Source organism: Rahnella woolbedingensis (assembly GCF_003602095.1).
Taxonomy (GTDB): Bacteria; Pseudomonadota; Gammaproteobacteria; order Enterobacterales; family Enterobacteriaceae; genus Rahnella; species Rahnella woolbedingensis.
Genome location: NZ_RAHH01000033.1, coordinates 1 through 52,104 on the forward strand (window position 1 = coordinate 1; position 52,104 = coordinate 52,104).

Consider the following 52,104-nt stretch of genomic DNA (forward strand, 5'->3'; position numbering starts at 1 on the left):
ATGCAAGGGAAGTGAGAGAAAAAAGGTCGAAATATCCTTTAAAAAACAATGCTGGTCACCTTAAGTGACCAGCATTAACCTGCGGGTCGCTTTTTTTATGCCTGAAATCTGATGCCGGGGTTTAGGGTTTCTTCCAGAGGTTCCCTACCAGTGAAAACCCGCATGCCTGCATAAACGCCGCAGTCACCGCGTCGTCATCAGCTTTCATCGTCCAGCTTTTCACCTGCGGCAATTGCGCCTGCAAATCCTCCATCAGATACAACCCGACACCGCGACGGCGCGTCACTTCGCGCACCAGCAGATCACTCATTTCAGCCTGATTGCCGCTGAGCGTAATTTTCACTGCGCCGAGAATGCGTTCGTTAAACACCGCGGCAAACAGCGCACAGTCATTTTGCAGGCTGGCTTGCCAATCACTTTCGGTTTGCTCCGGCCAGATTTTTGCCAGGTCGATGAGATCCTGCGCGCTGAGTGACGTCAGTTTTTGGATAGTTAATTTCATGATGCGGAAGGTCAGAAAAAGGAAGCGTTTAGTGTAGCGGAATCCACTAAAAATCGGGCGTAACTTTTTTTGTACAGTAACAGGTCGAAAAGTTTTTTGGCGATCTCTGCATAAGCGATAAATGTTGGCTTTAATCAATAAAGCCAGTGTTAACGACTGATTGTTTAATTCGGGGCCGCCTTTTCACCCAAATAAAATTCTGTTTACACCTCATATTTCTGATTGCGCTATTTGATTTGCAGAAGAAAATTCCTGTTTAATGATATGAATTATAAAGTCTTATTCGAAAATAAGACGAAATAAGCCAGTAACTCATTATTACTTATACCAAATTTTATAAGTGACGATGTTTTGAACAGGCAAAAAAAGAGCAAACCACAACACACATCAAACGGGGTAATCGGATGAAAGTAACTAAGGGTAAGATCTGGCTGGCAGGTTGTATTGCATTAGCAATGAGTCAGGCGGCATTCGCAAAAGACATCAAAGTCGCCATTGTTGGTGCTATGTCAGGTCCGGTCGCCCAGTACGGTGACATGGAATTTACGGGTGCAAAACAAGCCATCGCTGACATCAACGCCAAAGGCGGCGTGAAAGGTGACAAACTGGTTGGTGTGGAATATGACGATGCCTGTGACCCGAAACAAGCGGTCGCGGTAGCGAACAAAGTGATTAACGACGGTATCCGTTACGTCATCGGCCACCTGTGTTCTTCTTCTACTCAGCCTGCTTCCGATATCTATGAAGACGAAGGCGTGCTGATGATTACGCCAGCGGCGACCAATGCAGACCTGACCACCCGTGGTTATAAAATGGTGATGCGCACCACCGGTCTGGATTCCGACCAGGGCCCGACCGCTGCAAAATACATCCTCGACACTATCAAACCAAAACGCATCGCCGTTGTGCATGACAAACAACAGTACGGCGAAGGTCTGGCCCGTTCAGTTCAGGACGCACTGAAAAAAGGCGGCGGCAACGTTGTTCTGTTTGAAGGCGTCACCGCAGGCGATAAAGACTTCTCTACGCTGGTTGCGCGTCTGAAGAAAGACAACGTCGATTTCGTTTACTTCGGTGGTTACTACCCGGAAATGGGCCAGATCCTGCGTCAGTCAAAACAAGCCGGTCTGAACGCGAAGTTCATGGGGCCGGAAGGCGTGGGCAACTCCTCACTGTCTAACATTGCCGGTGATGCTTCAGAAGGCATGTTTGTGACGTTGCCAAAACGTTATGACCAGGTTCCGGCCAACCAGCCCATCGTTGATGCACTGAAAGCCAAAAAACTCGATCCAACCGGTCCGTTCGTCTGGACAACTTATGCGGCATTGCAGGCGCTGACTACCGGTATGGAACGCAGCGGCAGCATGGAGCCGGCTGACATTGCTAAAAATCTGAAATCAGCTTCCGTGGATACCGTAATGGGCCCGCTGAGCTGGGATGAGAAAGGTGACCTGAAAGGATTCGAATTCGGTATTTTCGAGTGGCATAAAGACGGCACGTCTACCCCTATCAAATAAAACCGCACCAAAGTGGTTCTCCGCTCCCTCCCCTGCGAAGGGGAGGGCTGGGGTGGGGTATTAATGGCAACTGAGTTGTTTGCAAAACCCCCTCCCAACCTCCCCCTTCGCAGGGGGAGGAGTAGCACAAGTTATCAAACCCTTGATTAATAAGGATAGGGTATGTCAGAGCAGTTCCTCTATTTCATTCAGCAGATGTTCAACGGCGTGACGTTGGGCAGTACTTATGCGCTGATCGCCATTGGTTACACCATGGTTTACGGCATTATCGGCATGATCAACTTCGCCCACGGCGAGGTGTATATGATCGGCAGTTATGTCTCTTTTATCGTAATCGCCGCTTTGATGATGATGGGTATCGACGCCAGCTGGTTGCTGATCGGTGCCGGTTTTATCGCCGCGATTGTGATTTCCAGTGCTTATGGCTGGAGTATTGAACGCGTGGCGTATAAGCCGGTGCGTAACTCCAAGCGTCTGATTGCACTGATTTCTGCCATCGGGATGTCAATTTTTCTCCAAAACTACGTCAGCCTGACTCAGGGCTCACGTGACCTTGCTTTACCCAGTCTGGTGACTGGCCAGTGGAAACTGGGGGAGGCGAATGGTTTCGCCGCGACGATCAGCACCATGCAACTGATTATCTGGATAGTCACGTTTGTCGCCATGCTGGCGCTGACGCTGTTTATCCGTTATTCGCGTATGGGACGTGCCTGCCGTGCCTGCGCAGAAGATCTCAAAATGGCCAGCCTGCTGGGGATCAGCACTGACCGCGTGATCTCGCTGACCTTCGTGATTGGCGCATTAATGGCTGCCGTCGCGGGCGTTCTGCTCGGTCAGTTCTATGGCGTCATCAACCCGTACATCGGCTTTATGGCCGGGATGAAAGCCTTCACCGCTGCGGTTCTCGGCGGTATCGGCAGCATTCCGGGCGCGATGATCGGCGGCCTGATTTTAGGCGTGGCCGAAGCGCTGACCTCGGCGTATCTGAGCACTGAATACAAAGACGTGGTCTCCTTCGCACTGCTGATTGTGGTGTTGCTGGTGCTGCCGACCGGTATTCTCGGACGTCCGGAGGTTGAGAAAGTATGAAGCGCCTGAATCTGTTAAATGCGCTGGTCTCCGCTTTCGTTCTGCTGGTGCTGGCCTCGTTCATCATGGGGCTGCAGCTGGGCCTCGATGGCACCAAACTGGTGGTTCACGGCGCCGGTGAAGTACGCTGGATGTGGATCGCCATTGGTTGCGCCATCGTCTTCGTGTTCCAGTTGTTTCGCCCGATGGTCAGCAGCGGCCTGAAAAAAGTCTCCGGCCCGGGCTGGGTTTTGCCGAGCTTTGATGGTTCGACGCCGAAACAAAAACTGCTGGCGCTGGTGCTGATTATCGCGGCTATCGCCTGGCCGTTTATCGTCTCGCGCGGCACGGTGGATATCGCCACGCTGACACTCATCTACATCATGCTCGGTCTCGGCCTGAACGTGGTGGTCGGGCTTTCCGGTCTGCTTGTACTGGGTTATGGCGGTTTTTATGCCATCGGTGCCTACACTTACGCGTTGCTGAACCACTATTACGGCATCGGTTTCTGGGAAGCGTTACCGCTGGCGGGTCTGGTCTCTGCGGCGTTTGGTTTCCTGCTCGGATTCCCGGTTCTGCGGCTACGGGGTGACTATCTGGCGATCGTCACACTCGGTTTCGGTGAAATCGTTCGTATCCTGCTGCTCAACAATACCGAACTGACCGGCGGGCCAAACGGCATCAGCCAGATCCCAAAACCGACGCTGTTCGGGCTGGAGTTCAGCCGCACGCCACGCGACGGTGGCTGGGATACGTTCAGTAATTTTTTCCATGTTGCGTATGATCCGAGCGACCGCATCATCTTTCTGTATATGGTGGCGCTTCTGCTGGTGATCGCGACACTGTTCATCATCAACCGTCTGCTGCGTATGCCGTTAGGGCGTGCGTGGGAAGCGCTGCGTGAAGATGAAATTGCCTGCCGGTCGCTCGGGCTGAATCCGACCCGCATCAAACTGACCGCGTTTACCATCAGTGCCGCGTTTGCCGGTTTCGCCGGTACGCTGTTCGCCGCGCGTCAGGGCTTCGTCAGCCCGGAATCCTTCACCTTTGCGGAATCCGCTTTCGTGCTGGCTATCGTGGTGCTTGGCGGAATGGGCTCGCAGTTTGCAGTGATTCTGGCGGCAATTTTGCTGGTGGTTTCCCGCGAGCTGATGCGTGACCTGAATGAATACAGCATGTTACTGCTTGGCGCATTAATGGTGCTGATGATGATCTGGCGTCCGCAGGGCTTGCTGCCGATGAAACGTGTCCATCTCAAACTGAAGCTTTCGAAGAAACAAATCGCAGATCAGGGGGAACAGGCATGAGTACGCAACCTCTGTTAGCGGTTGAAGGGCTGATGATGCGTTTTGGCGGCCTGCTGGCGGTCAACAACGTCGCGCTGAATCTCAACCAGGGCGAAATTGTCTCGCTGATCGGCCCGAACGGCGCCGGTAAAACCACGGTGTTTAACTGCCTGACCGGTTTCTACAAACCGAGCGGCGGCACCATTAAACTGCGCGACCAGCATCTTGAAGGCTTGCCGGGGCAGAAAATTGCCCGCATGGGCGTGGTGCGTACTTTCCAGCACGTGCGACTGTTCCGCGAAATGACCGTGATCGAAAACCTGCTGGTCGCCCAGCATCAGCACCTGAAAAGCGGTGTGCTGGCAGGTCTGTTCAAAACGCCGGGATTTCGTCGCGCCGAAGACGATGCGCTCGACCGCGCCGCCGACTGGCTGGAACGTGTCGGGTTGCTCGAGCTGGCAAACCGTCAGGCAGGTAATCTGGCCTACGGTCAGCAACGTCGTCTGGAAATTGTCCGCTGCATGGTGACGCGTCCGGAAATCCTGATGCTCGATGAACCGGCAGCCGGTCTGAACCCGCGCGAAACCGAAGAGCTGAACCAGCTGATTGCCGAACTGCGTAACCAGCACAACGTGTCGGTGCTGCTGATTGAGCATGATATGAAACTGGTGATGGGCATTTCTGACCGTATCTACGTGGTGAATCAGGGCACGCCGCTGGCGCAGGGCACACCGGCTGAAATTCGCAATAATCCTGACGTGATCCGTGCCTATCTGGGCGAAAGTTAATGGGTGAAGGGACAGAACAAGATGTTGTCATTTAATCAGGTATCCGCCCATTACGGCAAAATTCAGGCGCTGCATGAAGTCAGTCTGAGCATCAATAAAGGGGAAATCGTCACGCTGATCGGCGCGAACGGCGCGGGTAAAACCACGCTGCTCGGCAGTTTATGTGGCGAACCCCGTGCAACCAACGGTTCGATCATTTTCGAAGGGCAGGACATCACGCAGTGGCAGACCGCCAAAATCATGCGCGGCGATATTGCGATTGTGCCGGAAGGCCGCCGCGTGTTTTCGCGTATGACCGTTGAAGAGAATCTGGCGATGGGCGGTTTCTTTGCCACGCGCGATCAGTTCCATGCCCGTCTGGAGCGCGTGTTTACGCTGTTCCCGCGCCTGAAAGAGCGCCGTATTCAGCGTTCGGGCACCATGTCCGGCGGCGAGCAACAGATGCTGGCAATCGGCCGTGCGCTGATGAGCCAGCCGCGTTTGCTGCTCCTTGATGAGCCGTCGCTGGGACTGGCGCCGATCATCATCCAGCAGATTTTCGACACCATCCAGCAGCTGCGCGAAGAGGGAATGACCATCTTCCTGGTGGAGCAAAACGCCAATCAGGCGCTGAAACTCGCCGACCGCGGATATGTGCTGGAGAACGGTCATGTGGTGCTGGAAGACACCGGCGCGGCATTGCTGGCCAACGAAGCGGTACGTGCGGCCTATCTCGGCGCATAAATTGAATTCGATTTTTGAAAATCTGTGATAAATCTATAAAACCGCACGGCAAGCGCTTTGCGGTTTTTATTTTGTCTATAAATTAACATCTCTCACATTCGTATAACTTTGCACATCATCAGGAACATGTCATGAACACAGAAGGTTTACTCGCCGCCCGTATGGTCAGGCTAAAAAGTTCGGCCATCCGGGAATTGCTGAAACACAGCAAAATGGAAGGCGTTATCTCACTGGCGGGTGGTATTCCTTCTTCAGCGCTTTTTGATTTCGAGGGCCTGCGTGAAGCCACACAGCTGGCGATCACCGAACAGGCGGAAAATGCCTTTCAGTATGGCCTGACCGAAGGCAGTTATACGCTGCGTGAGCGTATTGCTGAACTTTGTCATGAACGTGGCGTAGTGGCGAGCCCGGACGATATTGTGGTTACCGCCGGGTCCCAGCAGGCGCTGGATCTGGTGATGCGCGCCGTGGTGAATCCGGATGACGTATTTGTGGTCGAGCGCCCGACCTATCTGGCGGCATTACAGACGCTGGAACTGGCCGAGGCCAAACTGCTGTCTGTCGGTTCTGACGGCGACGGCATGATTGTTGATGAGCTGGCTGAACTGCTGAAAACGCAGAAAATCAAAGGCGTGTATTTGGTGCCAACATTCGGTAACCCGAGCGGCGTAACCCTGAGCCGTGCCCGTCGTGAGCAGCTGGTGAAACTGGCGTCACAGCATGAGTTCCTGATTGTAGAAGATGACCCGTATGGCGAACTGCGTTTCACCGACGAACGCCAGCCGACACTGTTCGAATTGTCCAAATCGCTGTTCGGTCATGCCGACAACATTATCTACACCTCGACGTTCTCCAAAATTCTGGCACCGGGCCTGCGTCTGGGCTGGGTGATTATGCCTGACTGGTTGTTGCATAAAGTCGCCATCATCAAACAGGCCGCTGATCTGCACGCCAGCGCGCTGTCGCAGACTATCGCGGAATATTATCTCGGTCTGGGCCGTCTGCCGAAGCAGATCGAAACCATCCGTGCCGCGTATAAAAAGAAATGCCAGATCATGGCCGAATTGCTGGAACGTGAACTGGGTGATGTGCTGACGTTTGAATATCCGAAAGGCGGCATGTTCCTGTGGGCGCGTTTCCGTGAGCCGCGTAACTGCGCTGAGTGGATGAAAAAGACCATGGAGCAGGGCGTAGTGTTTGTGCCTGGCGAATTCTTCTATGCTGATAATCCGGATCACTCCACTTTCCGTCTGTCATTTGCGACCGCCACCGAAGAGCAAATGCACGAGGCGGTTGCCCGCCTGAAACGCGCACTGTAATTCCCGTTATTCTTTTCTCTGAGGCGCATTGTTCACCCGATGCGCCTTATTTTTTGCCATCTGTTTGTCATCTTCGCTTAACTTCTCCGTAACTTAATTGTCATTTTCCCGTGTCATGTTACCTCCCGAATAAAAACGTTTCTCAACATCGATTATTTCGCTGCCCTTGCAGCACACCAGCAGAATTCAGGAGACAGGCATGTTCATCAACCTCAAAAAAACGGTCATCGGCACCGCGCTGACGCTGGCTTTCAGCGCCAATGCTTTCGCTGTGACAGAAATTCCTTTCTGGCACTCTATGGACGGCGAATTAGGCAAAGAAGTGAATTCGCTGGCCGACCGTTTTAACCAGACACACCCTGATGTCAAAATCGTGCCTGTCTACAAAGGCAAATACGACGAGAGCCTGGCTGCGGGTATCGCGGCATACCGTACCGGTAATGCTCCGGCTATTTTGCAGGTTTACGAAGTGGGCACCGCGACCATGATGGCCAGCAAAGCCATCAAGCCGGTCTATGAAGTGTTCAGCGATGCAGGCATTAAAGAAGACGTTTCTCAGTTCGTGCCGACCGTTTCCGGTTATTACTCCGATTCCAAAGGCCGTCTGCTGTCCCAGCCTTTCAACAGCTCCACGCCGGTGCTGTATTACAACAAAGACGCATTTAAGAAAGCCGGCCTGAACCCGGATCAGCCACCAAAAACCTGGCAGGACATGGCCGCGTACACCGAAAAATTGCGTGAAGCGGGCATGAAATGTGGTTACGCCAGCGGCTGGCAGGGCTGGATCCAGATTGAGAACTTCAGCGCCTGGCACGGCCTGCCGATCGCCACCAAAAATAACGGTTTCGATGGCACGGATGCGGTTCTGGAATTCAACAAACCAGAACAAATCAAACATATCCAGATGCTGGAAGACATGAGCAAGAAGGGTGATTTCACCTATTTTGGTCGTAAGGATGAATCCACCGCCAAGTTCTACAATGGCGATTGTGCGATGACTACCGCCTCTTCTGGTTCACTGGCTGATATCCGTCAGTATTCCAAATTCAACTACGGCGTAGGCATGATGCCTTATGACGCAGACATCAAAGGCGCGCCACAAAACGCCATTATCGGCGGTGCAAGCCTGTGGGTGATGAACGGTAAAGACAAAGACACCTACAAAGGCGTTGCCGAATTCCTGCAATTCCTGACCACGCCGGAAATCGCCGCCGAATGGCATCAGAAAACCGGTTATCTGCCGGTGACGACTGCGGCGTATGAGCTGACCAAAAAAGAAGGCTTCTACGACAAGAATCCGGGTTCTGACGTCGCCACCCGCCAGATGCTGAACAAGCCACCATTACCGTTCACCAAAGGCCTGCGTCTGGGCAACATGCCGCAGATCCGTACCATCGTCGATGAAGAACTGGAAAGCGTGTGGAGCGGCAAGAAAACCGCCAAAGAAGCACTGGATACCGCAGTACAGCGCGGGAATCTCCTGCTTCGCCGCTTCGAAGCTTCTACTAAGTAATTCAGTTTTGCTTCCTTTCCTGCGAAGGAGAGGGCTGGGGTGGGGTATTAATGGCAACTCCGTAGTCGTCTTTAAAACTCCCTCCCAACCTCCCCCTTCGCAGGGGGAGGAGTCAAACCCGTCATCGCATCAATGAGTAAACCATCATGAGTTCACACCGCCCCGGTTTTGGTTGCAGCTGGTTGCCCTATGCGCTGGTGCTGCCGCAGTTGCTGATCACCGCGATATTCTTCCTGTGGCCTGCGGGTCAGGCGCTGTGGTATTCGGTGCAGACGCTCGATCCGTTCGGGCTATCCAGTACCTTCGCCGGTATGACTAACTTCACGCAGCTGTTTCAGGACTCGTACTATCTCGACTCTTTCTACACCACGCTGAAATTCAGCTTTATGGTGGCGTTTATCGGACTGGCGGTTTCGCTGTTTTTCGCGGCGCTGGTCGATCACGTGGTACGCGGCAGCCGGATTTATCAGACGCTGATGATCTTGCCTTACGCCGTTGCCCCTGCGGTTGCCGCCGTCTTGTGGATGTTTCTGTTCAGTCCCGGTCTCGGCCTGATCACCCATTTTCTGGGCTCGATAGGCTACAACTGGAACCACGCGCAAAACAGCGGTCAGGCGATGTTCCTGGTGGTGCTGGCATCGGTCTGGAAGCAGGTCAGCTACAACTTTCTGTTCTTCCTGGCGGCGTTGCAGTCGATCCCTAAATCTCTGGTGGAAGCGGCGGCTATCGACGGCGCAGGCCCGGTGCGGCGCTTCTTCAATCTGGTATTGCCCCTTATTTCGCCGGTGAGCTTCTTCCTGCTGGTAGTCAATCTGGTGTACGCCTTCTTCGATACCTTCCCGGTGATTGATGCCGCGACAGCGGGTGGCCCGGTACAGGCGACCACCACGCTGATTTATAAAGTGTATCGCGAAGGTTTCTCCGGTCTGGACTTGTCCAGCTCTGCCGCGCAGTCCGTCATTCTGATGGTGTTGGTTTGCGGCCTGACGTTCATTCAGTTCCGCTTTGTCGAGCGTAAGGTGCGTTACCAATGATTGAGAACCGCAGAGGGCTGGATATCTTCAGCCACATCATGCTGCTGCTCGGCGTGCTGGTGATTTTATTCCCGCTGTACGTCGCGTTTGTGGCGGCGTCGCTGGATAACAAACAGATTTTCGATGTGCCGATGACGCTGATCCCGGGCACGCATTTGTGGGAAAACATCACCACTATCTGGACGCAGGGTGCAGGTAACAGCAGTCCGGCATTCGGACGGATGCTGATCAACAGCTTCATTATGGCGATGGTCATCACCGTCGGTAAGATTTCCGTCTCGATGCTTTCGGCGTTCGCGATTGTCTATTTTCGTTTTCCGCTGCGTAACCTGTTCTTCTGGCTGATTTTCATGACGCTGATGCTGCCGGTGGAAGTGCGTATTTTCCCGACCGTTCAGGTCATTGCCAATCTGCATATGCTCGACAGCTACACCGGCCTGACGCTGCCGCTGATGGCCTCGGCGACCGCCACTTTCCTGTTCCGTCAGTTCTTTATGACCTTGCCGGATGAACTGCTGGAAGCCGCGCGTATCGACGGCGCGGGCGCGATGCGCTTTTTCTGGGACATCGTTCTGCCGCTGTCGAAAACCAATCTCGCGGCGCTGTTCGTCATCACCTTTATCTATGGCTGGAACCAGTACCTGTGGCCGATTTTGATCACCAGCGATGCCTCAATGGGCACGGCGGTGGCGGGGATTAAAAGCATGATCTCCTCCGGTGACGGCTCGACCCAATGGAATCAGGTGATGGCGGCCATGATCCTGACCTTATTGCCACCGCTGGCGGTGGTGCTCCTGATGCAGCGCTGGTTTGTGCGCGGCCTGGTAGACAGTGAGAAGTAACTGAAATGGCAAATTTGAAATTACAGGCAGTGACCAAATCCTACGACGGCAAAAACCAGATTATTCAGAGCATTGATCTGGACGTCGCCGATGGCGAATTTATTGTGATGGTCGGGCCTTCCGGCTGCGGCAAATCGACCCTGCTGCGCATGGTCGCCGGTCTGGAGCGCACCACTTCCGGCGATATCTACATTAACGACCAGCGTGTGACCGAGCTGGAACCCAAAGATCGCGGCATCGCGATGGTGTTCCAGAACTACGCGCTGTACCCGCACATGAGCGTGTACGACAACATGGCGTATGGCCTGAAAATCCGCGGCTTCGGCAAAGCGCAGATCAATGACCGCGTCGAAGAAGCGGCGCGTATTCTCGAACTCGGCCCGTTACTCAAACGTAAGCCGCGTGAGCTTTCCGGCGGTCAGCGTCAGCGCGTGGCGATGGGGCGCGCTATCGTTCGTGAACCGGCGGTGTTCCTGTTCGATGAACCGCTTTCCAACCTCGACGCCAAACTGCGCGTGCAGATGCGTCTTGAGCTGCAACAGCTGCACCGCCGTCTGCGTACGACCAGCCTGTACGTTACGCACGATCAGGTGGAAGCCATGACACTGGCGGAACGCGTGATCGTGATGAACAAAGGTATCGCCGAGCAGATAGGCACGCCGTCGGAAGTCTACCGCCGTCCGGCCAGCCTGTTTGTCGCCAGCTTTATCGGGTCTCCGGCCATGAACCTGTTACCCGGACAACTGACCACAGACGGCACATCGCTGGTGATGGAAGGCGGGTTTGAACTGCCGCTGCCGGTTGCGCGTCCGGAATGGGGTGGTCGCGAACTGACGGTCGGTATCCGCCCTGAACATATTCATCTGACCGATGACACTCAAAACGGTATTCCGATGGTGCTGAATACGCTGGAACTGCTGGGCGCGGATAATCTGGCGCATGGCAAACTGGCGGGCAGCGGCGTCGTGGTGCGTTTATCGCATGAAGTGTTCCCGACAGCCGGTTCGCTGTTGCGCTTGGTTTTCCCGGCGAAAGCGTTACACTTTTTCGATACTCACACCGGATTACGGATGGAATGAACATGAAAGCCTGGCCTTACCCTCGCATTGTGGCGCACCGTGGTGGCGGCGCACTGGCTCCGGAAAACACGCTGGCGGCCATCGATATGGGCGCGAAATACGGTCATATCATGATCGAATTTGATGCCAAACTGGCGCAGGGCGGGGAAATTTTCCTGTTGCATGACGACACACTGAACCGCACCAGCAACGGCTGGGGCGTGGCAGGTGAACTGCCGTGGGATAAGCTCGAACAGCTCGACGCCGGTAACTGGTACAGCGCCGCGTTTAAAGGCGAAAAATTGCCGTTGCTGGCGCAGGTCGCCGAACGCTGCTCGCGTCATCACATGATGGTGAATATCGAGATCAAACCGACCACCGGTCTGAATGAAAAAACCGGTACCGATGTGGCGCTGGCGGCGCGTGAATTGTGGAAAGATCAGGCTGTTCCGCCGCTGCTTTCCTCGTTCGAATTCGACGCGCTGGTTGCCGCGAAAAAAGCTGCACCGGAACTGCCGCGTGGCTTACTGATCGACGAATGGCATGAGGACTGGAAAGCGCTGACTGATGAGCTGGAATGCGTTTCCCTGCACCTCAATCATAAATTGCTCAACGAAGAACGTGTGCGGGCGATTAAAGACGCCGGTCTGCATATTCTGGTGTACACGGTGAATAACCCGGCGCGTGCCCGCGAATTGCTGGACTGGGGCGTGGACTGTATCTGTACCGATAAGATTGATGTGATCGGGCCGGATTTTACCTAGAACGTGGTGCTAAAAGTACAGATCAGGCGCAGTGACTACCGCGCCTGAATGATTAACTAAGGCGTCTGATTCAGCTTCTGTCCCAGCGTCTGATTATTCTGCTGGATCTGCAAACGTTGCTGATTGCTCTGAATCTGCGATTTCAGTTTCAGCTGCTGTTGCTGCTGACTGTTACGCATATCCTGCTCCTGCTGACGTTTCTGCATCTGCTGGTTAGTTTGCTGTTGCTGCTGCATCCGCTGTTGCGAAGGATTGGTCAGCAGCGGGTCGTTCGGATTCGGTACCTTTTCGACGGCACTGGCGGTCTGAACGGCAAACAGCAACGGCAGCGCGGCGAGCATCCCATATAAATATTTCATCAGTTCATCCTCCGTTTCCAGTCATACGTTAAGTGTATGCCATCGCAGCCGTGAACGTGTCCTTTGAGCGCACGTTTCCCTCAAAGCGTGGCACGGCTCTCGTTTGCTCTATAATTAAACAGATGTAAACCACCTTCATGCTTCGCGGTTTCCTTCATTCCGTTACAATTATCCATCTTTAACATTTTAGGGCTCAACTGCCGTGCCTTTACTCATAATCACCACCATTTTGTGGGCCTTTTCTTTCAGCCTGATTGGCGTCTATCTGGCCGGACAGGTCGACAGCGTGTTTTCCGTTCTGGTCCGTCTCGGGCTGGCGGCGCTGATTTTCCTGCCGTTCCTGCGTTGGAAAGGCCATCAGCTCACCACCATTTTGCTGTATATGGCGGTGGGCGCGATGCAGCTTGGCATCATGTATCTCATCAGCTTCGAAGCGTATTTGTACCTTTCGGTGCCGGAATTCCTGCTGTTTACGGTGATGACGCCGCTGTACGTCACGCTGATTTATGATCTGATCAGTGGCCGCAAGATCCGCATCGGGTATGCGCTGAGCGCGCTGCTGGCAGTGGCGGGCGCGGCGATTATCCGTTACGACCACATCAGCGAACATTTCATCATTGGCTTATTACTGGTGCAGGCGGCGAATATCTGTTTTGCCATCGGACAGGTGGGCTATAAACGTCTGATGGAAACCCGTCCGATGCCGCAGCATACGGCCTTTTCCTGGTTCTATCTGGGGGCGTTACTGTGTGCGGTGGTGGCGTGGTTCCTGTGGGGCAATCCGCAAAAACTGCCAACCACTGACCTGCAATGGGGCATTCTGGTATGGCTGGGGATCGGCGCTTCAGGTCTGGGATATTTTATGTGGAACTACGGCGCGACGCAGGTCGATGCGGGTACGCTTGGGATTATGAACAACTTTCACGTCCCGGCCGGGCTGCTGGTTAACCTGGCGATCTGGCAACAGCAGCCGTACTGGCCGAGCTTTATCGTCGGCGCCGCCGTGATTATGTCCTCACTGTGGGTGCACCGACGTTGGGTCGTGCCGCGTCGCGAACAAACGGCAGATGATCGCACGCGTGCTGCCGCGCCGAACGAATAAATGCTTCGGTGACCGGCTGACGCTGTTCGCCGTCACGAACGGCGGCGTACAGGCGGCTCCATAAGCCATCGCCCAGGGTTTTGGTGACGACCAGACCCTGGCGCTCAAAACTCTCCACCACCCAGTGTGGTAACGCCGCAATACCCATTCTCGCTGACACCATCTGAATCAATAACAACGTGTTATCGACGCTTTTCAGCGCCGGGCTGACGCCTGCCGGTTGCAGGAAATGCCGCCAGATATCCAGACGCTGACGCTGCACAGGATAAATCATCAGGGTTTCCGTGCTGAGGTCTTCCGGCGTAATCACCGTTTTGTCGGCCAGCGGATGATCCGGTGCGAGTACCAGACGTACCTCAAAATCAAACATCGGGGAATAATGCAGGCCGCTGCGCGGCAGAATGTCGGAGGTTAACACGATATCCAGCTCGCCCTGTTGCAGCGCAGGCTGCGGGTCAAAAGTCACGCCGGATTTGAAATCCATCAATACCTGTGGCCAGTTCTGATGGAAGCTATCCAGTGCAGGCGTCAGCCACTGAATACAGCTGTGACATTCAATCGCGATACGCAGCGAAGCCTGATGCGGCTCATTACAGGCCTGCAACGCCTGCTGGATTTGCGGCAGCACCTGTTCGGCCAGATTCAGCATGATTTCGCCCTGCGGCGTGAACCGTAAAGGCTGGCTTTTTCGCACGAACAACCTGAAACCGAGCCGTTGCTCCAGGTCGCTGAACTGGTGCGACAGAGCTGATTGGGTTTGATGAAGCTGCGAGGCGGCTGCGGCCAGTGACCCGGTGTTACGCAGTGCTTGCAACGTTCGCAGGTGTTTCAGTTCGATCATGAGAGTCCTTCACTGTGTCATGAATAATTTGCGCTTGTGGAATATACACTACCTGCGGATTATGGATGTGTAAACATCTGGATGGCTAAACAGGAATTAAAAAGATGACGATACTGAATCACACTCTGGGTTTTCCACGCGTTGGTCTGCGTCGTGAACTTAAAAAAGCACAAGAAAGCTACTGGGCAGGCAATTCCACTCAGGAAGAACTGCTGGCAACCGGACGCGAACTCCGCGCCCGTCACTGGAAGCAACAATCTGAAGCCGGCGTGGATCTGGTGCCGGTGGGCGATTTCGCCTGGTACGATCACGTACTGACCACCAGCCTGTTGCTGGGTAACGTGCCTGCACGTCATCAGAATGCTGACGGCTCTGTGGATCTCGATACTTTATTCCGCCTTGGCCGTGGCCGTGCACCGACAGGTAAACCGGCAGCGGCGGCTGAAATGACCAAATGGTTCAACACCAACTATCACTACATGGTGCCGGAGTTTGTGAAAGGGCAGAAATTCAAACTGACCTGGACGCAGCTGCTGGAAGAAGTGGACGAAGCGCTGGCGCTCGGCCACAAAGTGAAACCTGTTCTGCTGGGCCCGCTGACCTATCTGTGGCTCGGCAAAGTAAAAGGCGAGCAGTTTGACCGCCTTTCCCTGCTCAACGATATTCTGCCGGTGTATCAGCAAATTCTGGCTGAACTGGCAAAACGCGATATCGAATGGGTGCAGATTGATGAACCGGCTCTGGTGCTGGAGTTGCCGCAGGATTGGCTGAATGCCTATAAACCGGCGTACACCGCGTTGCAACAGAACAAAACCAAACTGCTGCTGACCACCTATTTCGACAGCGTCGGGCATAACCTCGACACCATCCGCCAGTTACCGGTACAGGGGCTGCACATTGACGCCGTCGCCGGTCGTGACGACCTGCAAACCGTCATCAACGCCCTGCCAAAAGACTGGTTGATTTCTCTGGGCGTGATCAACGGTCGTAACGTCTGGCGTGCGGACCTGAGCACCTGGTTTGACCGTCTGAAGCCACTGGTGGCGGGACGCAATGTCTGGATTGGCAGCTCCTGTTCACTGCTGCATAGCCCGATCGATTTAAGCGTTGAAAGCCGCCTCGATGAAGAAGTCAAATGCTGGTTCGCCTTTGCGCTGCAAAAATGTGCCGAGCTGTCATTACTGACTTGTGCCCTGAATAACCCGACAGAAGAAGCTCAGCAGAAACTGGCACAATACAGCGCACCCATCCGCGCCCGCCGTGAGTCTACCCGCGTGAATAATGCCGCTGTAGGTAAGCGTGTTGCCGCGATTACCGGCGCGGATATCGAGCGTCCGCACGTTTACACCGAACGTGCCAAAGCGCAGCGCGCCCGTTTCAATCTGCCAGCCTGGCCGACGACTACCATTGGTTCCTTCCCGCAAACCACTGAAATCCGTGGCCTGCGTCTGGACTTCAAACAAGGCCGTCTGGACAACACTAAATACCGCACAGGTATCAGCGAGCATATTAAACAGGCCATCAAAGAGCAGGAACGTCTGGATATCGACGTGCTGGTGCATGGCGAAGCTGAACGTAACGACATGGTCGAATATTTCGGTGAGCATCTGGACGGTTTTGTTTTCACGCAAAATGGCTGGGTGCAGAGTTACGGTTCACGTTGCGTGAAACCTCCGGTGATTATCGGCGACGTCAGCCGTCCGCAAGCTATTACCGTTGAGTGGGCGAAGTACGCGCAGTCTCTGACCGAGAAACCGGTGAAAGGCATGCTGACCGGGCCGATTACCATTCTCTGCTGGTCATTCCCGCGTGAAGATGTCAGCCGTGAAATCATCGCCAAACAAATCGCCCTGGCGCTGCGTGATGAAGTGGAAGATCTGGAAAAAGCCGGTATCGGCATCATCCAGATTGACGAACCGGCACTGCGCGAAGGCCTGCCACTGCGTCAGTCCGAGTGGAATGCGTATCTGCGCTGGGCGGTGGATGCGTTCAAACTGAATGCCGCGATTGCCCGCGATGACACGCAGATCCACACCCACATGTGTTACTGCGAATTCAACGACATCATGGATTCGATTGCCGCGCTGGATGCCGACGTCATCACTATCGAAACTTCACGCTCTGATATGGACTTGCTGGAATCGTTCAAAGACTTCGAGTATCCGAATGAAATCGGGCCGGGCGTTTACGACATTCACTCACCGAATGTGCCAAGTGTGGAATGGATTGAAGATTTGCTGCGTAAAGCCGCGGATCGTATCCCGGCAGAACGCCTGTGGGTGAACCCGGACTGCGGCCTGAAAACCCGCGGCTGGCCGGAAACCCGCGAGTCGCTGGAAAACATGGTGAAAGCCGCCAAGCGCCTGCGAGCTGAGAAAGCCTGAAACAAAGCATCGTTGTGTTGTTGCTGAACCATTTGGGGCACTCTGGTGCCCCTTTTTTATAGCACTCATTCGCACTTTGTTACGTCTCTTTCAGCCCGCGCCATACGCTGGCTGTGGCGCTGTCTGCGTGCCGAACCTGGCCGGATTTCCACGCACAGCATAGTTCTCCGCTAGGCTTAATACAGGCTTCACTATCTTTTAACCCATCAGACAGGGAGAGAATATGAATCGGTTTACAGACAAAGTGGTGGTAGTGACTGGCGCAGGTTCCGGCATGGGTGCGGCGTCCGCACGGCGTTTTTCTTCAGAAGGGGCGATTGTGGTACTGGTTGGCCGGACGAAGGAAAAGCTGGAGAAAGTCGCGAAAACGCTGAGCAGTACGCAGTATTACATCCATCTGGCGGATGTTTCTTGTGCCGCGGATGTGGAGCGTATGGCGCAAGTGATTGAAGATAAATTCGGTCGTGTCGACGTGCTGGTGAACGGCGCGGGTGTGGTAGTTCAGGGCAACGTGACAGAGGCCAGCCTCGACGACTGGCAGAAAATCATTGGTATCGATCTCAGTGGCGTTTTCTACTGCACGCGGTTCTTTATGCCCGCGCTGATTAAAAGCAAAGGCAATATCGTCAATATTTCGTCGGTGTCCGGTATCGGCGGCGACTGGGGAATGAGTTTTTATAATGCCGCGAAAGGCGGTGTGACCAACTTCACCCGCTCGATTGCGATGGATCACGGCAAAGACGGCGTGCGCGTCAACGCCGTATGTCCGTCGCTGACCTTCACGGATATGGCGGCTGGCATTAAAGACAACAAGCCGTTACTGGCGAAATTTGCCGAACGTATTCCGCTGGGGCGGGGCGCAGAGCCGGAAGAAATTGCCGATGTCATTGCGTTTCTCGCCAGTGATGATGCCCGTTTCGTGACGGGGGTGAATCTGCCGGTCGATGGTGGTCTTTCTGCCTCTAACGGGCAGCCTTCACTGGTGTAGTTGCAGATGAATCCGCGATAAAATTCGCACTTCCGGCCCGCCACTTCACTGGCGGGCCATTTTTTCGCGGTCTGCCGCAAATTTGCGCCATGTTGTCCTTTCCCCTCGACAGATTCGCTATCATGGCGGTGATTCTGCGCAAAGGTAGTCTGACCATGACCCATCTTCTTTTTCCTCTATTATCTCCGTTACTTGAACATCCGGCGGGCATCCGTCAGGTGTATTTTGCCGGTGCTCAGCATCCGGTACCGGAGCTGGCCTATCAGGTGGATTTCCCCCGTCTTGAGCTGGTTCTGGACGGTGAACAGCTGATGAAATGGGAAGATGAGCACGGCAATGTTCAGACGACCCGGATGCAGGCTGGCGATGCGCTGTTCGTTCCGGCAAAAGGCTGGAACAGCCCGCAGTGGCAGCAACCCGTGCGGACGCTGAGTTTTTTGTTTGGCAAACAACAGCTGGGTTTCAGCCTGCTTAACTGGGATGGAGAACAGTTTTCTTCCAGCGAAAAAGGCAATGTCGGGCGGCGCGGGCCGCGTACCGGTGCATTCATGTTACAGGCGCTCAACGAACTGGCGTGGCATCGCCAGGATCAGCCCACGGCTAAGTTTCTGGTTAAAGGACTGCTCAGCCACGCGCTGGATCTCTTCAGTTCTTCGGTGCAAATCGTTTCGCGCAGCCAGGCGCTGTTCGCCGCTATCCGTCAGTATATTGAAGAGCATTACCGCGAACCGCTGACCCGCGATTCTGTCGCTAAAGCGTTCTATATTTCGCCGAATTATTTATCGCATCTGTTTCAGAAAAGTGGCGGCGTCGGGCTGAATGAGTACCTGAATTATGTGCGGCTGGAGCAGGCGAAGAATTTGCTGAAAGGGTATGACATGAAAGTCCGGGAAGTGGCTCACGCCTGCGGGTTTATCGACAGCAACTATTTTTGCCGCCAGTTCAGAAAGAGCACCGAAAGGTCTCCTTCAGAATACCGCCGTCAATACCGCAGCCAGTTTGAAAATGCCTGACTGCTGACCTGTTTCGAGGGATTTACGGTAAAACGATTTTTGTGCCCTGTGGCGAGGTAGAGATTTTTTTTACCGCAGCCATCACTTTTTCAGGGGTACGTAAAAACGTATGAATACCCGTCTGAACGCAGCGGCTGTGAGCGAAACGTTCGCTTTGTTCCAGCTGAATTTCAGTGATCAGCAAGGTAATATCCGCCTGAGCAATGTCCGCTTCAGACAGTAAGTTCTCGACGCCCAGCGCGCCCTGCGTTTCGACTTTTACCTGCCACTTTTCCTGCGCGCAGAGTTTTTCCAGACGCTCCGCCGCCATATAAGTATGTGCCACACCGCTGATACAAGCGGTGACTGCGACCAGTTTGAGCGACATCGTATTTCCCCTGATTTAAAAATTTACCCACCCAGCGTGACTTTATAACCGTATTTTTCAGCCATCGCATAAAACGGCGCAATAGTTGCGGCATCCGGCACCTTTGTCTTATGCATCGAGTAAGTTTTGTCCAGCAACGGGTACTTTGCTTCGCCGTATTTATGGAAGGGTAGCAGATGGATTTCGGCTAAGTTGAAAGGCCGGAGGAAATCCAGAACCTGCTGCATATTTTCCTCTGTTAGCGTGAAACCGGGGATCAGCGGCAGGCGGGGAAGCAGATTTACGCCGTGCTCAGCCAGCGCACGAAAATTATCCATCACTCTCGGCTGGTTCATATTGAGCACTGATCTCGCCCGCTGAGGATCCATAATTTTAAAATCGTACAGAACCTGATCGCAGTTTTCAGTCAGTGCAAGCAGATGAGACAACGGCGCATCGCCTGCGGTTTCTATTGCCGTAGAAATGCCCAGCGCCCGCAACGCTTTGAGCAACTCACCGGCAAACGCATGCTGCATCAGCACCTCGCCACCGGAAAGCGTGACGCCGCCCCCCGATGAGCGGAAAAATACTTCATCTTTGAGCAACCGCGTCATCAGTTCTGGCAGCGTGACATCTTCGCCGACATATTCCATCGCGCCGCTCGGGCATTCGGCGGGATCCTGCAAACAGGTGCGACAGCTCAGGCATTTTGCCTGCCGCTTGATGACCTGAATGCGTGGCGACATCGATTCAGGGTTGGCGCACCACGGGCAGCGGTGCGGGCAGCCTTTGAAGAAAACCAGGGTACGGATACCCTGGCCATCGTTGAGCGAAAAACGCTGAATATTGAAGATGCGTCCTCGCTTTTCCGGCTCTTCCGTGACGGGGATCCACAGGTCAGAGCTGGTGTGCGGTGCGGCCGATAATGTCATCCTGAATCTCCTTCGACAGTTCGACAAAGAACGCGCTGTATCCCGCCACCCTGACGACCAGCCCGGCGAAATCCTGCGGACGTTTTTGCGCTTCGCGCAGCTGTTCTGCATTCACCACGTTAAACTGCACATGCTGTAATTTCAAACGGGTAAATGCCCCGAGGAAGTCAGCCAGTTTATTCAGTCCCTGCTGGCCTTCGAGCGTCGATGGCGTGAATTTAACGTTCAGCAGTGTGCCGTTTGAGAGCAACGTATTGTCGAGTTTACTGGCGGATTTCAGCACCGCGGTTGGCCCCTGATGATCCTGGCCCAGCATCGGCGAAAGCCCGCCGTCCGCCAGCTGTTCACCGGCTAAGCGACCGTCCGGCGTAGCGCCGACCACGGCACCTAAAGGCACGTGCGCGGATACGGTGTAAGAGCCCGGCGTAAACTGGCCGCCGCGCGGATTGCGGTACTGCTCAACTTCTTTGCAGTAATAGCGCAGCAAATCGGCGCTGATTAAATCCACCTCATCGACGTCATTGCCGTATTTCTCGAAGCGGTTAATCAGACGCGCGCGAATGGCGCGGCCCTCTTCGCTGGCAAAGTTTTCGTTCAGTGAGGCCAGCAACTCGTCAAATGTGAGCCGCTGCTGATCAAACACTATCCCTTTCAGCGCATGTAACGAGTCGCTGAGATTTGCGATGCCGATGCCCTGTACGCCAGAGAAGTTATATCGCGCGCCGCCTGCAGTGATGTCTTTGCCGCTGTCCAGGCAGCCTTCGATAAACGAAGAGAGCAGCGGAACCGGTGCCCAGTCGCGATGGCCGATATCGCAGATATTGCTGCCCTGTGCCATCAGCCGGACGTAATGGCTGATTTTCTGGCGGATTTGCTCCATCAGCTCTGCATAAGTGAGCGTCGCGTTGCCTTCGTTCTCATGCAGGGTCAGTTCCATGACTTTCAGCAGGTTAAACATGGCGATGTCATGCAGACCGTAGGTTTTGCCGGGAATGGATAATTCGACGCAGCCGACCACGGCATAATCTCGAGCATCTTCAAGGCGTACACCGCGATTGAGAAATGCAGGAACCACCACTTCGTCGTTGAATATTTGCGGAATGCCGGTACCGAGACGGATAGTTTCGGCTGTTTTCAGCAGGAAAGGACGGTCGATAAGTTCGTTGACCCGCACGCCAAGGTTGGGCTGCGGCAGGCAGATACTCTGATACGCATCCAGACACAGGAATGACAGCACATTGACGGCGCTGCGGCCGGCGTCGGTAAGGCCGCCCAGCAAAATAGTGTAACCGGTCGGGAATCCGGCGAAGTAACGCGCGCTGGAAGTTGAGCGCAGCAGCACGATGTCGTTGCATTTCACCCACAGGCTTTCCAGCAACTCCTTAAGGAATTCCGCAGATTCCCCATGCGACAGCGAATGCTGATAGAACGGCAACATGTACTGATCGAAACGCCCGAGGGAAAGCGAACTGGCGTTGGATTCATACTGCAAAATGATGTTCATGTACCAGAACAGCTGACAGGCCTGATAGAAATCCTGTGGCTTATTGCCGCAAATGTGCTGCGAAATGCGGGCAATACGCTCAAGTTCTTGCTTTCTTTGCGCGTCCGGGCATTGCTGCGCCATCTTCTCTGCCAGCGCGGCATAACGCAAAATGTGCCGTTGCGACGCTTCCAGCAAGATCAGTGCTGCCTGATAAAAGGCATTATCCGGCGCATCGCTGACGTGCTGCTTAAGCTCAGAAACTAAATTGTCCAGACCGCAGCTGAGCAGGCGCGGGTAATCGATGATGATATGCCCCTGGCCTTTGTCTGTCTGATTGATACTGAAAATCTGCGTCTTGGTGGCGGCTTTCACCTCTTCCGGCATCTGGCTGTTGATAAAATCTTTCATCGAACGCGATTCCCAGTAAGGGAAAAGCTGTTCGCGGTAAATCTCTTTATCCTGCTCAGAAATCGTAAAGCGATCCTGCGGACGGGTTGAAAAAGCATCCAGCTCTTTCAGCAGCCAGTAAGGGTCCATTTCTGGAGAGATGATCCCCGCACGCGGTTTAACCGTACGGTTACCGGCAATCAGTTCGTCCTCACGCAGGGTAATTTCTACGTGATCAAGAATATAGGCTGTCGCTTTGGCCCGGCGCAAAAGCGTGGGCTCGCCCTCTGTAGTGCGATGACTTGCGGTATACAGCAGAGCGCGTTCCAGCGAAATTTCACGCGGGTTGGCGAAAAGCGCAGTTTTCAGACGTTCGATGCGGGAAGTCATCCTGTTCTCCTTACTTTCAATCCGTGACAGCGGCTTTAGCGAGGTGCGCCGCGATTTTTTCCATAATGGCGTCAGCGCGTTTAACGGCATCGCTGATGGCGACGCGGACGGTGACTTTGCCTTTGAAACGTTCTTCCTGTTTGATACTGATGTCTTTGGTCAGGATCACGATATCAGCAGCGGCAACGTCTGCCGGTGTCAGCTCATTTTCCAGACCGATTGAGCCCTGCGTTTCGACTTTGCATTCCCAGCCTCTGGCTTTCGCTGCACGTTCAATAGCTTCTGCCGCCATGTAAGTGTGAGCAACGCCGGACGGGCAAGCGGTGACAGCAATAATGTGAGTCATAGTCTTATCCTTCTATTTTTTGCACAGAGATCAGTTAATTTCGAAATCCAGATCCAGGTCGGATTCCTGATGTTTTTTAGCGGATTGTTTTTTGGCTGCCAGATGTTTCAGCAGGTTGACGCACAGCGCGGTGACCACCATGCCGACCAGCAATGCGCCGATGTAACCCAGTTTTCCTTCGACGACTGGCAGCACAATCAGCCCGCCCCAGCCGGCATAGCATTGCGCGCCGACCAGTGCTGCGGTGACCGCTGCACAGGCAGAACCGATCATGATGGAAGGAATGACACGCAGCGGGTCAGCGGCGGCGAAAGGTATCGCCCCTTCGGTGACGCCGACGCAACCCATCAGCATCGCGGCTTTGCCTGCTTCGCGTTCTTCGGTGGTGTAATATTTACGGCCAATCAGCGTGGCAAATCCCAGTCCGAGTGGTGGCGTGGCGATGGCCACCGCAGCAATGGCGACTACCGTATACACGCCCTGCGCCACACAAATCAGCATGAAAGCGTAGGCAACTTTGTTGACCGGACCGCCCATATCAAAGGCCAGCATCAGACCCATGATGATGGCGAGCACAATAATGCTGCCTTGCTGCATACCCTGTAGCCAGTGAGTGAGAGAGGCGGTCAGCAGGCCGACCGGTTCACCCAGCCCCCACATCATGATCCCCGCCGTCAGCAGTGTCCCGATGATCGGGATCACGAAGATCGGCATCACTGAACGCAGGATCTTCGGCACCGGGATCTTCTTGAGATAGAAAACGATAATACCGCCGAGCAGTCCGGCGATGATTGCACCGAAGAAGCCGGCACCAAAGGAGGCGCCGACCCAGGCACCGATGGCTGACGGAGCCAACGCTGAACGGTCGGAAATGGAGTAACCGATATACGCCGCCAGAAAAGGCACCATCAGGGTTAAACCGGCCACGCCGATATCAAACAGTTTTTTCAGATTCGGATCGGTTGCGGCATCCGGCACCGCGCCTTTGCCATACAGCATGACCGAAACAGCCAGCAGAATGCCGCCTGCGACCACAAAAGGGATCATATGAGACACGCCGGTCATCAGATGCTGGCGGGTATTTTTTAGAATATTGAGCAAGTCTTTCATGATTGGCTCCACGAAAACCGGTGTCGGGCTAAAAATCGCAAATATCAGCGGCCTTAATTCAAAAACCGCAGATACAGAAAGGCTATCGATCTCAACAATAGGCTGCTGACCGTGGCGCTAATAGTGGACAAAATTGTGTTTTACTGGACTTTTGTAATGTCAGATCAAAAATGCGAGCAGGTTCAAATAACCCGAAATACTGCGAGGTTTCTGCTGACTTTTGGCGTGTGAGCTGGCTCGCAAAAAAACACTGACAATACATTTGTCCAGCATTTGTCATTTTTGTCTGGTAGCTATCAGCGCCTGCTGACTCTTATCCTGCAATAAGCCGGTACATTGCACCGGAATTTGGGATGAGGATTCAGAAATGACTAAGAAGTTGAGCTTCACCTGCGTGCTGGTAAATGGTGTTCATGCCCGTCCGGCCAGTCATATCGAAACGTTGTGCAACGGTTTCGGCTCCGCATTTGAGTGGCATAACGTCCGTACTGACCGCCTTGCTGATGGCAAAAGTGTGTTGTCACTGATTAGCGCCGATATTTTGCTGGGTGATGAATGTCATGTGACCATCGAAGGCGCGGACGAAGACGCGGCGCACGTGGCGCTGGCCCATTTCATCGAGCATCAGTTCCCGCTTTGCGATGAAGCCCTGCCTGAACACAATGAAAACGCTGAACTTGAGCCGCTTCCTGAATCCCTGATGCATCTTTCCCCGCTGGTTTTCCGCGCCCGTTCCGTCAGCGAAGGCTGTGCGATAGGCAAACTGGTCAGCCTTTCCAGCGTCAATCTGGCAGCACTGACGGATTTGCCGGAGTCCCGGGGAAAAGACAAAGAGCAAAGTCTGCTGTCCGCCGGGCTGGCGCAGCTTGAAAAATCGATTGAATTACAACTGATGGCGGGCAGCGGAACGATTACCGCTGTGCTGGAGGCGCACCGTTCTTTGCTGCGGGATAACAGCCTGCGCGAAGCGTTACTGAGCCGCGTGGCGCAAGGCCAGAGTTGTGCGCAAAGTATTGTCGACACTGCTGCACATTTCAGTGCGCAACTTGCACAATCGTCCAGCGCTTATTTGCGTGAACGCGAACTGGATATTCGTGATGTCAGCTTCCAGCTTTTACAGCAAATCTATGGTGAGGAACGCTTTGCTTCCCAGCAAGCGCTGAGCGAAGCCAGTATTTGTCTGGCGGATGAACTGACGCCGAGTCAGTTTCTGGAGCTGGATAAAAAGCATCTTAAAGGATTGTTACTCGGCAGCGGGGGCAGTACGTCACATACCGTGATCCTCGCCCGATCGTTCAATATTCCTGCCCTCGTCGGCGTTGATCCCAAACCGTTGCAGACTTATTTACAGCAGGATGTGCAGATCGACGGCGATCTGGGGCTGATTGCCTGTGCGCTCAGCGAGCCTGTTCGCCGCTATTACCGTCAGGAACAGGCGGTGCATCAGGCGCTGCGTGAACAGCAAAGTGAATATCTTGATAAACCGGGATATACCGCCGACGGCGTGCGACTTGAAGTCGCGGCCAATATTGCCCATTCGGTTGAAGCCAGCGCGGCGTTTGGCAATGGTGCAGAAGCCGTCGGCTTGTTCCGTACAGAAATGCTGTATATGGACCGCGCCAGCGCGCCTTCCGAGGATGAGTTATACAACATTTACTGCCAGGCCACGGATGCCGCCCAAGGCAAAACCATTATCGTCCGCACTATGGATATTGGTGGCGATAAGCCGGTCCATTATCTGAATATTCCGGCTGAGAATAACCCGTTCCTCGGTTATCGCGCGGTGCGTATCTATCAGGAATTCCTGCCTTTATTCCACACACAACTGCGTTCAATTCTGCGCGCTTCAGCGCACGGAACACTGAAAATTATGATCCCGATGATTTCCTCAATGGAAGAAATCTTATGGGTGAAAGAGAAGCTGGCGGAAGCGAAGCAGTCGCTGCGCAGCGAGCAAATCCCGTTCGATGAGAAAATTCAGCTGGGGATCATGCTGGAAGTGCCGTCGGTGATGTTCATCATTGATCAGTGCTGCGAAGAGATTGATTTCTTTAGCATCGGCAGCAACGACCTGACGCAGTATCTGCTGGCGGTGGATCGCGATAACGCCAAAGTGACCCGCCACTACAACAGCCTGAATCCGGCTTTCCTGCGCGGTCTCGACCATGTTGTGCGCGAAGTGCATCGTCACGGTAAGTGGATTGGTTTGTGCGGCGAACTGGGGGCGAAAGGTTCGGTTTTACCGCTGCTGGTCGGGCTGGGGCTGGATGAAATCAGCATGAGCGCGCCGTCGGTTCCGGTGACCAAAGCCCGTCTGGCGAAACTCGACAGCCGCGAGTGCCGCCTGCTGCTCAACCGCGCCATGCAGTGCCGCACCTCGCTTGAAGTTGAACATCTGCTGGCGCAGTTCCGTATGGCGGTCAACGATGCGCCGCTGATCACAGCGGAATGTGTCGCGCTCAATACCGACTGGCGCAGCAAAGAAGAAGTGATTAAAGGCATGGTCGATAACCTGATGCTGGCCGGTCGTTGCCGCTACCCGCGCAAACTTGCTGCCGACGTCTGGGCGCGTGAGGCGGTATTTTCCACCGGTCTCGGTTTCGGTTTTGCGATCCCCCACACCAAATCCGAACACATTGAGCAATCGACCATCAGCGTCGCGAAGCTCTCTCAACCGGTGCAGTGGGGCGATGAGGAAGCCCAGTTTGTCATTATGCTGACGCTGAATAAACATGCCGCGGGCGACCAGCATATGCGGATTTTCTCTAAGCTGGCGCGGCGGATCATGCACGACAGTTTCCGCAATGCGCTGATGAATTCGACGACAGCAGCACAGATAGAAGCGCTGCTCAAACAAGAGCTTGAACTCTGACAGGAGAGGGTATGGAACTTTATCTGGATACGGCTGATATCAGCGCAGTAAAACGTTTATCGCGTATTTTGCCGTTGCAGGGTGTGACGACGAATCCGAGCATTGTGGCTAAATCGCAGACTTCCCTGTGGGAAGTGCTGCCCGCGCTTCGCGATGCGTTAGGTGGCGAAGGCAAACTGTTTGCGCAGGTTCTGGCGAATCAGACTGAGCAAATGGTGGAAGAAGCTGAATTGCTGCATTCGCGCGTGCCGGGGCTGGTAGTGAAAGTGCCGGTGACAGCCGCTGGCCTTGCCGCGATTAAGATCCTGCGTACCCGTAAAATCCCGACGCTGGGAACCGCAGTTTACGGCGCGGGACAGGGGCTGCTTTCGGCGCTGGCCGGGGCAGAATATGTCGCGCCGTATGTAAACAGACTGGACGCCCAGGGTGGCGATGGCATTGCGATGGTGACGGAGCTTCAGCAATTACTTTCGCTTCATGCGCCGCACGCCAAAGTGCTGGCCGCAAGTTTCAAGACGCCGCGTCAGGTTCTGGCCTGTCTGCTGGCGGGCTGTCAGTCGGTCACTATTCCGGTAGACGTAGCGGAGCAATTTATCAGTGCGCCAGCGGTACAGGCGGCGGTCGATAAATTCGAACAGGACTGGCAGGGCGCGTTCGGGCGAATGTCGTTGTAAAGAGATTGTCGTTTTAAATAGGCTCTAACGTACTGAAGACCAATAAAAAGCCCGACAGGAAAACCTGCCGGGCTTTTTTTATGTCACCGCGATTTTTATTTCACGCCGTACTGGGTAAAGAAATCCAGCATACGCTGCCAGCCATCGGCGGCGGCTTCAGCGTGGTAGCTCGGGCGATAGTCGGCATTGAAGGCGTGACCGGCTTGCGGATAGACGACGATTTCCGCCGTGGCGTTGGCTGCGCGGATCGCCTGACGCATGGTTTCAATCGTCTCCAGTGGAATGCTGGAATCTTCAGCTCCGTATAAACCCAGCACCGGCGCATCCAGCGCAGCTGCGCGATCGACCGGTTGCGACGGGCTGGTCAGAGTTTTATCACCGACCAGTTTGCCATACCACGCCACGCCCGCTTTCAGCTGCGGATTGTGCGCCGCATAGAGCCACGTAATACGCCCGCCCCAGCAGAAACCGGTGATGCCTAATTTGGAAATATCCCCGCCGTGTTGCGCAGCCCAGTGGGCAGTGTGGTCGAGATCGGAAAGCACCTGCTGATCCGGCACTTTGCTGACCAGTTTGGCAAACAGTTCGCTGATTTCGGTGTAATCACGCGGGTCGCCCTGACGGAAATACAGCTCAGGGGCGATGGCCATATAGCCTTGTTTTGCCAGACGGCGGCAGACATCCTGAATGTGTTCGTGTACGCCAAAAATTTCCTGCACCACCAGAATTATCGGCAGTTTACCGGTGAACTGTTCCGGGCGGGCGAGATAGGCGGGCATGTCTTCGCCCTGCGAGGGAATAGTCGTCTGGCCTGCGTGCAGCCCGTCGGTGTCGGTATGAATGGTGGTGCTGGCGACGGGAGTGACAGCAGGAGCAAAGCTGGTCGGAGCCTGTTTCAGGGTAAGCAATTCTTCTTCTTTCATCGGGGGTCTCCAGGCAAGTTTCCATACGAAAATAAATAGCTATGGATTAAAACTATAGCCGGAAAGCATGAACAGCAAGGCGCAAGAGATGTTCTATAGTTAAAAGTTAATCAGGAAAGTCATCAGGGAAGATTTAGAGAACGTCCACAGAACACCCGAAACCTTTGTCTGAGGAGCTATGCTCAATGTCAAAATCACCGTCTAAAGTGACCAAAAAAAGTGAGCCAAAACCGGTAAGCCGCGCCCCCGCCACGGGCATCAAGTCCTCACAACCTGGCCTTGGCGATCTGGCACCCGCTGATCGTGCTTATCAGCCTTCGCCACAACCGACGCCGCCGGGAAAAGAGCCGACCGCTTCCGGCAGTGCCAAAAGTCCGAAAAATACCAATGCCAAACTCGATGCGTTAGCGCGTCATCGTAAAAATGGTGAAAAGCAGCCGCTGACCACCAATCAGGGCACCAAAATCTCTGATGACCAGAATTCGCTGAAAGCGGGTAACCGTGGTCCGACGCTGCTGGAAGATTTTATCCTCCGCGAGAAAATTACCCACTTTGACCACGAGCGTATTCCTGAACGCATCGTTCATGCGCGCGGTGCGGCGGCGCACGGCTATTTTCAGCCTTACCGCAGCATGAAGTCGGTAACAAAAGCCAGTTTCCTCTCTGATCCGAAAAAGAAAACGCCGGTTTTTGTGCGTTTCTCTACCGTTCAGGGTGCGCGCGGTTCGGCGGATTCCGTCCGTGATATCCGCGGCTGGGCCACCAAGTTTTATACCGACGAAGGGATTTACGATCTGGTCGGTAACAATACGCCGGTATTCTTTATTCAGGACGCGCATAAATTCCCTGATTTTGTCCATGCGGTAAAACCTGAGCCGCACAACGAAATCCCGCAGGGCGCCAGCGCGCACGACTCTTTCTGGGATTACGTGTCCCTGCAACCGGAAACCCTGCACAACGTGTTCTGGGCGATGTCCGACCGCGGTATTCCGCGCAGTTACCGCACAATGGAAGGATTTGGTATCCATACTTTCCGTTTCGTTAATGCCAAAGGTAAAGCCACCTTTGTGCGTTTCCACTGGAAACCGCTGGCCGGAAAAGCCTCTTTGTTGTGGGATGAGGCGCAGAAACTGGCCGGGAAAGATGCCGATTTCCACCGTCGTGATTTGTGGGAAGCCATTGAAGCCGGTGATTATCCGGAATACGAGCTGGGTGTTCAGCTGATCCCGGAAGAAGATGAATTCAAATTTGATTTCGATTTGCTCGACCCGACCAAACTCATTCCTGAAAAACTGGTACCGGTAGAACTCATCGGCAAGATGGTGCTGGATCGTAACCCCGATAATTACTTTGCAGAAACCGAACAGGTCGCATTCCATCCGGGGCACGTGGTGCCGGGCATTGATTTCACTAATGATCCGCTGTTACAGGGCCGCCTGTTCTCTTACACCGATACGCAGATCAGCCGTCTTGGCGGGCCGAATTTCCATGAAATTCCGATTAACCGACCGACCTGTCCGTACCATAACTTCCAGCGCGACGGCATGCACCGCCAGGATATCGATACGAATCCGGCGAATTACGAGCCGAATTCCATCAACAATAACTGGCCGAGAGAGACACCTCCGGCGGCGTCCGGCGGAGGTTTTGAAAGCTATCCGGAGCGGATTGATGCAGAAAAAATCCGTCAGCGCAGCCCGTCGTTTGCCGAATATTATGCGCATCCGCGTCTGTTTTGGCTGAGCCAGACGACAACCGAGCAGGATCACATTGCCGGGGCTTTCTCATTTGAATTAGCGAAAGTCGCGCGGCCATATATCCGCGAACGTGTCGTGGATTTACTGGCACATGTTGATCAGGCGCTGGCGCAGACAGTGGCTAAAAATCTGGGCATTACGCTGTCAGCTGAAACCCTGAACATTAAACCACCGAAGCCGGTAAATGGCCTGAAAAGTGATCCGTCACTGAGCTTGTACGCCAGCGGTAAAGGCACAATCAAAGGACGTCAGGTGGCGATATTGCTGAGTGAGGGCGTGAATGCCGCGGATGTACTTGAAACCTTGCAAGCGCTTCAGGCGGCGGGTGTGCATCCTAAACTGCTGGCCAGCCATTTAGGGAATGTCACTGCCGATGATGGTTCCACACTTCCTGTGGATGCCACATTTGCCGGTTCGCCTTCCATTACTGTCGATGCCGTGATTGTTCCGCACGGGCATATCGACGCACTGCTGATGAACGGTGATTCCCGACATTATCTGCTCGAAGCCTATAAGCATCTTAAAGTCATCGGATTAAGTGGTGATGCACGACGCTTCAAATCGCTGCTCGGACTGACGGATGATGTGCCGGAAGAAGGTGTCGTCGAGGGTGAGAAAGCTGAGGGGGTATTACTGAAAACGTTTCTCAAAGAAATGCTCAAACACCGGGTCTGGTCGCGTAGTGCGGCGGCAGATTCTGTTCCTGCCTGATTCGCCATAACTAAAACAGCCCGTCTCCGGTAGTGGGGATGGGCTGCTCAAAACCTCATCAATCGTCCGTTAATTTGTGAATTGCATCACAAATTAAATGTATGCGTAATTCCTGTTGTTACATCATAGTGACGACCGTCACGAAATAACGTCACAATGTTCAGTACAGTTGCCGGGTGTTCCTCCTGCCAATAAATGACCTTACACACAGAGGAGTTTGTTATGTCTCAGCCTGAAGTTTTCCATCTTGGCCTGGCCAAAAAAGATTTAAACGGCGCGACGCTGGCGATTGTTCCCGGCGACCCTGAGCGCGTGGAAAAAATTGCCAAACTGATGGAGAACCCGGTTCGTCTGGCTTCCCACCGCGAATTTACCTCATGGCGTGCTGAGCTTGACGGCAAATCTGTGATTGTTTGTTCAACCGGTATTGGTGGTCCTTCGACTTCCATCGCGGTTGAAGAACTGGCGCAACTGGGGATCCGTACTTTCCTGCGTGTTGGCACCACCGGCGCTATCCAGCCACACATCAATGTGGGCGACGTTCTGGTGACTACCGCCGCGGTTCGCCTTGATGGCGCAAGTTTGCATTTCGCACCAATGGAATTCCCTGCGGTAGCCGATTTTGCCTGTACTACCGCGCTGGTTGCTGCGGCAGAATCTGTTGGCGCTGCCACACACATTGGCGTGACCGCGTCTTCTGACACCTTCTATCCGGGTCAGGAACGTTATGACACGTTCTCCGGTCGCGTCGTTCGTCGCTTCAAAGAATCGATGAAAGAGTGGCAGGAAATGGGCGTTATGAACTACGAAATGGAATCCGCTACCTTGCTGACCATGTGTGCCAGCCAGGGCCTGCGCGCGGGTATGGTTGCCGGTGTTATCGTGAACCGTACGCAGCAGGAAATCCCTAATGCGGAAACCATGAAGAAGACCGAGAGTCATGCGGTGAAGATTGTCGTAGAAGCTGCAAGACGTCTCATCTAACTTCCCGTCATCCTGCAACTCGAATGATTTAGGGAAAGGACTGAGTGATACAAAATAATCACCTCTATGGGCTGCCACTGGCGGCCCATTTTTTTGCCCGGTTAAAGAGATCTGTTAAGGTCATGTTAGTAGTACGTCTGGAATAATTGATGAATTCCGGCTCCGGATCTCTGATTAAAGGAACTGCATTTTTGACTGTTCATGACCTTCTCGATTACACGACCACCTTTATCCGTGCGCATCAGGTATGGGCTGCGCCTATCGTCTTCTTTCTGGCTTTTGGCGAGTCTCTGGCCTTTCTGTCGTTGCTCCTTCCGGCAACCTTTATCCTGCTGGGACTGGGCGCGCTGATTGGGGAAACCGGCATTCCTTTCTGGCCCATCTGGGCGGCGGCGGCGGCTGGGGCCTTCTTCGGCGACTGGCTTTCTTATTGGGTCGGCAACCATTTTCAGGACAGGGTCGGTAATTTCTGGCCTTTTTCCCGTCATCCGCAAATGCTGGTTCGCGGGCATGCCTTTTTTGAAAAATGGGGGATGCCGGGCGCGTTTATCGGCCGCTTCTTTGGTCCGCTGCGCGCCGTTGTGCCGCTGGTCGCCGGTATCTGCGGTATGCCGCAAAAGTATTTTCAGATAGCCAATGTGACGTCGGCGCTTATCTGGGCTTTCGGCATTCTGGCACCCGGTGCTTTCGGTATTCAGTGGCTGAGCCGCTGGTTTTGAATCCTGCTCCCTGTGGCTGACCGCCGCAAGGGGGCAAGGGCAGAGAAATTCTCTTTTGGAAGACGTCCCGCAAAGGCTCAATGCAACAGAAAATAGACTGGACATCCATACAGCCTGACATTACCTTGGCCGCAAGAGACTTCAAGAGGGAAATCGCGTGGATATCAGCATTCTGACTGCCCTGGCAGCGGCGGTAATTGGCTTACTGTTGGGATGGCTCATCGCCAGTTTGCGACAACAGCAACAGCAAACGGAGTATGAAACGCAGCGCCGTTTGCTGGAACAATCGCTGGAACAGGTCAGGGCGGAAAATGATACGCATAAAAACGAAAGGCTGTCGGGCCAGCAGCAACTGCGTGAAGCCGAACTGGAACTGCGAAAACTGCACAGCCTGCAGGCCGCCAGTCAGGAAAAACTGCAACTGCTGGCGCACTGGCAAAACGAGTGCGAGCAGCTGAATCAGGAGCTGCGCGCACAGCGGGAAATCAACAGTGCGCAGGAGGCAGAATTGCGTGAGGTTTCCACCCGTCTGGATGAAACCCGCATGGCAGCCGAAGAAAAACAGCGCCTGCTGATCAACAGCGAACAGCGCCTGAGCAGCCAGTTTGAAAATCTGGCGAACCGGATTTTCGAACAAAATGGCCGTCGCGCCGACGAACAGAACAAGCAAAGCCTCGACAAATTACTGCTGCCGTTGCGCGAGCAACTCGACGGATTCCGCCGTCAGGTGCAGGACAGCTTCGGACAAGAAGCCCGTGAACGGCATACGCTGGCGCATGAGATCCGCAATCTGCAACAGCTGAACGTTGAAATGGCGCGTGAGGCTGTCAACCTGACCAGGGCACTGAAAGGCGATAACAAAACGCAGGGTAACTGGGGCGAAGTGGTACTCAGCCGTGTGCTTGAAGCTTCCGGATTACGCGAAGGATATGAGTATCAGACGCAGGTCAGTGTGCAGGTAGACAGCAACAGCCGCATGCAACCCGATGTGGTCGTGCGGTTACCGCAGAACAAAGACGTGGTGATTGACGCCAAAATGACGCTGGTCGCTTACGAGCGTTATTTTAACAGTGAAGATGACGCCGAGCGTGAAATCGCCCTGAATGAGCATATTGCCTCGGTGCGCGGGCATATCCGCTTGCTGGGCCGTAAAGATTATCAGCAGTTGCCCGGTTTGCGCAGTCTGGATTATGTGCTGATGTTTATCCCCGTCGAACCGGCGTTTCTGCTGGCTATCGACCGGGAGCCCGAATTGATCAGCGAAGCCCTGCGCCACAATATTATGCTTGTCAGCCCGACCACTCTGCTGGTGGCGTTACGTACGATCAGCAACCTGTGGCGCTATGAACACCAGAGCCAGAATGCCAAACGTATCGCCGATCGCGCTGCGCGTCTTTACGACAAACTGCGGCTGTTTGTGGATGACATGGAGTCGATGGGGCAAAGTCTTGACAAAGCGCAGGGAAGTTATCGTTCCGCGATGAATAAACTCTCGCAAGGCCGTGGTAATCTTATCGGGCAGGTTGAGAGTTTTCGTGCTCTGGGTGTTGAAGTTAAACGGCCAATTAGTCCGTCTCTGGCTGAGAGGGCTAAAGCGGAAAATGAACCTGAAGATACCGCATCTCTGCCAGATACCTCTGATGCGGAAGAAGAACAGACAGTGAACCCGCGCGAGCTAAACCCGCATCAATAGGCCGCGCCTGGCCGAATGATCCGTACTGCATTTCTGATTCAACGAATGAATCATTGCAATATGTTGAATCACCATCGGTGATGGGGCTTTGCTATGGGTTCTGATACACTTCTCCCCAAGAGTTCGACTGAAAAAGCAGGCATATAAAATGGAAAAGCAGACGCAAGAAACCACTCATTTTGGTTTTCGTACAGTAGCCAAAGATGAAAAACAGGAAATGGTGGCAGAAGTCTTCCATTCCGTTGCGGCAAAATATGATTTGATGAATGACCTGATGTCTTTCGGTATTCATCGCATCTGGAAGCGTTTCACTATCGATTGCAGCGGTGTCCGTCCGGAACAACGTGTACTGGATCTGGCTGGGGGTACCGGTGACCTGACCGCAAAATTCTCCCGCTTGGTCGGTGAGAAAGGTGAAGTGGTTCTGGCTGATATCAACGATTCCATGCTGAAGATGGGCCGCGAAAAGCTGCGTAACCTCGGCATCGTCGGTAACGTCAGCTACGTTCAGGCGAACGCTGAAGCACTGCCTTTCCCCGATAATTATTTTGACTGCATCACAATTTCCTTCGGCTTACGTAATGTCACCGAAAAAGAAAAAGCGCTGCGTTCAATGTTCCGTGTGCTCAAGCCGGGCGGTCGTTTACTGGTTCTGGAGTTCTCCAAACCTGTCCTCAAGCCTTTAAGCAAAGCCTACGACACCTATTCCTTCCACATTCTGCCGCGCATCGGCGAGCTGGTTGCGCAGGATGCGGAGAGTTACCGTTATCTGGCCGAATCTATCCGTATGCACCCTGATCAGGAAACCCTGAAGGGCATGATGGGCGATGCCGGTTTTGAAAATGTGACGTATCACAATCTGACGGGTGGCATTGTCGCGCTGCATCGGGGTTTCAAATTCTGATATGGGTATGCCGATGTTGTTAACGCCGTTGCTCACTGCCGCTATCGAGACGCCGCTTAATTTTCTGCTTTTCAAAGATCGCAGCATGAAGGCGGCGCGCACGCGTCTGGCAGGTAAAGTTTTACGTGTTGAATTGCAGGACCTGAGCGCACCGCTGACGTTTGTTTTCAGCGAGCAAAAAATCGATGTGCTCGGACAATGGGACGGCGCGGCCGATTGCACCGTCACTTCCCGCATTTCGTCTCTGCGCAAATTACGTGACCGCCAGCAGTTGTCGCCAATGATGCGCAGTGGCGAACTGGTGGTCGACGGTGATATTTCCGTGGTTCAGCAGTTCTCCGCGTTGCTGGATATGGCAGAGTTTGAGCCCGCAGAATTCCTGGCACCCTATATCGGTGATATTGCCGCTCAGGGGTTAAGTCAGGCGGTTGAAGGTGGTTTGCGTTTCCTGCAAAAAGGCGTGAAGCACCAGCAAAGTTATGTGGCGCAGACGCTGACCGAAGAGTGGAAAATGGCGCCTGGTCCGCTGGAAGTGGTCTGGTTTAGCGATGAAGTTTCTGCGCTGGTGCGCGAACTGTATGCACTGGATAAACGTATCGAAAAACTGGAGGGCAAACCGTGACGCCTAGGGAAATGCGACGTTTATATCTGATTATCCGCATGTTTCTGATCTATGGCCTTGACGAACTGATCCCTAAAATCCGCTTAACGCTGCCGCTGCGAATGGGTCGTTATCTTTTTTTCTGGTTACCTCATCGTCATAAAGAAAAGCCATTGGGTGAGCGCATGCGTCTGGCGCTGGAACAACTTGGGCCGGTATGGATCAAGTTTGGTCAGATGATGTCGACCCGCCGTGACCTTTTCCCTCCGCATATTGCTGATCAACTTGCTTTGTTGCAGGACCATGTGCCGCCGTTTGATGGCGCCAAAGCGCGTCAGCAGATTGATGCCGCGCTTGGTGGTCCGCTGGAAACCTGGTTTGATGAATTCGATCAGACGCCGCTGGCTTCAGCCTCGATTGCACAGGTGCATACGGCAATCCTCAAGGAGAACGGTAAGCCGGTAGTGCTCAAAGTGATCCGCCCGGACATTTTGCCGACGATTGTGGCGGATATCCGCCTGATGTCGCGCCTTGCCGGCTGGCTGCCGATCTTGCTGCCGGATGGTCGCCGTTTGCGCCCGCGTGAAGTGGTGCGCGAGTATGAGAAAACTTTGCTCGATGAACTGAATCTGTTACGTGAAGCAGCGAATGCGATTCAGCTTCGTCGTAACTTTGAAGGCAGCCCGATGCTGTATGTGCCGGAAGTCTATCCGGACTACTGCAGCGAAAGTCTGATGGTCATGGAGCGTATTTACGGCATTCCGGTTTCTGATATTGAGGCACTGAAAAAGCAGGGCACCAATATGAAACTGCTGGCAGAACGTGGCGTACAGGTGTTCTTCACACAGGTTTTCCGCGACAGTTTCTTCCATGCCGATATGCATCCGGGCAACATTTTCGTTAGCTACGAAACGCCGGAAGACCCTTGCTACATAGGGATCGATTGCGGCATAGTGGGTTCGCTCAATAAGGAAGACAAGCGCTATCTGGCAGAGAACTTCATCGCGTTCTTTAACCGCGATTATCGCAAAGTGGCTGAGCTGCATGTCGATTCCGGCTGGGTCCCCCGCGATACCAACGTTGAAGAATTCGAATTTGCTATTCGTACTGTCTGCGAACCGATTTTTGAGAAACCGCTGGCAGAGATTTCCTTTGGCAACGTATTGTTAAACCTGTTTAACACAGCGCGCCGCTTTAATATGGAAGTCCAGCCTCAGCTGGTATTGCTGCAAAAAACGCTGTTGTATGTCGAAGGCCTCGGGCGTCAGCTTTATCCTCAGCTGGATTTGTGGACTACGGCGAAGCCGTTTCTTGAAAGCTGGGTACGGGATCAGGTCGGTTTACCGGCGATGATCCGCGCACTGAAAGAGCGTGCGCCGTTCTGGCTCGAGAAAATGCCAGAGTTGCCGGATTTGGTGTATCAGAGTCTGCATCAGCACAAGCTGTTGCAATACAACATTGAGAAGCTTTCCTCGCAGATCCATAACCAGAGTTCCCGTCAGGGTCAGTCTCGTTATCTTCTGGGAATAGGTGCGACGCTGTTGTTAAGCGGAACACTCTTGCTGTTAGGCGACGTGAAGATTTACCCGGCCTGCCTGATGGCTGCCGGTGCGGTTTCCTGGTTAATCGGTTGGAAGCGCGCCAGCTAATTATATTTGTTTTAAATTGAATGCCGTTTGCGAACGGCAATGAATGTCGTTCCTTCCTATTGAGGTGAAAAAAATGGGTGGTATTAGTATTACAAAAATCCTGATTCTCGTTGTTCTTGTGGTGCTGCTGTTCGGTACGAAGAAACTGCGTGGTCTGGGTTCTGATCTGGGCGCTTCCATCAAAGGCTTCAAAAAAGCCATGAGTGATGACGACAGTCAGCCAAAAACCAAAGACGCAGACATTTCTCCAACTGATGCTGATTTCGCAGCTAAGTCTGTTGAGATCAAGCCAGAAGCGAAAGCAGAAGACACCAAGAGCCAAAACAAAGAGCAGGTATAAGCCGTGTTCGATATTGGATTTAGTGAACTGCTGCTGGTATTGGTGATTGGCCTGGTTGTTCTCGGGCCGGAGCGTTTACCTGTAGCAGTGAGAACAGTAGCAGGCTGGATCCGTACGCTTCGTGCAATGGCTGCTTCAGTTCAAAGCGAATTATCGCAGGAGCTGAAACTTCAGGAATTGCAGGATAGCCTGAAGAAAGCGGAAGAGTCCGGTCTGAAGAATTTAACGCCTGAAATCAAAGCGTCTATGGACGAGTTGAAAGAAGCGGCAGAATCCATGAAAAAGTCGATCAATTCAGGGCTAAACCCTGCGGAGAAGGCAGTGGAGGAAGCTAAAGCTGAAGGCAATACCATTCATAATCCGGTTCTGGATGAAGCCGAAGCGCATCATGACGCAGGTGTTTCACCGGCAGCGGCTGACAAAGTGGTTTCTGCTCCGGCAGGTGCGCCACAAAGCGCTGTTGAAGCTGCACTGGCATCGAATAAAACCGCTCATGCTGCTCAGCCATTGATGACACCAACGGAACCGGTGCCTGATACTTCTGTTGAGGTTGCACCGGTGACGAAAGCTGTTGTTGATGAAGCACCCGTTGCTGAACCTGCCGCACCCGTCAAACCGGCTTCATCAACCCAAACGACAGGTGACCGTTAAACATGGCAGTTGAAGATACTCAACCACTGATCAGTCATCTGATTGAACTGCGTAAGCGCCTGCTGAATGCCATTATCTGCATTCTGGTGGTGTTTTTAGCGCTGGTTTATTTTGCAAATGACATCTATCAGCTTGTGGCCTCACCGCTGATTAAGCAGATGCCGATGGGCGCGAGCATGATTGCGACCGACGTCGCATCACCGTTCTTTACGCCAATCAAACTGACGATGATCGTTTCGGTGTTCTTATCCGCACCGTTCATTTTGTATCAGGTCTGGGCCTTTGTGGCACCCGCGCTGTACAAACATGAACGTCGTCTGATGATGCCGCTGCTGTTCTCAAGCTCTGCATTATTCTATCTCGGCGTGGCGTTTGCGTATTTCGTGGTGTTCCCGCTGGCCTTCGCATTCTTTGCGAAAACGGCACCGGTAGGCGTACAGATTGCGACCGACATTAACAACTATCTCGATTTCGTGATGGCATTGTTTATGGCCTTTGGCATCTCTTTCGAAGTGCCGATCGCTATCGTGCTGCTCTGCTGGAGTGGCGTGACCACGCCGGAAGACCTGAAAAAGAAACGTCCTTATGTCCTGGTCGGGGCATTCGTGGTTGGCATGCTGCTAACGCCGCCGGATGTGTTCTCGCAAACGCTGCTGGCCATCCCGATGTATCTGCTGTTTGAAATCGGTGTGTTCTTTGCCCGTTTCTACGTCGGAGCACGCCGCCGGTCTGATGTCGATTCTGAGTCTGATACCGATCCGGATCAGCCTGCATAATCCCTATTCTGCTTTAAAAAACCGCCCTGATGGGCGGTTTCTGTTTCAGGACTTCCCATGTTTGAAATCGGTATAAATCTTACCAGCAGCCAGTTTGATAAAGACCGGCCGCAGGTAGTGGAAAGAGCCAGAGCCGCCGGGCTGAGCGGCATGTTGATCACCGGTACATCCGCGCAGGAAAGTGTTGAAGCGCAGAAGATGGCGGCAGAACATCCGGATTTTTGCTGGTCTACCGCAGGCGTGCATCCGCATCAGGCCAGCGACTGGAATGAGCACGTTGCCGCAGGTATTCGCAAGCTGGCCGAGTTACCCAATGTTGTCGCCATCGGTGAATGCGGGCTGGATTTCAATCGCAACTTTTCCCCGGCAGATCTTCAGGAAGCCGCTTTTACGGCGCAGATGGCACTGGCGAAAGAGTTACAGCTGCCGGTGTTTTTGCATTGCCGCGACGCCGGTGAGCGTTTTGCTGCATTGCTGAAACCCTGGCTGGCAGATTTGCCGGGGGGCGTGGTGCATTGTTTTACCGGTACACGACAGGAGCTTGAGTTGTATTTATCGCTTGGCTTGTCGATCGGAATTACCGGCTGGGTATGTGATGAGCGTCGCGGGCTGGAACTGCGTGAAATGCTGCCGCTGATCCCGGCTGAACGGTTGATGCTGGAAACCGATGCACCGTATTTGTTAGCGCGGGATATGGAGAACAAACCGAAGAACCGTCGCAACGAACCGGCTTTCCTGCCGCATATCGTGGAGCAGGTGGCGATGTGGCGTGGTGAAGACCCGCAATGGCTGGCAGATATCACAGATGACAATGCGCGTAAGCTATTTGCATTGCCGGAACGAGGCTGAATCCAATACAAAGGCACCGCTGAAGGGTGCCTTTTTCGTCTGAGTATGTGGGAAATTGCGGTCAGAGTTTCTGAAAATGAGTATTTTCAATGCTCTGGCGAACAGGCTGATTGATAAGGTTGAGCATCAGCAGTGACCGGGCCTCACCATCGGGTTCAGTATAAATAGCTTCAATACCGGCGAAAATACCGTCAGTGATGACAACCGAATCGCCTTCATACGGCGTATCAGGATCGCGAACTTCAATCGTCGGTGGCTCCATCAGCTGTTTGATCACATCCGGCTGAACGGTTGCCAGTTTTGCACCAAAGCGGATGAAGTGGCTGACACCACGCGTTGCGTTGATCGTCGTGGTATGGATCCGCTCAGGGTCAAACTCAATGAACATGTAATTTGGAAACAGAGGCTCGCTGACCGCCGTCCGGCGTCCGCGCACCATTTTTTCCAGTGTGATCATCGGTGTCAGACAGTTAACCTGTTGGCGCTCAAGATGTTCTTTGGCGCGCAGAAGCTGACCGCGTTTGCAATAGAGTAAATACCAGGATTCCATAGGTTCCCACATTAAAACGTTGAGCGGGGCAGCATACCAAAAGCCGCTCATGAGATACAGACGGCGTAAGTCTTTGCAGACGTTTGCTGATTGTCGACCCGTTATCTTTTATTATCGAAGAAAGCACGATCCTATCCCCTCTATCAGTCTTATTTTATCAGGAGAAGTGTCATGGAGTTGTTCTTACTGAGTAACGGTAAGCTCTCAGGCGAATCGGAGTTACTGGGCTACGCGAAAGCGCGTCTCCAGACTATGTTACAGGCCCGCAAGATTACTTCTGCTGTCCTCATTCCGTATGCGCTGATCCGCAGTGATTACGACGCGCGTGCGAAAGAACTTTCCGATGCGCTGGGCATTCAGGTCAGCAGCATTCATCATGCAGAAAGTCCGGCAGAGGCGATTGCTAGTGCCGAATGTATTCTTATCAGCGGTGGCAATACCTGGATGCTCAATCAGCTGTTGCATGAAAACAGCCTGATTGTGCCGATTCAGCGCGCGGTGCGTGAACGCAATGTGCCGTATGTCGGCTGGAGCGCGGGTTGTAATGTTGCGACGCCAAGTATTCGTACCACCAATGATATGCCGGTACGCAATTCCGTGGTGCTGCCTGCTCTGAACCTGTTCCCGGTGCAAATCAATCCGCATTACATTGATGCGCATTTAAGTGGTCACATGGGTGAAACCCGCGATGAACGTATTGCAGAATTCTGCGCGGTGAACCCGTCTGAATCGGTGATTGCGTTGCGTGAAGGCAGTTTGTTGCAGGTGTCTGGCAACGATCTGAGCTATTTTAGTGCCAAAGACCAGGGCTTCAAAGTCTTCCGTCACGGGCATGAAACGCAGGAATATCTGGATACTCAGGCGATTCAGTCTCTGGTACCTTTTAACTGCCAGTAATTGTCGCACAGATTTCAATACGCACCGTCAGACCAGAAATAACAGGACTGACGGTTAACCTGCTTTTTCGTTATCAGACATTGCTTACGGTAAGGGCTTTACTAAAAAGAAACCTGCTGATAACAAAAAAGCAGCAACAACCCCGGAGAGGCTCTATAATGCCCTCCTTCAACCCGGCGACCCAGAATTAGCATGAAATACCGTGATTTACGTGACTTCCTCTCGTTACTCGAAAAGAGAGGCCAGCTGAAACGCATTAGTCAGTCTGTCGACCCTTACCTGGAAATGACCGAGATTGCCGATCGCACCTTGCGTGCTGGCGGCCCGGCTCTGTTGTTCGAAAATCCAAAAGGTTATGACATGCCGGTCCTGTGCAATTTATTCGGCACACCACAACGTGTGGCGATGGGCATGGGCAAAGAAGATGTCAGCGCGTTGCGTGAAGTCGGTGAATTGCTGGCGTTTTTGAAAGAACCCGAGCCGCCGCGCGGTTTTCGTGATTTGTTCGACAAAGCGCCGAAGTTTAAGCAAGTGCTTAATATGCCGACCAAAGTACTACACTCCGCACCTTGTCAGGAACAGATTTGGGAAGGCGACGCCGTTGATATCACCAAAATTCCGGTGATGCAGTGCTGGCCGGAAGATGCCGCGCCGCTGATCACCTGGGGGCTGACCGTCACCCGTGGCCCGAATAAACCGCGCCAGAATCTGGGCATTTACCGCCAGCAGGTGCTGGGCAAAAACAAAGTGATCATGCGCTGGTTGTCCCATCGCGGTGGTGCGCTGGATTTCCAGGAATGGTGCCAGCAGAATCCGGGCCAGCGTTTTCCGGTTTCCGTAGCACTGGGCGCCGATCCGGCCACTATCCTTGGTGCCGTGACGCCGGTTCCCGATACGCTGTCTGAATATGCCTTCGCAGGTTTATTGCGTGGCAATAAAACTGAAGTCGTGAAATGCATTTCTAACGATCTGGAAGTCCCGGCCAGCGCTGAAATTGTGCTGGAAGGGTACATCGAGCCGGGCGAAATGGCGCCTGAAGGCCCTTATGGTGACCATACCGGCTACTATAATGAAGTAGACAGTTTCCCGGTGTTCACGATTACGCACATGACGCAGCGTAAGGATGCTATTTATCATTCGACCTACACCGGCCGTCCGCCGGATGAACCTGCGGTTCTGGGTGTGGCGCTGAATGAAGTGTTTGTGCCAATCCTGAAAAAGCAGTTTCCGGAAATCGTCGATTTTTATCTGCCGCCGGAGGGTTGCTCCTACCGTCTGGCTGTCGTTACCATGAAGAAGCAGTACGCCGGTCATGCCAAACGCGTGATGATGGGCGTCTGGTCATTCCTGCGTCAGTTCATGTACACCAAGTTTGTGATTGTGTGCGACGACGATGTGAATGCCCGCGACTGGAACGACGTGATTTGGGCGATTACCACCCGGATGGATCCCGCACGGGATACGGTACTGGTAGAAAACACGCCAATCGATTATCTCGATTTTGCCTCTCCGGTTTCGGGGCTGGGCTCAAAAATGGGGATGGATGCGACCAACAAATGGCCGGGTGAAACGCAGCGTGAATGGGGGCGTCCGATTGTGAAAGATCCGGAGGTCACCGCGCGTATCGACGCTATTTGGGATGAACTCGCTATTCTTAATGATAAAGACGATGCGAAAAAATAATCGAATCTTTGTCCTACGCTTTGCTTTGATGACCCACAGAGGGAACGCATGACAACATTGAGCTGTAAAGTGACCTCGGTTGAGGCGATAACCGATACGGTGTATCGCGTCCGCCTCGTTCCGGAAGCGCCTTTCTCGTTCCGCGCGGGTCAGTATCTGATGGTGGTAATGGATGAGCGCGATAAGCGCCCGTTCTCGCTGGCCTCTACGCCTGCGCAAAACAATGTGATTGAGCTGCACATTGGCGCGTCGGAACTGAATCTGTATGCGATGGCGGTCATGGATCGCATTCTGAAAGAGCAGGCGATCACTGTGGATATTCCTCACGGCGATGCCTGGCTGCGTGAAGACGGCGAACGTCCGCTGGTGCTGATTGCCGGGGGGACCGGATTCTCCTACGTCCGTTCTATTCTTATCACCGCACTCGAGCAGCAGCCACACCGTGACATCTCCATTTACTGGGGCGGTCGTGAGCTGAAGCATCTGTATGACCTCGGTGAACTGGAAGCGATGAGCATCAATCATCCGAACCTGAAAGTGATCCCGGTGGTTGAACAGCCGGAAGATGGCTGGCAGGGCAGAAGCGGCACCGTGCTGAGCGCAGTTTTACAGGATTTCTCCACGCTGGCTGAGCACGATATTTATATCGCCGGTCGTTTTGAGATGGCGAAAATCGCCCGTGAGCGTTTTGTCGCGGAACGCTGCGCACAGGAAGATCGTCTGTTTGGTGATGCCTTCTCTTTCATCTGATTGATATTTACAGATGAGGGGAAAGATGAAAAAGCCCGCCCCTGACAGGCGGGAAAACGGCAACTAAAACGGGTAAGAATGATTTATAAAAAGCGGACTTGATGTCCGCTTTTTGTTTTTAAGGAAAGAGGAACTCAGACGCGTTCGAAGACGGTCGCGATGCCCTGACCCAGACCGATACACATAGTCGCTACGCCAAACTGGACGTCGCGGCGCTCCATCAGGTTCAGCAGCGTGGTGGAAATACGTGAGCCGGAGCAGCCGAGCGGATGACCGAGCGCGATGGCGCCGCCGTTCAGATTGACGCGATCTTCCATGGTTTCCAGCAGTCCCAAATCTTTCACGCACGGTAAGGCTTGTGCCGCGAAAGCTTCGTTCAGCTCGAACAGACCGATGTCCTGCACGCTCAGCCCGGCACGTTTCAGAGCCAAGCGCGTTGCCGGTACCGGACCGTAACCCATAATCGACGGGTCGCAGCCGACCACCGCCATCGCACGGATGCGGGCGCGGGCTTTCAGACCTAAAGATTGGGCATGAGATTCGCTCATCAGCAACATTGCCGATGCGCCGTCGGACAGGGCAGAAGACGTGCCCGCCGTAACGGTGCCGTTGACCGGATCGAACGCCGGGCGTAGAGCCGCCAGCGTGGCGACTGTGGTTTCCGGGCGGATCACTTCGTCGAAATCATAACGGGTCAGCACGCCTTCGGCGTTATGGCCTTCGGTTGGCACAATTTCATTGGCAAAATGCCCGGCAACGGTAGCGGCATGTGCGCGCTGATGGGAACGTGCGGCAAATTCATCCTGCATTTCACGACTGATCTGGTGCATTTTCGCCAGCATTTCTGCTGTCAGCCCCATCATTCCCGCCGCTTTCGCCACGGTTTTGCTCAGGCCAGGATGGAAATCCACGCCGTGGTTCATCGGTACGTGACCCATGTGTTCCACGCCGCCAATCAGGCTGACCTGTGCATCACCGACCATAATGGCGCGCGCCGCATCGTGCAGCGCCTGCATGGAAGAACCGCACAGGCGGTTGACCGTGGTGGCCGGAACGCTGTGTGGAATTTCCGCCAGCAGTGAGGCGTTACGGGCAATATTGAAACCTTGTTCCAGCGTTTGCTGGACGCAGCCCCAGTAAATATCATCAATATCTTTGGCGTTCAGCGCCGGATTGCGGGCCAGTACGGCACGCATCAGATGCGCGGAGAGATCTTCAGCCCTGACGTGGCGGAATGCGCCGCCTTTCGAACGGCCCATTGGCGTGCGGACTGCGTCAACAATGACTACGTTTTCCATGATTTCGGTCCTTATGCCTGATTGCCGGTGCTGAGATTTTCCAGCCCAGCGGCCACCGGATAGTAACTTTCATTGGTTTGCGCTTTCGCGCGTAACCCGTCCGGCGCCTGATACATCGGCCCCAGATGTGCGTACTGTTCGGTCATTTTCAGATACTCAGCGGTGCCAAGGGTATCGAGGTAACGGAACGGGCCGCCGTGGAACGGAGGGAAACCGATGCCGTACACCAGCGCCATATCGGCTTCAGCCGGGCTGGCGATAATGCCTTCTTCAAAGCAACGCACCACTTCGTTAATCATCGGGATCATCATGCGGGCGATGATGTCCTGTGGTGAGAAATCAGCGTGAGCCGGTTTCAGGTTGTCGGCCAGCAGGCTGATGGCCTGGTCATCAACTTCCTTACGCGGTTTGCCCTTGCTGTCCTCGCTGTAACGGTAGAAACCGAGCTGGTTTTTCTGACCAAAACGGCGGTTGTCGAACAGCACATCTACGGCATCGCGGTAATCGCGGGCCATACGCTGAGGGAAACCAGCGGCCATCACGGCCTGCGCGTGATGCGCGGTATCAATGCCGACCACGTCCAGCAGATACGCCGGGCCCATCGGCCAGCCGAACTGTTTTTCCATCACTTTGTCGATCTGACGGAAATCAGCACCATCGCGCAGCAGCAAACTGAAACCAGAGAAGTACGGGAACAGCACGCGGTTAACAAAAAATCCCGGGCAGTCATTAACGACGATCGGCGTTTTACCCATCGCCAGTGCGTAAGAAACGATGCGCGAAATCGTTTTGTCCGACGTTTTCTCGCCACGCACGATTTCGACCAGCGGCATACGGTGAACCGGGTTGAAGAAGTGCATGCCGCAGAAGTTTTCCGGGCGTTTCAGCGAGGACGCCAACTGATCGATAGGTATGGTCGAGGTATTCGAGGCCAGAACGGTGTCGGTGCCGAGCAGGGATTCTGCCTCAGCCAGCACCGCCGCTTTCACTTTTGGATTTTCTACGACGGCTTCGACCACCACATTGGCACGTTCGATGCCGCTGTAATTGAGCGTCGGTTGAATGGTTGAAAGTACTTTAGCCATTTTCAGACCGTCGAGCTTGCCACGCTCGAGTTGCTTGTTCAGCAATTTGGCGGCTTCGTTCATGCCCAGAGTCAGGGACTGATCGTTGATGTCTTTCATCACCACCGGAACGCCTTTCAGCGCGGACTGGTAAGCAATCCCGCCGCCCATAATACCCGCGCCCAGTACGGCAGCCTGTTTCGGTTTTTCGCTGTCCTGCGCCAGTTTTTTGGCTTTGCCTTTCACAAACTGATCGTTAAGGAAAATGCTGACCAGCGCGCGTGCTTCTTTTGATTGTGCAAGCGGTACAAAACTGGCGGTTTCCAGCTGTAATGCTTCATCGCGGCCAAGACGGGCTGCGGCTTCAATGGTTTTCACGGCGGTCATTGGCGCCGGATAATGTTTACCGGCATTTTGCATGACCATACTTTTGGCGACGCTGAAGCTCATCGCCGCTTCAATCTGGCTGAGTTTCAGTGGCAGACGTTTCGGGTCGCGGCGGCTGTGCCATTCCAGTTTGCCGTCGATAGCATTTTTCAGCATGGTGATACCGGCGTCGCGCAGTTTATCCGCTTCAACCACTGCATCCACCAGCCCGACTTTCAGGGCTTCTTTTCCGCTGATATTTTTACCGGCAGCGATAATTTCCAGCGCACTGTCGGTGCCAATCAGGCGCGGCAGACGCACGGAGCCACCAAAGCCCGGCATGATGCCTAAACTGGTTTCCGGCAGGCCAATACGCGCATCAGCGGTGCTGATACGAAAATCCGTCGCCAGCACGCATTCGCAACCGCCGCCCAGCGCATAACCGCTGATGGCAGAAAGGGTCGGCACCGGCAGGTCTTCCAGCCGGTTAAAAATGCTGTTGGCGAAATCCAGCCACTCATGCAGTTTTTCGGCGGGGGCATTAAACAGGGATAAAAATTCAGTGATATCCGCACCCACGATAAACGCCGGTTTGGCAGAACTGAGCAGCAGACCTTTCAGGTCAGACTGTTTTTCAAGTATCGCAATCGCTTCGCCCAGGCTGGCGACGGTTAGGGTATCGAGCTTGTTCACCGAGCCTGGGGCATCAAACACCAGCTCCGCAATACCGCCGTCGAGCCAGTGCAGGTGTAATGTTTCGCCTTGGTAGAGCATGTGTCTCTCCTGAATCATCTGGGATGATCTGGTATGACCAGATGCTTTCGAGTGTGGTTTTTATGTTAATAATTTGCAAATGAGATGTGTTTTATTTGCAGGCAAGATCACAAACCTTCCGGGACTATGGTCACGGTGAGGCTGTGGTAAGATGCTGCATCGTCTTTCAGGTGAAAAAAGGACAGTTCGATGGAATCGCTTACTACGCTTTATAAAGAACATATCGCCACGCTGCAGACGCGTGCCCGTGAAATTCTGCAACGTTCTCAGCTTGATGCGTTACTGATTCATTCCGGTGAATTGCTGACGACCTTCCTTGATGACCACACTTATCCATTCAAAGTAAATCCGCAGTTCAAAGCCTGGGTGCCGGTCACTCAGGTGCCAAATTGCTGGTTATGGGTGGATGGCGTGAATGCGCCGAAGCTGTGGTTCTATTCGCCGGTGGACTACTGGCACAGCCACGAGCCCCTGCCGGAGTCTTTCTGGACCAAAGAAATCTCCCTGACGCCGCTGGCTAACGCCGACGACATCAAAGGTCAGCTGCCGGTGGATCTGAAACGCATCGGTTATATCGGTTCGAGTCAGGATCGCGCGATCAGCATGGGCATTCCTGCGGCGAACGTGAACCCGAAAGCGGTGCTGGATTACCTGCATTATCATCGCGCCTACAAAACAGATTACGAACTGGCCTGTATGCGTGAAGCGCAGAAAGTGGCGGTGAGCGGCCATCGTGCGGCGAAAGAAGCGTTCCTTTCGGGCATGAGTGAATTCGACATCAACCTGGCGTATCTGACGGCCACCGGTCACCGTGATACCGATGTGCCTTACAGCAACATCGTCGCGCTCAATGAACACGCTTCCGTGCTGCATTACACCTCGCTCGATAACCAGCCACCTGCCGATATGCGCAGCTTCCTGCTGGATGCCGGCGCGGAATACAACGGTTATGCCGCTGACCTGACGCGTACTTACGCTGCCAAACCGGACAGTGATTTCGCCGCGCTTATCAAAGATCTGAATACCGAAGAACTGGCGGTAATCGATACTATTAAGGCCGGTGTGCGCTATACCGACTATCATGTTCAGATGCATCACCGTATCGCCAAATTATTGAAAGCGCACAAGCTGGTGGTCGATATCAGTGAAGACGCGATGGTGGAACAGAACCTGACCGGGCCTTTCCTGCCGCATGGTCTGGGACATCCGCTGGGATTACAGGTGCACGACGTGGCCGGTTTTATGCAAGACGACACCGGTACGCATCTGGCAGCGCCTTCGCAATATCCTTTTCTGCGCTGTACCCGTGTCCTTGAACCGGGAATGGTGCTGACCATCGAGCCAGGTTTGTATTTCATTGATTCGCTGCTGTTACCGTGGCGTGAAGGGCAGTTCAGCAAGCACTTTGCCTGGGATCGCATCGAGGCGCTGAAGCCTTATGGCGGCATTCGTATCGAAGACAACATTGTCATCCACGATAATCGTATCGAGAACATGACACGTGATCTGAAGCTGGCCTGATGCAGCCTTACTCCGTCCCCGCTGAGCCTGTCAGTTTTAGCGAAGAAATAAAGAAGAGCCGTTTCATCACCCTGCTGGCGAGAACCGAGGGGGGTGAAGCGGCGAAAGCTTTTATTCAGGAGATCCGAAACCAGCATCCGGCAGCGCGTCATCACTGCTGGGCGTTTGTGGCTGGCGCGCCGGATGATTCTCAGCAACTGGGGTTTTCTGATGACGGAGAGCCTGCGGGCACAGCAGGCAAACCTATTCTCAGTCAACTGATGGGAAGCGGGGTCGGAGAAATTACCGCTGTCGTCGTACGTTATTACGGCGGCATTATGCTGGGCACCGGCGGTCTGGTGAAAGCCTATGGCGGTGGTGTTCAGCAGGCATTAAAGCAACTTGTCGTGCAGCAAAAAGTTCCGCTGTCGGAGTTTGCGGTGCAGTGTGATTACAGCCAGTTACAGCTGGTGGAGACTCTGCTTTCGCAAGTCGGCGGACATATTTTACATAGTGAGTTTGGCGCTGCGGTAGATCTCGTTCTGGCGTTGCCCGCCGCGGATGCGCCGGCCACGGTCAGTCACTTATTCGATATCAGCCGTGGCACGCTTATTTTGCGTCCGGTTTCTTAAATATTTCTATGGTTAATTCGCTGAGGAACGCACCAGCATGCATTTTCGTGCCATAACACGCATCGTGGGGGTGCTTGTCATCCTTTTCTCGGGAACGATGATCATCCCCGGACTGGTCGCTTTAATTTACCGTGATGGTGCGGGGCGTGCATTCAGTCAGACCTTCTTTGTCGCCCTGGCGATTGGGTTATTCCTCTGGCTTCCCAACCGGAAACAAAAGAGTGAGCTTAAGCCACGCGAAGGCTTCCTGATTGTGGTGCTGTTCTGGACGGTGCTGGGCAGCGTCGGGGCACTCCCGTTCCTGTTCTCCGAGCGGCCGAATCTTTCCCTGACCGATGCCTTCTTTGAATCTTTCTCTGGTCTGACAACGACGGGCGCGACCACGCTGGTCGGTCTGGATTCCCTGCCGAAGGCGATTTTGTTCTACCGGCAGATGCTGCAATGGTTTGGCGGGATGGGGATCATTGTGCTCGCCGTGGCGATTCTGCCGATATTGGGCGTCGGGGGAATGCAGTTGTATCGCGCCGAAATGCCTGGGCCGCTGAAAGATAACAAGATGCGCCCGCGTATAGCTGAGACGGCTAAAACGCTGTGGCTTATCTATGTTCTGCTGACCATTGCCTGTGCGCTGTCGTTATGGGGCGCGGGGATGTCGGTCTTTGATGCGATTGGCCACAGTTTCTCGACGATTGCGATCGGTGGTTTCTCGACGCATGACGCCAGCATCGGCTATTTCCATAGCGGCACCATTAATACCATTGTGGCGGTATTCCTGCTGATTTCCGGCTGTAACTATGGCCTGCACTTTGCGGTACTGAGCGGGCGCAATCTGAAGGTCTACTGGCGTGATCCGGAATTCCGGATGTTTATCAGCGTGCAATTCACGCTGGTGGTGATCTGTACGGTGATTCTGTGGATCCACAATACCTACGGCTCGCCGCTGGAAACGCTTAATCAGGCCTTCTTTCAGGTAGTCTCGATGGCGACCACAGCGGGATATACCACGGACAGTATTTCCAAATGGCCACTGTTCCTTCCTCTTCTGTTGCTGTGCTCTGCTTTTATCGGCGGCTGTGCGGGTTCGACTGGTGGCGGCCTGAAAGTTATCCGCATCCTGCTTCTCTATTTACAAGGTTCGCGCGAGCTGAAAAGGCTGGTTCACCCGAATGCGGTTTACACCATCAAACTGGGTAACCGTGCTCTGCCGGAACGTATTATTGAAGCGGTGTGGGGGTTCTTCTCTGCCTATGCACTGGTCTTCATTATCAGCATGCTGGCGATTGTGGCGACGGGCGTGGACAACTTCTCGGCTTTTGCTGCGGTCACGGCCACTCTGAATAACCTGGGGCCGGGATTAGGCGTCGTAGCCGATAACTTTGCATCTATGAATTCAGTGGCGAAATGGATCCTGATCGTCACCATGTTATTTGGTCGTCTCGAAGTCTTCACATTATTAGTACTGTTCACGCCGACCTTCTGGCGCGAATGAGTTTTAAGAAAGGGAAACAAGAATGAAAGCGTTGATACTCTATTCCAGTCGTGATGGTCAGACACATGCGATTGCTTCTTATATAGCAAATGAGCTGAAAGAGAAGTGCAGCTGCGATGTTATCGACCTCGCTCATGCCGAACATGTTGATTTGAAACACTATGACCAGGTCATGATCGGCGCTTCTATACGTTATGGTCATTTCAATCCGGTGCTGGACAGGTTCGTAGAGAAACACATGCAGACTCTGAACCAGATACCTTCAGCATTTTTCGGTGTGAATCTGACGGCGCGTAAAGCAGAGAAGCGGACGCCACAAACTAATGCCTATGTGCGCAAGTTCCTGCTGGCCACTCCGTGGAAACCTACAATATGCGCAGTATTCGCCGGGGCGCTGCGTTATCCGCGATATCGCTGGTTCGATAAGGTGATGATCCAACTTATTATGCGTATGACAGGCGGCGAAACAGATACCCGTAAAGAAGTGGAATACACCGACTGGGAGCAGGTGGCTAAATTCGCTGAAGATTTTGGGCTGATATTGTATAAAAAATCGCATTAATGCGGGCTTAATAGACGTATAGACCAAAAAGAAAGCATTCGAAAAGTTTTTTTTAATTAAGGGTTGCGGCCTTCTGAGAACTCCCTATAATGCGCCTCCACTGACCGGGAACAACGAATCCTCTAACGAGAACCAAGTTGCCCAGTCAGGAAGAATCAACCCGGTGAAAACACCGCATCTTGTAAAAGAAAATGGTTGACTCTTCAGGGAGAAAGAGTATTATCTGCCTCCCACGTTGCTGAGTTAAGTCTCGCAACGTACGCTCTTTAACAATTTATCAGACAATCTGTGTGGGCACTCACAAGACGATATCAGCCACCTCGGTGGCAAAAAATATC

47 protein-coding genes are annotated in these 52,104 nt (G+C 53.7%); 35 read left to right on the top strand and 12 right to left on the bottom strand.

Annotated elements, in window-relative coordinates; all coding sequences use genetic code 11:
* Window positions 1-121 precede the first annotated feature (121 nt).
* Complete coding sequence (panM, locus tag D6C13_RS21610; protein WP_120134700.1) at window positions 122-502, bottom strand: aspartate 1-decarboxylase autocleavage activator PanM; 381 nt, start codon at window positions 500-502, stop codon at window positions 122-124.
* A gap of 404 nt (window positions 503-906) precedes the next feature.
* Here panM and D6C13_RS21615 point away from each other — a divergent pair, with 404 nt between their 5' ends.
* The 11 genes from D6C13_RS21615 (at window position 907) to ugpQ (ending at window position 12,414) form a co-directional block, all read left to right on the top strand.
* Window positions 907-2,019 carry a branched-chain amino acid ABC transporter substrate-binding protein gene (locus D6C13_RS21615; RefSeq protein WP_120134702.1) on the top strand — a complete coding sequence of 371 codons (1,113 nt, stop codon included), beginning with the start codon at window positions 907-909 and terminating at the stop codon, window positions 2,017-2,019.
* Between the two features lie 162 nt (window positions 2,020-2,181).
* Entirely contained in the window at window positions 2,182-3,108 is a 927-nt protein-coding gene (gene livH, locus D6C13_RS21620; RefSeq protein WP_095924234.1) for a high-affinity branched-chain amino acid ABC transporter permease LivH, read from the top strand.
* The gene (locus D6C13_RS21625; RefSeq protein ID WP_120134704.1) at window positions 3,105-4,394 is read left to right on the top strand and encodes a high-affinity branched-chain amino acid ABC transporter permease LivM; all 1,290 of its coding nucleotides are present in this window, start codon (window positions 3,105-3,107) and stop codon (window positions 4,392-4,394) included. Before livH ends, D6C13_RS21625 begins: the two co-directional genes overlap by 4 nt.
* Window positions 4,391-5,161: a high-affinity branched-chain amino acid ABC transporter ATP-binding protein LivG gene (gene livG / locus D6C13_RS21630; RefSeq protein WP_120134706.1), complete on the top strand. Its 771-nt coding sequence runs from the start codon at window positions 4,391-4,393 to the stop codon at window positions 5,159-5,161. Before D6C13_RS21625 ends, livG begins: the two co-directional genes overlap by 4 nt.
* Before the next feature lie 21 nt (window positions 5,162-5,182).
* On the top strand, window positions 5,183-5,884 hold the full coding sequence (livF, locus tag D6C13_RS21635) for a high-affinity branched-chain amino acid ABC transporter ATP-binding protein LivF (RefSeq protein WP_120134708.1): 702 nt from the start codon (window positions 5,183-5,185) through the stop codon (window positions 5,882-5,884).
* A gap of 131 nt (window positions 5,885-6,015) precedes the next feature.
* Window positions 6,016-7,203 (top strand): aminotransferase-like domain-containing protein, encoded by a 1,188-nt coding sequence (locus D6C13_RS21640; protein WP_120134710.1) that lies wholly within the window; start codon window positions 6,016-6,018, stop codon window positions 7,201-7,203.
* A 199-nt stretch (window positions 7,204-7,402) separates the two neighbouring features.
* Window positions 7,403-8,716, top strand: a complete 1,314-nt coding sequence (gene ugpB, locus D6C13_RS21645; RefSeq protein ID WP_120134712.1) for a sn-glycerol-3-phosphate ABC transporter substrate-binding protein UgpB — start codon at window positions 7,403-7,405, stop codon at window positions 8,714-8,716.
* 146 nt (window positions 8,717-8,862) lie between these two features.
* The gene (gene ugpA, locus D6C13_RS21650) at window positions 8,863-9,750 is read left to right on the top strand and encodes a sn-glycerol-3-phosphate ABC transporter permease UgpA (protein ID WP_120134714.1); all 888 of its coding nucleotides are present in this window, start codon (window positions 8,863-8,865) and stop codon (window positions 9,748-9,750) included.
* On the top strand, window positions 9,747-10,592 hold the full coding sequence (ugpE, locus tag D6C13_RS21655) for a sn-glycerol-3-phosphate ABC transporter permease UgpE (protein ID WP_120134716.1): 846 nt from the start codon (window positions 9,747-9,749) through the stop codon (window positions 10,590-10,592). Before ugpA ends, ugpE begins: the two co-directional genes overlap by 4 nt.
* Before the next feature lie 5 nt (window positions 10,593-10,597).
* Complete coding sequence (locus tag D6C13_RS21660; RefSeq protein ID WP_120134718.1) at window positions 10,598-11,671, top strand: sn-glycerol-3-phosphate import ATP-binding protein UgpC; 1,074 nt, start codon at window positions 10,598-10,600, stop codon at window positions 11,669-11,671.
* Between the two features lie 2 nt (window positions 11,672-11,673).
* Window positions 11,674-12,414, top strand: a complete 741-nt coding sequence (gene ugpQ, locus D6C13_RS21665; RefSeq protein ID WP_120134720.1) for a glycerophosphodiester phosphodiesterase — start codon at window positions 11,674-11,676, stop codon at window positions 12,412-12,414.
* 56 nt (window positions 12,415-12,470) lie between these two features.
* On the opposite strand, the gene D6C13_RS21670 is transcribed toward ugpQ, so the two are convergent.
* Complete coding sequence (locus D6C13_RS21670) at window positions 12,471-12,773, bottom strand: DUF2756 domain-containing protein (protein ID WP_120134722.1); 303 nt, start codon at window positions 12,771-12,773, stop codon at window positions 12,471-12,473.
* Between the two features lie 202 nt (window positions 12,774-12,975).
* Between D6C13_RS21670 and D6C13_RS21675 the strand changes: the two genes are divergently transcribed.
* On the top strand, window positions 12,976-13,875 hold the full coding sequence (locus D6C13_RS21675) for a carboxylate/amino acid/amine transporter (protein ID WP_120134724.1): 900 nt from the start codon (window positions 12,976-12,978) through the stop codon (window positions 13,873-13,875).
* Here the strand turns inward: D6C13_RS21675 and metR are convergent.
* Entirely contained in the window at window positions 13,781-14,716 is a 936-nt protein-coding gene (metR, locus tag D6C13_RS21680) for an HTH-type transcriptional regulator MetR (protein ID WP_120134725.1), read from the bottom strand. The genes D6C13_RS21675 and metR overlap by 95 nt on opposite strands.
* A 104-nt stretch (window positions 14,717-14,820) precedes the next feature.
* On the opposite strand from metR, the gene metE reads away from it, so the two are divergent.
* From metE to D6C13_RS21695, 3 genes are all read left to right on the top strand, one after another.
* Window positions 14,821-17,100, top strand: a complete 2,280-nt coding sequence (gene metE / locus D6C13_RS21685; RefSeq protein ID WP_120134726.1) for a 5-methyltetrahydropteroyltriglutamate--homocysteine S-methyltransferase — start codon at window positions 14,821-14,823, stop codon at window positions 17,098-17,100.
* A 223-nt stretch (window positions 17,101-17,323) separates the two neighbouring features.
* On the top strand, window positions 17,324-18,088 hold the full coding sequence (gene budC, locus D6C13_RS21690) for a meso-2,3-butanediol dehydrogenase (RefSeq protein ID WP_120134727.1): 765 nt from the start codon (window positions 17,324-17,326) through the stop codon (window positions 18,086-18,088).
* 155 nt (window positions 18,089-18,243) lie between these two features.
* Window positions 18,244-19,101, top strand: coding sequence for an AraC family transcriptional regulator (locus D6C13_RS21695; RefSeq protein WP_120134772.1), 858 nt, complete (start codon window positions 18,244-18,246; stop codon window positions 19,099-19,101).
* A 22-nt stretch (window positions 19,102-19,123) separates the two neighbouring features.
* Here the strand turns inward: D6C13_RS21695 and D6C13_RS21700 are convergent, their stop codons facing one another.
* The 5 genes from D6C13_RS21700 to D6C13_RS21720 are packed head-to-tail and all read right to left on the bottom strand — an operon-like array spanning window position 19,124 to window position 24,098.
* Window positions 19,124-19,468, bottom strand: coding sequence for a PTS fructose-like transporter subunit IIB (locus tag D6C13_RS21700; RefSeq protein ID WP_120134728.1), 345 nt, complete (start codon window positions 19,466-19,468; stop codon window positions 19,124-19,126).
* Window positions 19,469-19,491: 23 nt separating this feature from the next.
* The gene (locus D6C13_RS21705; protein ID WP_120134730.1) at window positions 19,492-20,379 is read right to left on the bottom strand and encodes a [formate-C-acetyltransferase]-activating enzyme; all 888 of its coding nucleotides are present in this window, start codon (window positions 20,377-20,379) and stop codon (window positions 19,492-19,494) included.
* The gene (locus D6C13_RS21710) at window positions 20,345-22,642 is read right to left on the bottom strand and encodes a formate C-acetyltransferase (protein ID WP_120134732.1); all 2,298 of its coding nucleotides are present in this window, start codon (window positions 22,640-22,642) and stop codon (window positions 20,345-20,347) included. Before D6C13_RS21710 ends, D6C13_RS21705 begins: the two co-directional genes overlap by 35 nt.
* 16 nt (window positions 22,643-22,658) lie before the next feature.
* Window positions 22,659-22,988, bottom strand: coding sequence for a PTS fructose-like transporter subunit IIB (locus tag D6C13_RS21715; protein ID WP_120134734.1), 330 nt, complete (start codon window positions 22,986-22,988; stop codon window positions 22,659-22,661).
* A gap of 30 nt (window positions 22,989-23,018) precedes the next feature.
* Window positions 23,019-24,098: a PTS fructose transporter subunit EIIC gene (locus tag D6C13_RS21720; RefSeq protein ID WP_120134736.1), complete on the bottom strand. Its 1,080-nt coding sequence runs from the start codon at window positions 24,096-24,098 to the stop codon at window positions 23,019-23,021.
* Window positions 24,099-24,465: 367 nt separating this feature from the next.
* On the opposite strand from D6C13_RS21720, the gene ptsP reads away from it, so the two are divergent.
* Window positions 24,466-26,970 carry a phosphoenolpyruvate--protein phosphotransferase gene (gene ptsP, locus D6C13_RS21725; protein WP_120134738.1) on the top strand — a complete coding sequence of 835 codons (2,505 nt, stop codon included), beginning with the start codon at window positions 24,466-24,468 and terminating at the stop codon, window positions 26,968-26,970.
* A gap of 11 nt (window positions 26,971-26,981) precedes the next feature.
* Complete coding sequence (fsa, locus tag D6C13_RS21730; protein ID WP_120134740.1) at window positions 26,982-27,644, top strand: fructose-6-phosphate aldolase; 663 nt, start codon at window positions 26,982-26,984, stop codon at window positions 27,642-27,644.
* A gap of 95 nt (window positions 27,645-27,739) precedes the next feature.
* Here fsa and D6C13_RS21735 read toward each other — a convergent pair whose 3' ends face one another.
* Complete coding sequence (locus D6C13_RS21735; RefSeq protein ID WP_120134742.1) at window positions 27,740-28,567, bottom strand: dienelactone hydrolase family protein; 828 nt, start codon at window positions 28,565-28,567, stop codon at window positions 27,740-27,742.
* A gap of 185 nt (window positions 28,568-28,752) precedes the next feature.
* Here D6C13_RS21735 and katE point away from each other — a divergent pair, with 185 nt between their 5' ends.
* The 11 genes from katE (at window position 28,753) to tatD (ending at window position 40,201) form a co-directional block, all read left to right on the top strand.
* The gene (katE, locus tag D6C13_RS21740; protein WP_425272741.1) at window positions 28,753-31,035 is read left to right on the top strand and encodes a catalase HPII; all 2,283 of its coding nucleotides are present in this window, start codon (window positions 28,753-28,755) and stop codon (window positions 31,033-31,035) included.
* Window positions 31,036-31,257: 222 nt separating this feature from the next.
* A complete protein-coding gene (udp, locus tag D6C13_RS21745; protein ID WP_120134743.1) occupies window positions 31,258-32,019 on the top strand; it encodes a uridine phosphorylase in 762 nt (253 codons plus the stop codon).
* A gap of 191 nt (window positions 32,020-32,210) precedes the next feature.
* Window positions 32,211-32,738, top strand: coding sequence for a DedA family protein (locus D6C13_RS21750; protein ID WP_120134776.1), 528 nt, complete (start codon window positions 32,211-32,213; stop codon window positions 32,736-32,738).
* A gap of 157 nt (window positions 32,739-32,895) precedes the next feature.
* Window positions 32,896-34,431, top strand: coding sequence for a DNA recombination protein RmuC (gene rmuC, locus D6C13_RS21755; RefSeq protein WP_120134744.1), 1,536 nt, complete (start codon window positions 32,896-32,898; stop codon window positions 34,429-34,431).
* Window positions 34,432-34,579: 148 nt separating this feature from the next.
* The gene (gene ubiE / locus D6C13_RS21760) at window positions 34,580-35,335 is read left to right on the top strand and encodes a bifunctional demethylmenaquinone methyltransferase/2-methoxy-6-polyprenyl-1,4-benzoquinol methylase UbiE (RefSeq protein ID WP_120134746.1); all 756 of its coding nucleotides are present in this window, start codon (window positions 34,580-34,582) and stop codon (window positions 35,333-35,335) included.
* A gap of 13 nt (window positions 35,336-35,348) precedes the next feature.
* On the top strand, window positions 35,349-35,957 hold the full coding sequence (ubiJ, locus tag D6C13_RS21765) for a ubiquinone biosynthesis protein UbiJ (protein WP_120134778.1): 609 nt from the start codon (window positions 35,349-35,351) through the stop codon (window positions 35,955-35,957).
* Window positions 35,954-37,585 carry a ubiquinone biosynthesis regulatory protein kinase UbiB gene (gene ubiB / locus D6C13_RS21770; RefSeq protein ID WP_120134748.1) on the top strand — a complete coding sequence of 544 codons (1,632 nt, stop codon included), beginning with the start codon at window positions 35,954-35,956 and terminating at the stop codon, window positions 37,583-37,585. Before ubiJ ends, ubiB begins: the two co-directional genes overlap by 4 nt.
* 73 nt (window positions 37,586-37,658) lie before the next feature.
* On the top strand, window positions 37,659-37,925 hold the full coding sequence (gene tatA / locus D6C13_RS21775) for a Sec-independent protein translocase subunit TatA (protein ID WP_120134779.1): 267 nt from the start codon (window positions 37,659-37,661) through the stop codon (window positions 37,923-37,925).
* 3 nt (window positions 37,926-37,928) lie between these two features.
* The gene (gene tatB, locus D6C13_RS21780; RefSeq protein WP_120134750.1) at window positions 37,929-38,576 is read left to right on the top strand and encodes a Sec-independent protein translocase protein TatB; all 648 of its coding nucleotides are present in this window, start codon (window positions 37,929-37,931) and stop codon (window positions 38,574-38,576) included.
* A 2-nt stretch (window positions 38,577-38,578) separates the two neighbouring features.
* On the top strand, window positions 38,579-39,352 hold the full coding sequence (tatC, locus tag D6C13_RS21785) for a Sec-independent protein translocase subunit TatC (RefSeq protein WP_120134752.1): 774 nt from the start codon (window positions 38,579-38,581) through the stop codon (window positions 39,350-39,352).
* 57 nt (window positions 39,353-39,409) lie between these two features.
* On the top strand, window positions 39,410-40,201 hold the full coding sequence (gene tatD, locus D6C13_RS21790) for a 3'-5' ssDNA/RNA exonuclease TatD (RefSeq protein ID WP_120134754.1): 792 nt from the start codon (window positions 39,410-39,412) through the stop codon (window positions 40,199-40,201).
* A 61-nt stretch (window positions 40,202-40,262) separates the two neighbouring features.
* Here the strand turns inward: tatD and rfaH are convergent, their stop codons facing one another.
* Window positions 40,263-40,751: a transcription/translation regulatory transformer protein RfaH gene (rfaH, locus tag D6C13_RS21795; RefSeq protein WP_208642930.1), complete on the bottom strand. Its 489-nt coding sequence runs from the start codon at window positions 40,749-40,751 to the stop codon at window positions 40,263-40,265.
* A gap of 171 nt (window positions 40,752-40,922) precedes the next feature.
* Here rfaH and pepE point away from each other — a divergent pair, with 171 nt between their 5' ends.
* The 3 genes from pepE (at window position 40,923) to fre (ending at window position 44,081) form a co-directional block, all read left to right on the top strand.
* Complete coding sequence (gene pepE, locus D6C13_RS21800) at window positions 40,923-41,648, top strand: dipeptidase PepE (protein ID WP_120134758.1); 726 nt, start codon at window positions 40,923-40,925, stop codon at window positions 41,646-41,648.
* Window positions 41,649-41,840: 192 nt separating this feature from the next.
* Window positions 41,841-43,331, top strand: a complete 1,491-nt coding sequence (ubiD, locus tag D6C13_RS21805; protein ID WP_112290958.1) for a 4-hydroxy-3-polyprenylbenzoate decarboxylase — start codon at window positions 41,841-41,843, stop codon at window positions 43,329-43,331.
* A 48-nt stretch (window positions 43,332-43,379) separates the two neighbouring features.
* Window positions 43,380-44,081 (top strand): NAD(P)H-flavin reductase, encoded by a 702-nt coding sequence (gene fre, locus D6C13_RS21810; protein WP_120134760.1) that lies wholly within the window; start codon window positions 43,380-43,382, stop codon window positions 44,079-44,081.
* A 134-nt stretch (window positions 44,082-44,215) separates the two neighbouring features.
* On the opposite strand, the gene fadA is transcribed toward fre, so the two are convergent.
* Complete coding sequence (fadA, locus tag D6C13_RS21815; protein ID WP_120134761.1) at window positions 44,216-45,379, bottom strand: acetyl-CoA C-acyltransferase FadA; 1,164 nt, start codon at window positions 45,377-45,379, stop codon at window positions 44,216-44,218.
* A gap of 11 nt (window positions 45,380-45,390) precedes the next feature.
* Window positions 45,391-47,583: a fatty acid oxidation complex subunit alpha FadB gene (gene fadB / locus D6C13_RS21820; protein ID WP_120134762.1), complete on the bottom strand. Its 2,193-nt coding sequence runs from the start codon at window positions 47,581-47,583 to the stop codon at window positions 45,391-45,393.
* A gap of 189 nt (window positions 47,584-47,772) precedes the next feature.
* On the opposite strand from fadB, the gene pepQ reads away from it, so the two are divergent.
* From pepQ to hemG, 4 genes are read left to right on the top strand one after another with little or no spacing between them, the layout of a single operon-like run.
* The gene (gene pepQ / locus D6C13_RS21825; RefSeq protein ID WP_120134764.1) at window positions 47,773-49,104 is read left to right on the top strand and encodes a Xaa-Pro dipeptidase; all 1,332 of its coding nucleotides are present in this window, start codon (window positions 47,773-47,775) and stop codon (window positions 49,102-49,104) included.
* Complete coding sequence (locus tag D6C13_RS21830) at window positions 49,104-49,715, top strand: IMPACT family protein (protein WP_120134766.1); 612 nt, start codon at window positions 49,104-49,106, stop codon at window positions 49,713-49,715. Before pepQ ends, D6C13_RS21830 begins: the two co-directional genes overlap by 1 nt.
* Before the next feature lie 37 nt (window positions 49,716-49,752).
* On the top strand, window positions 49,753-51,204 hold the full coding sequence (trkH, locus tag D6C13_RS21835) for a Trk system potassium transporter TrkH (RefSeq protein ID WP_120134768.1): 1,452 nt from the start codon (window positions 49,753-49,755) through the stop codon (window positions 51,202-51,204).
* 22 nt (window positions 51,205-51,226) lie between these two features.
* Window positions 51,227-51,766 carry a menaquinone-dependent protoporphyrinogen IX dehydrogenase gene (hemG, locus tag D6C13_RS21840; protein ID WP_120134770.1) on the top strand — a complete coding sequence of 180 codons (540 nt, stop codon included), beginning with the start codon at window positions 51,227-51,229 and terminating at the stop codon, window positions 51,764-51,766.
* The last annotated feature ends 338 nt before the right edge of the window (window positions 51,767-52,104 follow it).

Coding starts and splice junctions, on each gene's coding strand:
- panM (WP_120134700.1), bottom strand. CDS start 502: ATGAAATTAACTATCCAAAAACTGACGTCACTCAGCGCGCAGGATCTC.
- D6C13_RS21615 (WP_120134702.1), top strand. CDS start 907: ATGAAAGTAACTAAGGGTAAGATCTGGCTGGCAGGTTGTATTGCATTA.
- livH (WP_095924234.1), top strand. CDS start 2,182: ATGTCAGAGCAGTTCCTCTATTTCATTCAGCAGATGTTCAACGGCGTG.
- D6C13_RS21625 (WP_120134704.1), top strand. CDS start 3,105: ATGAAGCGCCTGAATCTGTTAAATGCGCTGGTCTCCGCTTTCGTTCTG.
- livG (WP_120134706.1), top strand. CDS start 4,391: ATGAGTACGCAACCTCTGTTAGCGGTTGAAGGGCTGATGATGCGTTTT.
- livF (WP_120134708.1), top strand. CDS start 5,183: ATGTTGTCATTTAATCAGGTATCCGCCCATTACGGCAAAATTCAGGCG.
- D6C13_RS21640 (WP_120134710.1), top strand. CDS start 6,016: ATGAACACAGAAGGTTTACTCGCCGCCCGTATGGTCAGGCTAAAAAGT.
- ugpB (WP_120134712.1), top strand. CDS start 7,403: ATGTTCATCAACCTCAAAAAAACGGTCATCGGCACCGCGCTGACGCTG.
- ugpA (WP_120134714.1), top strand. CDS start 8,863: ATGAGTTCACACCGCCCCGGTTTTGGTTGCAGCTGGTTGCCCTATGCG.
- ugpE (WP_120134716.1), top strand. CDS start 9,747: ATGATTGAGAACCGCAGAGGGCTGGATATCTTCAGCCACATCATGCTG.
- D6C13_RS21660 (WP_120134718.1), top strand. CDS start 10,598: ATGGCAAATTTGAAATTACAGGCAGTGACCAAATCCTACGACGGCAAA.
- ugpQ (WP_120134720.1), top strand. CDS start 11,674: ATGAAAGCCTGGCCTTACCCTCGCATTGTGGCGCACCGTGGTGGCGGC.
- D6C13_RS21670 (WP_120134722.1), bottom strand. CDS start 12,773: ATGAAATATTTATATGGGATGCTCGCCGCGCTGCCGTTGCTGTTTGCC.
- metR (WP_120134725.1), bottom strand. CDS start 14,716: ATGATCGAACTGAAACACCTGCGAACGTTGCAAGCACTGCGTAACACC.
- metE (WP_120134726.1), top strand. CDS start 14,821: ATGACGATACTGAATCACACTCTGGGTTTTCCACGCGTTGGTCTGCGT.
- budC (WP_120134727.1), top strand. CDS start 17,324: ATGAATCGGTTTACAGACAAAGTGGTGGTAGTGACTGGCGCAGGTTCC.
- D6C13_RS21695 (WP_120134772.1), top strand. CDS start 18,244: ATGACCCATCTTCTTTTTCCTCTATTATCTCCGTTACTTGAACATCCG.
- D6C13_RS21700 (WP_120134728.1), bottom strand. CDS start 19,468: ATGTCGCTCAAACTGGTCGCAGTCACCGCTTGTATCAGCGGTGTGGCA.
- D6C13_RS21705 (WP_120134730.1), bottom strand. CDS start 20,379: ATGACATTATCGGCCGCACCGCACACCAGCTCTGACCTGTGGATCCCC.
- D6C13_RS21710 (WP_120134732.1), bottom strand. CDS start 22,642: ATGACTTCCCGCATCGAACGTCTGAAAACTGCGCTTTTCGCCAACCCG.
- D6C13_RS21715 (WP_120134734.1), bottom strand. CDS start 22,988: ATGACTCACATTATTGCTGTCACCGCTTGCCCGTCCGGCGTTGCTCAC.
- D6C13_RS21720 (WP_120134736.1), bottom strand. CDS start 24,098: ATGAAAGACTTGCTCAATATTCTAAAAAATACCCGCCAGCATCTGATG.
- ptsP (WP_120134738.1), top strand. CDS start 24,466: ATGACTAAGAAGTTGAGCTTCACCTGCGTGCTGGTAAATGGTGTTCAT.
- fsa (WP_120134740.1), top strand. CDS start 26,982: ATGGAACTTTATCTGGATACGGCTGATATCAGCGCAGTAAAACGTTTA.
- D6C13_RS21735 (WP_120134742.1), bottom strand. CDS start 28,567: ATGAAAGAAGAAGAATTGCTTACCCTGAAACAGGCTCCGACCAGCTTT.
- katE (WP_425272741.1), top strand. CDS start 28,753: ATGTCAAAATCACCGTCTAAAGTGACCAAAAAAAGTGAGCCAAAACCG.
- udp (WP_120134743.1), top strand. CDS start 31,258: ATGTCTCAGCCTGAAGTTTTCCATCTTGGCCTGGCCAAAAAAGATTTA.
- ubiE (WP_120134746.1), top strand. CDS start 34,580: ATGGAAAAGCAGACGCAAGAAACCACTCATTTTGGTTTTCGTACAGTA.
- ubiJ (WP_120134778.1), top strand. CDS start 35,349: ATGTTGTTAACGCCGTTGCTCACTGCCGCTATCGAGACGCCGCTTAAT.
- tatA (WP_120134779.1), top strand. CDS start 37,659: ATGGGTGGTATTAGTATTACAAAAATCCTGATTCTCGTTGTTCTTGTG.
- tatC (WP_120134752.1), top strand. CDS start 38,579: ATGGCAGTTGAAGATACTCAACCACTGATCAGTCATCTGATTGAACTG.
- tatD (WP_120134754.1), top strand. CDS start 39,410: ATGTTTGAAATCGGTATAAATCTTACCAGCAGCCAGTTTGATAAAGAC.
- rfaH (WP_208642930.1), bottom strand. CDS start 40,751: ATGGAATCCTGGTATTTACTCTATTGCAAACGCGGTCAGCTTCTGCGC.
- pepE (WP_120134758.1), top strand. CDS start 40,923: ATGGAGTTGTTCTTACTGAGTAACGGTAAGCTCTCAGGCGAATCGGAG.
- ubiD (WP_112290958.1), top strand. CDS start 41,841: ATGAAATACCGTGATTTACGTGACTTCCTCTCGTTACTCGAAAAGAGA.
- fre (WP_120134760.1), top strand. CDS start 43,380: ATGACAACATTGAGCTGTAAAGTGACCTCGGTTGAGGCGATAACCGAT.
- fadA (WP_120134761.1), bottom strand. CDS start 45,379: ATGGAAAACGTAGTCATTGTTGACGCAGTCCGCACGCCAATGGGCCGT.
- fadB (WP_120134762.1), bottom strand. CDS start 47,583: ATGCTCTACCAAGGCGAAACATTACACCTGCACTGGCTCGACGGCGGT.
- pepQ (WP_120134764.1), top strand. CDS start 47,773: ATGGAATCGCTTACTACGCTTTATAAAGAACATATCGCCACGCTGCAG.
- D6C13_RS21830 (WP_120134766.1), top strand. CDS start 49,104: ATGCAGCCTTACTCCGTCCCCGCTGAGCCTGTCAGTTTTAGCGAAGAA.
- trkH (WP_120134768.1), top strand. CDS start 49,753: ATGCATTTTCGTGCCATAACACGCATCGTGGGGGTGCTTGTCATCCTT.
- hemG (WP_120134770.1), top strand. CDS start 51,227: ATGAAAGCGTTGATACTCTATTCCAGTCGTGATGGTCAGACACATGCG.